This is a genomic window from Weissella sp. MSCH1, assembly GCF_045799135.1.
Classification (GTDB): domain Bacteria; phylum Bacillota; class Bacilli; order Lactobacillales; family Lactobacillaceae; genus Weissella.
Genome location: NZ_JBJMBA010000043.1, coordinates 115,344 through 173,014, shown reverse-complemented (window position 1 = coordinate 173,014; position 57,671 = coordinate 115,344). Strand labels below are relative to the sequence as shown.

General features: G+C 47.4%; 38 protein-coding genes (2 of these 38 cut by a window edge). All 38 read left to right on the top strand.

Going from position 1 to position 57,671, the window contains the following annotated elements:
• Positions 1-1,363, top strand: the 3' portion of a protein-coding gene (gene ftsA / locus ACJ28U_RS08860; protein ID WP_099087537.1) for a cell division protein FtsA. 8 nt of this gene lie to the left of the window's left edge; the window shows 1,363 of its 1,371 coding nt (coding positions 9-1,371); its start codon lies beyond the left edge, outside the window; it ends in the stop codon at positions 1,361-1,363.
• A 38-nt stretch (positions 1,364-1,401) separates the two neighbouring features.
• The gene (gene ftsZ, locus ACJ28U_RS08855; RefSeq protein WP_099087536.1) at positions 1,402-2,673 is read left to right on the top strand and encodes a cell division protein FtsZ; all 1,272 of its coding nucleotides are present in this window, start codon (positions 1,402-1,404) and stop codon (positions 2,671-2,673) included.
• 11 nt (positions 2,674-2,684) lie between these two features.
• Positions 2,685-3,134: a cell division protein SepF gene (locus tag ACJ28U_RS08850; RefSeq protein ID WP_043708204.1), complete on the top strand. Its 450-nt coding sequence runs from the start codon at positions 2,685-2,687 to the stop codon at positions 3,132-3,134.
• 11 nt (positions 3,135-3,145) lie between these two features.
• Complete coding sequence (locus tag ACJ28U_RS08845) at positions 3,146-3,406, top strand: YggT family protein (protein ID WP_407619009.1); 261 nt, start codon at positions 3,146-3,148, stop codon at positions 3,404-3,406.
• Between the two features lie 13 nt (positions 3,407-3,419).
• The gene (locus ACJ28U_RS08840) at positions 3,420-4,205 is read left to right on the top strand and encodes an RNA-binding protein (protein WP_099087534.1); all 786 of its coding nucleotides are present in this window, start codon (positions 3,420-3,422) and stop codon (positions 4,203-4,205) included.
• Between the two features lie 14 nt (positions 4,206-4,219).
• Positions 4,220-4,855 (top strand): DivIVA domain-containing protein, encoded by a 636-nt coding sequence (locus ACJ28U_RS08835; RefSeq protein WP_085638995.1) that lies wholly within the window; start codon positions 4,220-4,222, stop codon positions 4,853-4,855.
• A gap of 295 nt (positions 4,856-5,150) precedes the next feature.
• On the top strand, positions 5,151-7,940 hold the full coding sequence (gene ileS, locus ACJ28U_RS08830; RefSeq protein ID WP_407619008.1) for an isoleucine--tRNA ligase: 2,790 nt from the start codon (positions 5,151-5,153) through the stop codon (positions 7,938-7,940).
• Positions 7,941-8,352: 412 nt separating this feature from the next.
• Positions 8,353-9,015 carry a histidine phosphatase family protein gene (locus ACJ28U_RS08825; RefSeq protein ID WP_407619007.1) on the top strand — a complete coding sequence of 221 codons (663 nt, stop codon included), beginning with the start codon at positions 8,353-8,355 and terminating at the stop codon, positions 9,013-9,015.
• A gap of 20 nt (positions 9,016-9,035) precedes the next feature.
• The gene (locus ACJ28U_RS08820) at positions 9,036-9,701 is read left to right on the top strand and encodes a tetratricopeptide repeat protein (protein WP_010372721.1); all 666 of its coding nucleotides are present in this window, start codon (positions 9,036-9,038) and stop codon (positions 9,699-9,701) included.
• Positions 9,685-12,234 carry an ATP-dependent RecD-like DNA helicase gene (locus tag ACJ28U_RS08815; protein WP_407619006.1) on the top strand — a complete coding sequence of 850 codons (2,550 nt, stop codon included), beginning with the start codon at positions 9,685-9,687 and terminating at the stop codon, positions 12,232-12,234. The genes ACJ28U_RS08820 and ACJ28U_RS08815 overlap by 17 nt, the downstream gene beginning before the upstream one ends.
• Before the next feature lie 73 nt (positions 12,235-12,307).
• Positions 12,308-13,030 carry a YebC/PmpR family DNA-binding transcriptional regulator gene (locus tag ACJ28U_RS08810; protein WP_010372727.1) on the top strand — a complete coding sequence of 241 codons (723 nt, stop codon included), beginning with the start codon at positions 12,308-12,310 and terminating at the stop codon, positions 13,028-13,030.
• A 278-nt stretch (positions 13,031-13,308) separates the two neighbouring features.
• Entirely contained in the window at positions 13,309-14,760 is a 1,452-nt protein-coding gene (locus ACJ28U_RS08805) for an NCS2 family permease (protein ID WP_407619005.1), read from the top strand.
• Between the two features lie 134 nt (positions 14,761-14,894).
• Positions 14,895-15,824 (top strand): competence type IV pilus ATPase ComGA, encoded by a 930-nt coding sequence (gene comGA, locus ACJ28U_RS08800; protein ID WP_407619004.1) that lies wholly within the window; start codon positions 14,895-14,897, stop codon positions 15,822-15,824.
• A complete protein-coding gene (locus ACJ28U_RS08795) occupies positions 15,787-16,785 on the top strand; it encodes a type II secretion system F family protein (RefSeq protein WP_407619003.1) in 999 nt (332 codons plus the stop codon). Before comGA ends, ACJ28U_RS08795 begins: the two co-directional genes overlap by 38 nt.
• A complete protein-coding gene (locus ACJ28U_RS08790; protein ID WP_407619002.1) occupies positions 16,779-17,090 on the top strand; it encodes a prepilin-type N-terminal cleavage/methylation domain-containing protein in 312 nt (103 codons plus the stop codon). Before ACJ28U_RS08795 ends, ACJ28U_RS08790 begins: the two co-directional genes overlap by 7 nt.
• Entirely contained in the window at positions 17,080-17,475 is a 396-nt protein-coding gene (locus ACJ28U_RS08785; protein ID WP_407619001.1) for a hypothetical protein, read from the top strand. The genes ACJ28U_RS08790 and ACJ28U_RS08785 overlap by 11 nt, the downstream gene beginning before the upstream one ends.
• A complete protein-coding gene (locus tag ACJ28U_RS08780) occupies positions 17,459-17,659 on the top strand; it encodes a hypothetical protein (protein WP_407619000.1) in 201 nt (66 codons plus the stop codon). Before ACJ28U_RS08785 ends, ACJ28U_RS08780 begins: the two co-directional genes overlap by 17 nt.
• Positions 17,660-17,724: 65 nt before the next feature.
• Positions 17,725-18,057 carry a hypothetical protein gene (locus tag ACJ28U_RS08775; protein ID WP_407618999.1) on the top strand — a complete coding sequence of 111 codons (333 nt, stop codon included), beginning with the start codon at positions 17,725-17,727 and terminating at the stop codon, positions 18,055-18,057.
• Positions 18,054-18,338: a hypothetical protein gene (locus tag ACJ28U_RS08770; RefSeq protein ID WP_407618998.1), complete on the top strand. Its 285-nt coding sequence runs from the start codon at positions 18,054-18,056 to the stop codon at positions 18,336-18,338. Before ACJ28U_RS08775 ends, ACJ28U_RS08770 begins: the two co-directional genes overlap by 4 nt.
• A 76-nt stretch (positions 18,339-18,414) precedes the next feature.
• Positions 18,415-19,422 carry a class I SAM-dependent methyltransferase gene (locus tag ACJ28U_RS08765; RefSeq protein WP_407618997.1) on the top strand — a complete coding sequence of 336 codons (1,008 nt, stop codon included), beginning with the start codon at positions 18,415-18,417 and terminating at the stop codon, positions 19,420-19,422.
• 114 nt (positions 19,423-19,536) lie between these two features.
• Positions 19,537-20,727, top strand: coding sequence for an acetate/propionate family kinase (locus ACJ28U_RS08760; protein WP_010372759.1), 1,191 nt, complete (start codon positions 19,537-19,539; stop codon positions 20,725-20,727).
• 195 nt (positions 20,728-20,922) lie between these two features.
• Positions 20,923-23,343, top strand: a complete 2,421-nt coding sequence (priA, locus tag ACJ28U_RS08755) for a primosomal protein N' (protein WP_407618996.1) — start codon at positions 20,923-20,925, stop codon at positions 23,341-23,343.
• A gap of 55 nt (positions 23,344-23,398) precedes the next feature.
• The gene (gene fmt / locus ACJ28U_RS08750; RefSeq protein ID WP_407618995.1) at positions 23,399-24,361 is read left to right on the top strand and encodes a methionyl-tRNA formyltransferase; all 963 of its coding nucleotides are present in this window, start codon (positions 23,399-23,401) and stop codon (positions 24,359-24,361) included.
• On the top strand, positions 24,345-25,718 hold the full coding sequence (gene rsmB / locus ACJ28U_RS08745; RefSeq protein ID WP_407618994.1) for a 16S rRNA (cytosine(967)-C(5))-methyltransferase RsmB: 1,374 nt from the start codon (positions 24,345-24,347) through the stop codon (positions 25,716-25,718). The genes fmt and rsmB overlap by 17 nt, the downstream gene beginning before the upstream one ends.
• Positions 25,719-25,754: 36 nt before the next feature.
• Positions 25,755-26,495: a Stp1/IreP family PP2C-type Ser/Thr phosphatase gene (locus tag ACJ28U_RS08740; RefSeq protein WP_407618993.1), complete on the top strand. Its 741-nt coding sequence runs from the start codon at positions 25,755-25,757 to the stop codon at positions 26,493-26,495.
• The gene (gene pknB, locus ACJ28U_RS08735) at positions 26,496-28,469 is read left to right on the top strand and encodes a Stk1 family PASTA domain-containing Ser/Thr kinase (RefSeq protein WP_407618992.1); all 1,974 of its coding nucleotides are present in this window, start codon (positions 26,496-26,498) and stop codon (positions 28,467-28,469) included.
• Between the two features lie 12 nt (positions 28,470-28,481).
• Positions 28,482-29,396: a ribosome small subunit-dependent GTPase A gene (gene rsgA, locus ACJ28U_RS08730; RefSeq protein WP_099087517.1), complete on the top strand. Its 915-nt coding sequence runs from the start codon at positions 28,482-28,484 to the stop codon at positions 29,394-29,396.
• 30 nt (positions 29,397-29,426) lie between these two features.
• A complete protein-coding gene (gene rpe / locus ACJ28U_RS08725) occupies positions 29,427-30,086 on the top strand; it encodes a ribulose-phosphate 3-epimerase (RefSeq protein WP_134643769.1) in 660 nt (219 codons plus the stop codon).
• Positions 30,086-30,751 (top strand): thiamine diphosphokinase, encoded by a 666-nt coding sequence (locus tag ACJ28U_RS08720; protein ID WP_099087515.1) that lies wholly within the window; start codon positions 30,086-30,088, stop codon positions 30,749-30,751. The genes rpe and ACJ28U_RS08720 overlap by 1 nt, the downstream gene beginning before the upstream one ends.
• 151 nt (positions 30,752-30,902) lie before the next feature.
• Complete coding sequence (gene rpmB, locus ACJ28U_RS08715) at positions 30,903-31,103, top strand: 50S ribosomal protein L28 (protein WP_003609111.1); 201 nt, start codon at positions 30,903-30,905, stop codon at positions 31,101-31,103.
• 135 nt (positions 31,104-31,238) lie between these two features.
• Positions 31,239-31,601, top strand: a complete 363-nt coding sequence (locus ACJ28U_RS08710; protein ID WP_010372786.1) for an Asp23/Gls24 family envelope stress response protein — start codon at positions 31,239-31,241, stop codon at positions 31,599-31,601.
• A 26-nt stretch (positions 31,602-31,627) separates the two neighbouring features.
• A complete protein-coding gene (locus ACJ28U_RS08705; protein WP_099087514.1) occupies positions 31,628-33,316 on the top strand; it encodes a DAK2 domain-containing protein in 1,689 nt (562 codons plus the stop codon).
• A gap of 299 nt (positions 33,317-33,615) precedes the next feature.
• Positions 33,616-51,645: a mucin-binding protein gene (locus tag ACJ28U_RS08700; protein WP_407618991.1), complete on the top strand. Its 18,030-nt coding sequence runs from the start codon at positions 33,616-33,618 to the stop codon at positions 51,643-51,645.
• Positions 51,646-51,773: 128 nt separating this feature from the next.
• Positions 51,774-53,135, top strand: a complete 1,362-nt coding sequence (locus ACJ28U_RS08695; protein WP_407618990.1) for a glycosyltransferase — start codon at positions 51,774-51,776, stop codon at positions 53,133-53,135.
• Positions 53,125-53,727, top strand: coding sequence for a hypothetical protein (locus ACJ28U_RS08690; protein WP_407618989.1), 603 nt, complete (start codon positions 53,125-53,127; stop codon positions 53,725-53,727). Before ACJ28U_RS08695 ends, ACJ28U_RS08690 begins: the two co-directional genes overlap by 11 nt.
• Before the next feature lie 643 nt (positions 53,728-54,370).
• Complete coding sequence (recG, locus tag ACJ28U_RS08685; protein ID WP_099087508.1) at positions 54,371-56,407, top strand: ATP-dependent DNA helicase RecG; 2,037 nt, start codon at positions 54,371-54,373, stop codon at positions 56,405-56,407.
• Positions 56,408-56,506: 99 nt separating this feature from the next.
• A complete protein-coding gene (plsX, locus tag ACJ28U_RS08680; protein WP_407618988.1) occupies positions 56,507-57,565 on the top strand; it encodes a phosphate acyltransferase PlsX in 1,059 nt (352 codons plus the stop codon).
• Positions 57,566-57,609: 44 nt separating this feature from the next.
• Positions 57,610-57,671: the 5' portion of an acyl carrier protein gene (acpP, locus tag ACJ28U_RS08675; protein ID WP_010372814.1), read on the top strand. Its footprint extends 178 nt past the window's final position; the window shows 62 of its 240 coding nt (coding positions 1-62); the start codon lies at positions 57,610-57,612; its stop codon lies off the right edge, out of view.

The window sequence follows — 57,671 nt, the reverse complement described above, 5'->3', positions numbered from 1 at the left end:
CCATGGTTTGATTGTTGGTCTCGATGTCGGGACGAGCACCATTAAAGTGTTAGCTGCAGATGTTCGAGACCAACAAGCTAATATCGTTGCAGTTGGTCGTTCAGTTGCTCATGGCGTAAAGCGCGGTATCGTTGTTGATATTGATGCGACTGCTAACGACATTCGACAAGCAATTGCACAGGTAAATGAGCAGACTGACGTCCCTGTGACAGAAGTTGTGGCTAGTTTGCCAGCAAATAACATTCAAATTCAACATGTCAGTGGCATGGTAACGGTTAAAGATAGTCAGCATATCTCATATGCTGACGTCGCTGCTGCTGTGAAACAGGCAATTAAAATTCAATTACCGGCTGATCGAGAAGTTGTTGAGTTGTTGCCAACAGAGTTTATCGTTGATGACTTTGATGGCATTCAAGATCCTAATGATATGGTCGGGATGCGTTTGGAAATGAAGGGGGTCGCCTACACAGCGCCCCGAAATATCCTGGCGAATTTGCGGATGGCGGTTGCCAAGGCTGGTTTGCAACTACGTGATTTTGTGTTAGCGCCACTTGCTTATAGCAAAACGGTGCTCGCAGAGGGCCAACAAGAATTTGGCACGATTCTAATGGACATGGGGGCTGGACAAACAACAGCAACGGTTGTCCACGATAATCAGCTAAAGTTTTTGACTACTTTCCCAGCGGGAAGCGAGAATATTTCTCGCGATATTAGCGCTGTATTGGAGATTGGCTTGCACGATGCAGACATGTTGAAGTTGGACGCTGGGTTGGCATTGTCAGAAATGGCAAACGCAGATAACAAACTGGTTATTCAAAAGGTTGGGGCTGAGACGCCTGAACAAGTATCTGAATTAATGGTTGCACAAATTATCGAGGCACGCTTGATGCAAATTCTGGATAAGCTTGGTGAAAAACTGAACTTAGTCGGTGCGTTTGATTTGCCTGGTGGTGTTGTTGTAACCGGTGGAGGTGCCGCATTACGAGGTGCGCCAGAGGCTGTTAAGGCAGCTTATCAGGTTCAGGTAAAGTCATTTGTACCAAGCGATATTGGTTTGCGCCATCCCGGCTATGCGGGGGCATGGGCAATTGTGCACTATGCGGCGCAACAAACACCAGTACAGTTGATTGTGAAGGAAGCTTTGTATGATTTGCCATTGACGGTGTTAGGTCAACCGACCCTTGGGCGTCAGGTTATGTCAACGCCGGTACAACCTGAGCCACGGCAAGCGATGCAAGCAGTTCAACCTCAAACGGCAGAACCAGTTGATGCATCAGAATACGAGCAAACGTCAGTAGAAAACGATGAAAGTCCAAAGAAGCAAAATCCAATTCGGAATTTCTTCAAGGAATTTTTCGACTAATTTATAAAAGAAATACAGAGTAGAAAAAGGAGCTCGTTATGGATTTCCAAATGGATATGAACCAAGAGTACGGCGCAACGATTAAGGTCATCGGTGTCGGTGGCGGTGGTGGAAACGCCGTTAACCAAATGGTGAGCGACGGTGTTGAAGGTGTTGAATTCATCGTTGCAAACACTGATGCCCAAGCACTTGAGCGTTCAGCAGCTGAAAACAAAATTCAAATCGGAACAAAGGCAACTCGTGGACTTGGTGCTGGTGCCCGTCCAGAAGTTGGTGAAGCAGCCGCAAAGGAAAGCGAACAAGAACTTGCCGAAGCGCTTGCTGGTGCAGACATGGTCTTTGTTACGGCAGGTATGGGTGGTGGTACCGGTACAGGTGCTGCACCAGTTATTGCTAAGATTGCGAAGGACTCAGGTGCTTTGACGATTGGTGTTGTAACACGTCCATTCTCATTTGAAGGTCCAAAGCGTGGCAAGTCAGCCGCTGAAGGATTAGCTAAGTTGAAGGAAAACGTTGATACGTTAATCGTGATTGCTAACAATAACTTGCTTCAAATCGTCGATAAGAAGGCGCCAATTATGGAAGCCTTTAAGATGGTCGATGATGTGTTGTTGCAAGGTGTGTCTGGTATTTCAGATTTGATTACCAAGCCTGGTATCATCAACTTGGACTTTGCTGATGTGAAGACAGCCATGGCTGGTCAAGGAACGGCTTTGATGGGTATCGGTTCAGCTTCTGGTGAAAATCGTGCCGCTGAAGCGACGCGAAAGGCCATTGCTTCACCTTTGTTGGAAGCTAAGATCGAAGGTGCAACGAATGTCTTGCTTTCTGTTAAGGGTGGCGCTGACATGTCATTGTTCGAAGCACAAGAAGCTTCAGAAACAATTGCCCAAGCTGCCGGAACGGATGTTGACATCATCTTTGGAACGACGATTGACATGGAGATGGAGGGTGACTTGGTTGTGACAGTTATTGCAACTGGTATCGATCGCCCAGCAACGCCACGTCCTGAAATTAACCTTGGTACGGTGAATACTGCGAGCCCTTTTGAAGCAGTGACTGAACAACCAGTGCAACAACCGGTCCAGCCACAACAAACGGCACCAGTACAACCACAACAACCAGTTAACACAGATCCGTTTGCGGATTGGAATGTTAAGCCAGAACAGCCTGTACAACAACAGCCAGCGCAACAACAAGCTGCACCTGCTGAACCAGTACAACCTCAAGCAGCCCCAGAACAAACGGCAGCAGAAGAGGAAATCGAGCGTCCTGCTTACTTTAACTGGATGAAGCGCGGCGATAAGTAAGGAGACTGACAATGGCATTTAAGTTCAAGGAATTCTTCGGGGTGGATAACTACTACGAAGAAGAGGTACCTGAAGAGCAATATGCTGAGGATACGGCACAAGGGTCTGCTGCACCAACAGCGACTTCAAATGCAACCCGTCCGACTGCTGCCCGGCGTCCTAATGTTTTGAAGATGGATGGCTCACGAAGCGAAACGTCAAAAATCGCATTGTACGAGCCACGCACATATGCAGATGCCCAAACGATTGCCACGCAATTGTTGGCAGGTGAAGCAGTGATTGTTAACCTTGGATCGATTGACGAGAATACTGGTAAGCGTGTGTTGGACTACCTTGGTGGAACGGCATTTGCGGTTGATGGTATTATCGAACGTGTTGGTGAACGCATTTTCCTTGCGACACCACATAATTTTGAGATTTCTGGTACCATCTCACAAAACTTAGGACAACAGTTCAATTAATAGGTGATAATATGCTTGCAATCTTTTTACTTTTGAGTTTGATTCTACGAGCCTTGGAATTTGTGATTCTTATCTGGGTTTTGATGTCTTGGTTGCCAGGTGCACAACAATCTGCGCTGGGTCAATTTTTGGGCATGATTGCCGGAGTTATTTTAGATCCACTACGTCGTTTTATTCCACGCACGGGATTTATTGATTTCACACCTTTGGCCGGATTATTGCTTTTGCAAGCAGCTCAAGTTGGATTGCAAGCAATTGCACGAATGATATAAAAGAAGAAACGATATGGCAGATAATGTAGCACAGCATTTCCGCCCGAGTGAAGCCGCGTTTCTTGATGTAGCGCAAGGCTTAATTCGTCAGGCTCTGGATGAGTATCGTCCAGTCCTGACGAATTTTTTAAACCCGAGGCAGAGATATATTATTGAGACGCTAGTTAATCAGCACGACGACTTAAAATGGCAGCACGAAGGTGGTTATGCTGATGCTGAAAGCGCTCGAACAGTTATCGCGCCTGCGTATTATGATATTCAGCAAAGTGATTTTGAACTTGCCGTAATTGCAATTAATTATCCGCAAAAATTTGCTGAATTACATCACAGTACTATTTTGGGCACGCTAATGAATAATGGCATTACACGTGACAGTATCGGTGATATTATTAGTGGTGAAGAGGGAGCGTGGCACTTTTTAACGACGGTGCCAATGGCGACCTACATTCAAACCACTATGGATCATATTGGCAAGACAAAGGTGCGTTTTGAGACGGCCTCTCTGACAGATATTAGTGCCCCAATTGAGGAATGGACTGAAATTGATACAACGGTTTCGTCCTTACGACTAGATACACTGGTAGCTAATGGGTATAATGTCTCTAGGACGCATGCAAAAGAGTTGGTTGAACGTGGTCAAGTTCGTGTAAACTGGACTGACGTGGACCGTCCAGACTTTGTCCTAGCGGTAAATGATTTGGTTTCCGTCCGCCACTTTGGTCGACTGAAATTAGTCGCCGAGAACGGCATGACAAAAAAAGATAAATGGCGAGTGTCACTCGCTGTGATGAAGAAATAGATTGGAGAAAGCACATGGCATTGACCCCACAAGAGATTCACGCGAAGGAATTCACAACAAAAAGTAACAAATGGTACGATAAGGCCGAAGTTTCAGAATTTTTGGACCGTATCGTAACTGATTACGATGGTATGATGCAAGAGAATCAAACGTTGAAGACGCAATTGGCTGAAGCAGATGCCAACGCTAAGCAAGTTGAAGAGATGAAGCAATCTGTTAACTCATCAATTTTGATTGCGCAAGAAGCCGCTGATCGTTTGAAGAAGCAAACAGAGGCTGAAGCTGAAGCAACGTTGCAACAAGCTCAAGCTGAAGCACAAAAGATTGTTATGGAAGCTAACGCGAAGGCCAATGCTTTGTTGACTGAGTCACAAGCTAAGAACGAAAAGTTGGTTGCTGAAAAGGATGCTTTGGACAAGGATATGGGTGCCTTTAAGGCCAAGATTGAAGGTCTATTGCAGGCACAAATGGATTTGGTTAAGACTGATGATTGGGCTGCGTTCCAAAAGCCAGCCGCTAACCAAGTGCCATCAGCATCATCTGCACCGGTTGCACCAACATCAGCAGCCGCTGATAGTTCAGAAGTAGAAACGGTTGTTATCTTCCCTGAATCAGCAGAAAGCAACGGAAACTTCTTGAATAAGGACTAATTTTTCGTTATCATGTAAACATGGTTTCTTGACCAAACGGTAAGGTGTATTCCAAACAGCGACCTAGAATTAACCCGGTGAGAGTCTAGGATGGTGACGCACTTTGCTTATCAGCAAGAAAGTTTTTTAATCAAATACACAGAAGAGGCGGCAGTTTGCCGTGAATTCGGGTGGTACCACGTTGACATGACGTCCCGCATTGGCTAGTGATAGCCGGTGCGGGATTTTTTAGTTTCAGGGTAAGCCGCATGTCAACGCGGTAGCACTTGGATTGAACAGAAAGGATTGCGCTTTTATGAAGATGAAGCAAACCTTGAACCTAGGAAAGACGAAGTTCCCAATGCGTGGTAACCTACCACAAACTGAGCTACAACGTGAAAACATCTGGTTCGAGAATAAGGTCTATGAGCAACGTCAAAAGATGAACGAAGGTAAGCCATCATTTATGCTTCACGATGGCCCTCCATATGCGAACGGAAACATTCACATCGGACACGCCATGAACAAGATTTCTAAGGATATCATCGTTCGTTACAAGTCAATGAATGGTTTCTACGCACCATTTGTCCCTGGTTGGGATACGCACGGTTTGCCAATTGAACAACAATTGACGAAGGCTGGTAAGGATCGTAAGGCGGTTGGCCCAGTTATCTGGCGTAAGATGGCCGAAGAATTTGCACGTAAGCAAGTTAAGACGCAAATGGCCGACTTCAAGCGTTTGGGAATTTCAGCTGACTGGGATAACCCATACTTGACGTTGTTGCCTGAATTCGAAGCTGCCCAATTGCGCGTCTTCGGTGAGATGGCCAAGAAGAACTTGATCTACCGTGGTAAGAAGCCTGTCTTCTGGTCATGGTCATCAGAGTCTGCTTTGGCAATGGCTGAAATCGAATACCACGACATTGAGTCAGACACGGCGTTCTTCTCAGAGCGCGTTAAGGACGGTAAGGGCTTGTTGGATAACGACACGTACTTCATCGCCTGGACGACGACACCTTGGACGGTACCAGCTTCACAAGCTTTGGCTTTGAACGCTGATTTCGAATACTCACAAATTCAACCAAAGGGTTCAGACAAGAAGTACATCGTTGCTTCAGCTTTGTTGGGTGCCGTTGCGCCTAAGTTCGGCTGGGACGAGTACGAAGTTGTCGCAACCTTTACTGGTAAGGAACTTGAAATGGTGACAACTGAGCACCCATTCATGGACCGTGAGATTTTGGTTGTTAATGCTGATTATGTGACGGCTGATGCCGGTACTGGTGCGGTTCACACGGCCCCAGGATTTGGTGAAGATGACTTTGCTACCGGTCAACGTTACAACATGCCAGTTATCATGAACGTTGATGACCAAGGTAAGATGACGGCCGAAGCTGGTCCTGACTTTGAAGGCGTCTTCTACCAAGACGCTGACAAGGTATCATTGCAAAAGCTTGAAGAAGCTGATGCGTTGATCTTGCACGAACCAGTTGTGCACAGCTACCCATTTGACTGGCGTACTAAGAAGCCGGTTATCTTCCGTGCGGTGCCACAATGGTTCGCTTCAATCGATAGCTTCCGTCAAGACATTTTGGATGCATTGGACGATGTTAAGTTCCAACCAGAATGGGGTAAGAAGCGTTTGTACAACATGATCCGCGACCGTGGCGACTGGGTTATCTCACGTCAACGTGTTTGGGGTGTGCCATTGCCAATCTTCTACGCTGAAGATGGTACGGCAATTGTTGACCCTGAAATCATCGACCACATCGCTGAATTGGTAGCCGAGCATGGTTCAAACGTTTGGTTCGAACGTGAGGCCAAGGATTTGTTGCCAGAAGGTTACTCAAACGAGCACTCACCAAATGGCGAATTTACCAAGGAAACGGACATCATGGACGTTTGGTTCGATTCAGGAACTTCACACCAAGGTGTCATGGCCACGCGTCCAAACCTAAGCTTCCCAGAAGATTTGGTTTTGGAAGGTTCTGACCAATACCGTGGTTGGTTCAACTCATCATTGATTACAGGTGTTGCTGTAACAGGTAAGGCACCATACAAGTCAGTCTTGTCACAAGGATTTGTCTTGGACGGAAATGGCGAGAAGATGTCTAAGTCATTGGGTAACATCATTTCACCTAACGAAGTGGTGAAGGAAATGGGAGCTGAAATTATCCGTTTGTGGGTAACGTCAGTTGACTCATCAGCCGATGTACGCGTGTCAATGGACTTGTTGTCACAAACATCTGAAACATACCGTAAGATTCGTAACACGATGCGTTTCTTGTTGGCTAACACAGCTGACTTTGATCCAAAGGCTGATACAATTGCCTTCGATGATTTGGTCGCAGCTGACCAATACTTCTACGCCCGCTTTAACAAGTTGGTTGCTGACATCAAGGCTGCCTACGACGTGTACGACTTCCAAGCAGTCAACAAGTTGGTTATCAACTTTATTAACGTTGACTTGTCAGCGTTCTACTTGGACTTTGCTAAGGACATCTTGTATGTTGAAGCACCAAAGGGACACGCTCGTCGTTCATTGCAAACGGTTTTGTACAAGGTCTTGGTAGACTTGGACAAGTTGTTGTTGCCAATTTTGCCACACACGGCTGAAGAAATCTTCGAGTACCTTGAGCACGAAGAAGGTGACTTTGCTTACTTGACTGAGATGCCAGTTGTTGCAGATATTGCCAACGCTGACGAATTGATGGCTAAGTGGTCAGAATTCATGACGTTGCGCGATGCCGTTAACAAGGCTTTGGAAGTTGCCCGTGATGCGAAGTTGATTGGTAAGCCAGCCGAAGCAGCGGTAACGTTGTTCTTGACTGACGACCAAAAGGCTTGGTTGGATTCATTGGAACAAGATGTTCGTGTCTTGTTGCTTGTTTCTCAATTGCACGTAGCATCAGCTGATGAGGCTGATGATGCAACTGACTTTGATGGTTACAAGATTGCGGTTGCTCACGCAGAAGGTGAAGAGTCACCACGTGATCGTATGTACCACACTGATTTGGGTGCCGATCCTGACTTCCCAATGTTGTCAGCACACGAAGCGCAAATTGTTCGCGAAAACTTCCCTGAGGCTTTGACTGAAGGTTTGGAGTAATTCACGATTAAACAAAAATAATATCGATAACAGAAAACGCCGAGAGATTTTGTCTCTCGGCGTTTTTACGTCTATAATGGAGGGTATATAGGTTGGTGGTTTGTGTCCGTCCTGACGGCCGGAGTGTTTGGCCCCTTCTAGTGCACGCTAACACGTCCAGACCATGACCTGCAGGGAGCGGAGTCCACGCCATTGGCGCGTACACCTTTACCTCTCGTGGCTCTAAGTGGCAAGCCACTAAGAACCCACACCTGCGGGTCAAGGCCTGCACGTGTCTAAACGCGTGGCGGGGCCAAACACAGCAGCCAAGCAATACTATAATTGTTCGATTTTCATCAGCCACTCGACGCAGTGCGTCGACACACAACACCAACCAACATACATAACGAATTCAAGACAAGGAGACCAAAGCATGACGAAGCTATACTTCATCCGCCACGGTAAAACAGAATGGAATGCCGAAGGGCGTTTTCAAGGAGCAGGTGGTGATTCACCACTGTTGCCAGAATCATACGACCAAATTAAGATGCTGGGTCGCTACCTACATGATGTAAAATTTGCGCACGCTTTTGCTAGTCCAATCAAGCGGGCGCGTATTACAGCTGAAGAAACGCTGGCTCTTTTAGATGAAAAGCCCGAGCTAACGTTTATGGATGGCTTGAAGGAGTTTTCGTTTGGTGTCTGGGAAGGCAAGACATTTGCGGACGTCCAAGCTGGCTGGTATGACATGTACGATGCTTCGCGCAATCACCCAGAAAAGTTTGACGCTGCGCAGGTGCCAGGGGCGGAATCATTTGAAAGTGTGCAAGCACGTTTCCGCCAGGCAGTCGAAACAGCGGTAACTGAATATGGTGGTGAAGGGGTTAACCTGGTTTTCTTTAGTCACGGCGCGGCTTTAACGACCGGTATGGGTGGCTTAACGGGGATCCCATTGGCCGACTTACGTGCGCGTGGGGGCTTAGGTAACACCAGTACCTCAATTTTAGAGACGGCGGATGGTAAAACATTTACCGAATTATCACGCAACGATACAAGTTATTTGGGTGTCAGCAGTGATGCCTCAAATACAATTTAAGAGAAGAAGGAACTAGATAGATGACGCAACCAGAAAATGCAGCACAAGCGGATATGGCACGCTTGGTCGCCGAAATTAACGCTAACCCAAATAACTGGCAAGCCTATGCAGACTTGGTAGCTGTTTTGGTTGCAACTGAAAACTTGATTGAAGCAGAGGATTTGGCCCTCAAGAGCTTGGGACTCTTCCAGGCGAATGATGAAGCTTTGCAAAACTTGTTGTACGCGACAGGCAATGTGTATTACGTCGCGGGTGATTATCAACGGGCAAATGATTTCTTTGGCAAAATCACTGATTTAGCAATTTTGCATGACGCAACTGTGATGCAGGCACAAGGTTGGTATGCCCAAAATCAATTCCAAAAGGCATTAGTCTATGCTTTGACAGCCGTTGAGCAACAGCCAGAAGATACCGGTGCGCAAGTCTTATTAGGTAACATCTGGCTAGGCTTGCAACATGAATCGAAAGCAGCCGAAGCCTTTGATGCGGCAATCCACGTTGATCCAATGAATTTCGAGGCCAATTTTGGTCGTGGGGTTGTTGCAACCGCCAAAGGTGACCAAGACAATCAATGGTTGGCAACGGCTCAAATGATTGATTTGCAACGCTATCAGGCACAAGCACAACGATTAGATGAAATCGTTCAATTACTATCAGGGAGCCGATTAGATGGAGAATCAGACTAGTTTATTCGACGGCCCAAATCCAACGGATGAGCAACCTACCGTTTCCGGCCAAGTTAAGAATATTCTTTTCGCAGCTCAGGATTCATTTTATAAAGTGATGATTGTCGAAGTTACTGACCTAAATTTTGACTATGATGATACTGAAATTACGGTCACTGGTAGCTTTGGTGATATTCAAATTGGTGCCAGTTATGAATTTAAAGGGCGTTTAACAACCCATGCCCGATATGGCACGCAGTTCGCGGCGCAAAATTATCAGCGGCAAGCAGCCAGCACGACGTCAGGGCTAGTCGCCTATTTGTCAGGTGACCAATTTCCGGGAGTTGGTAAATCAACGGCCACAAAGATTGTTGATGAACTCGGTATCGAAGCGGTGGATTTGATTCTAGAAGATCCAGCGGTGTTGACACAAACTGGGATTTCAACAAAGCTGCAAGAAGTCATTGTGAATCAGTTACAACAATCTGATGGCATGGAACGGGCGATTATCGCGCTAAATGATTACGGCTTTGGGTCGGCGTTGGCAACGGCTATTTATCAGAAGTATCAGCAACAAACACTGCAAATTTTAAAGACAAATCCCTACCAAATGGTGATTGATATTGATGGCGTATCATTTGCCCGGATTGATCGTTTGGCTGCCCAACAAGGTATTGATGCCTTGGACGCCCGTCGTATTCAGGCGGGCGTTATTGCGGCAATTAACCAAGCAACGTTCGAGTCTGGTGATACGTACATGCAAGTTGAAGCGTTATTGCAGGCAACACAACAAATTTTGGAACGGGCACAGAATGCCCGCGTGGATGTGGCTTTAATTAAGCGGGCGCTGTTGACCCTTACTTCAGATGGCGTGGTTATTGCCGATGGACAAAATTTATATGTAAAAGCGTTGTTCGAAGCAGAGCGTGAAATTGCGCAGAAGCTAGTGCGCCTGACGCAACGTAAAGCGGGTGAGTATGCCCGTAAAGATGTCGTGCAGTACTTAACTGAAGTCGAAGAAGAGAATCCGTTTCCATATGATGATGTCCAACGAGAAGCGATGATTGCTGCGTTAACCAGTAATTTGTTTATTTTGACGGGTGGACCAGGAACTGGTAAAACGACCATTATTAATGGTGTTGTGGCAACTTTAAAGAAGTTGCTGCAAGCCGAAGGTATGAAATGGGATGAGATCGAGACCAGTATTCGTCTGGCCGCGCCAACCGGCCGGGCAGCGAAGCGTCTCTCGGAATCAACCGGGATGCCTGCCTCAACGATTCACCGCTTATTGGGGATTAATGGTCGTGAAGACTTGGATGAGATTGATATCGAAGAATTGTCAGGTCGCTTGTTAGTCATTGATGAGATGTCAATGGTGGATACGCAGTTGTTTGATTTACTATTACGCGGTATCCCAGGCGGCATGCAAGTTATTTTGGTTGGGGACAAAGACCAGCTGCCATCTGTTGGACCCGGTCGCGTCTTTTATGACTTGTTAGCTAGTGGCTTGTTGAATTACCGTGAGTTGGAGACGATTCACCGGCAGGGTAAAGGGTCAACAATCATTGCGTTGGCGAGTGCCATTCGTGCCGGTCAATTGCCAGAAGATGTTACGGTGCGCCAACCAGATCGCTCATTCTTTCCAGCACAAACGACGCAAGTACCACGACTAATTGAGCAGATTGCAACGAGTTGGAAAGAAAAAGGCAATTCGGTCGCAGATATGCAGATTTTGGCACCGATGTATAAAACACCAGCGGGCGTGCATAATTTGAATGCAGTTGCCCAAGAAATTTTCAATCCGATGACCCCTAAAAAGCGGGAAATCAACATTAAATTAGGTGACTTAGCGTTTAGTTTCCGCGTCGGTGATAAAGTGATGCAGACGGCAAATGATCCGGAACACAATGTCTTTAACGGTGACATTGGATATATTACTAGTATTATGTTGGCCAAGGATAAGGCGAATGAAGATAATACGGATAACATTACGGTGGCTTTTGACACAGGGGAAGTTGAGTATACGCGCCAGAACTGGAACCAATTGACGTTGGCCTATGCAACGACCATTCACAAGGCACAAGGTGCCGAGTATAAGTTAGTTATTATGCCTTTGGTTAATGCGTTCTCCCGTATGTTACAACGTAATTTGCTGTATACGGGATTAACACGAGCAAGTGAGTCATTGGTGCTGATTGGGGATGTGAGTGCCTATCAGCGTGCGGCTGTGACGGAAGGCGTTAATCGGCAGACGACTTTGCAGGAACGGTTGCAACAAGCCGAAGCGGGACAACTACCTGAAACGCCAGATGACCACGCCTCAATCGCAGCTCTAAATCAACAGCCACTGGCAGTTGATCCAACGGCGGAAGTAGTTGATGAAGAGAATACGATCGATGATTCGCCGGCAGTCAATGAAATTGTTCAGGCAGTTGCCGACACCGAGGATGATATCCTAACAATTGCACAAATTACCGCTGAAACAATTGATCCCAATATTGGCATGGCTGATTTGACGCCGTATGACTTTATGTCAGCCGAGAATATGCTATAATTCTACTAGTCAAGCACAGACAATGTGTGATAAAATTAATCGATAAATTTTCGAATGAAAAGGGGTTTCTGAAATGTCAGGACACAGTAAGTGGCATAACATTCAAGGACGTAAGAACGCCCAAGACGCAAAGCGTGGTAAGATCTTCCAAAAGCTTGCCCGCGATTTGTACACGGCAGCTAAGGCTGGTGGTGTAGATCCAGATTCAAACGCAGGTTTGCGTTTGGTTATCGACAAGGCTAAGGCAGCTAACATGCCAAAGGATAACATCCAACGTGCCTTGGATAAGGCTTCTGGTGCCGGTGGCGCTAACTACCAAGAGTTGACGTACGAAGGTTACGGACCAGCTGGTGTAGCTGTTTTGGTCCAAGCGTTGACTGATAACATTAACCGTACGGCTGCCTCAGTTCGTTCAACGTTCAAGCACTTCGGTGGTGAATTGGGAACGACTGGATCAGTTTCATTCCAATTCGATCGTAAGGGTTACATCGAAATCGAGCGTAACGAAGATAACGATATTGATGAGGATCAATTGTTCGAAGACATGTTGGAGGCTGGTGCTGAAGACATGAAGACTTACGATGACCAATTCGAAATCTACACGGATGCAAAGTCATTCCCTGAAGTACGTGACGCTTTGGAAGCAAAGGGTTACACGTTGGTCAACGATGAAGTCACGATGGTTGCCCAAAACCCAATGGCAGTGCCTGAGGATAAGCAAGCATCATTGGCTAGCTTGGTTGATGAACTTGAAGAAAACGATGACGTACAAGCTGTCTTTACGACTGCTGAATAGTTTTCGTTAAAAAAGAGACGTGGATTTTCCCGTCTCTTTTTTTGTTACCAAACATAACTGTTGACGCTGTGAACAAAAAGCGATAAAGTTATAAACAATTATTAATAGTTGAGTCGTTAACGTGTTTTGCCACAGACTCGGAATTGGGTATCATTGCGATTGCGATGATACCGTTAACGACGCCGGGATATTTGTTTATCTTGGCGTCGTTTGTTTTTCCGTATCATTGTGCGAAACCGTCGATGATGCGGAATTTTTTATAGGAGTGAAATGGGTACATGTTAGAACGATTCTTCAAACTGTCTGACAATCACACAAACGTGCGGACAGAAGTCATTGCCGGAATTACAACTTTTGTGGCAATGGGGTATATCATTTTCTTGAATCCGTCAGTGTTGTCGTTGACGGGGATGCCAAGTCAAGGGGTATTCTTAGCAACAATTTTGACAGCTGTTGTTGGTACTTTAATCACAGGACTGTTTGCAAACTTGCCTTACGCGTTGGCACCGTCAATTGGTATGCAAGCCATGTTTACGTACACGATTGTCTTTGGTTTGGGGTATACATGGAAGCAAGCGTTGGGAATGGTATTCTTGGTTGGCCTAGTTGATGTGATTATCACGTTGACGAAGATTCGTTCAGCCATTGTTAAAGCTATTCCGGATCAACTTAAGCACGCCATCGCCGCAGGTATTGGGCTATTTATCGCCTATATTGGGCTTAAGAATGCCGGTTTCTTAAATTTCTTAGTTGACCCGCAAAACATTTTAACCTTGAATAATAAGCCATTTACGGGTGGCGGGGCTAAGGTAATTGAAAGTATTACGGCAAACGGTAGCACGACGCCAGAAATTGCCACATTTAGCCAGCCCGCCGTCTTGTTGGGACTAATCGGCTTGGTGGTTTTGGTACTGTTGGTGGTCGCCAACGTGCCGGGGGCTTTCTTATTGTCAGTTTTCATCACGACGATTATTGGTATTCCAATGGGCGTCACGAATACGCACATTGATGCAATGGCCTCATTTACCTCAACGTTTAAGGACTTTGGTGGTATCTTTGGTCAAGCGCTTGGCCCAGACGGTCTTTGGTCAATGTTCACGTCACCAAAGCATATTTTGATCGTGGTATTAACAGTGTTCTCAATGGGCTTGTCAGGTTTGTTTGACGCAATTGGCACGTTCATTGGTACTGGTATGACGACAGGTATTTTTTCGGAAGCTGACCAGAAGGAGTTCTACGAAGGTAAGGGCTTTAAGTCAAAGATGGACCGCGGGTTGGTTGCAGATACATTTGCGACAATGTTTGCCGGTATCTTTGGTACCTCAAATACAACGACGTTCATTGAAGCCTCAGCCGGTATCAAGGCGGGTGGCCGTACTGGTTTAACATCAGTCGTGGTTGCGATTGGTTTCTTACTTGCAATTATTGCGGCTCCGCTGGTTAATGTCATTCCAACGGCAGCCACTGCACCAATTCTAATCGTTGTTGGTATCATGATGATGAACGAGTTTAAGGCGATCGAGTGGGATGATATTGAAATTGCGATCCCCGCGTTCTTCACGTCAGCATTCATGGCCTTCTCGTACTCAATTTCGTACGGTATTGCGGCTGGCTTTATTTTCTTCGTTGTCATTAAGAGTGTGAAGCGGAAGTTTACTGAAATTAGTCCAATCTTGTGGATTGTGACGATTTTGTTCTTGCTTAACTTCATCTCGTTGGCAGTTAATTAAAAAACTTTTGAAACGCTCTTGCAACTGGTTTTCGTGGTTGCAAGAGCGTTTTTTTGTGAATTGAAAAATTGTTTTATCGACTTTTGGAAAAATCGTCAAGCCGTGCCTCTTTATTAGTTGTGAGGAGGTAAGATATGACGACAATTCAGGCGGTATTTAGTAACGCTATTTTCGAGGCAGCGCAACACCAAGCGAGCGATATTTACATTATGCCAAAACAAGACGGCTATCAGGTGTCTTGTTATACGGCGGGTGGGATAGTCCCACTGGATGTGTTAACAGCGTCGGTAGGGGCGGCGTTAATTCGCCACATTAAATTTGAGGCACAAATGGATATCAGTGAAATGCGTCGGCCGCAATTGGGACGGTGGACTTATCAAGTTGGTGACCGGCCGCTTCATTTGCGGGTATCCAGTGTTGGTGATTTTCTGAATCGTGAGTCCGTGGTCGTCCGGTTAATCGCCGCGGCCACGGACCGCCAAATTCGATGGGTAGCGACGGCACCAGTGGCTGAACTGACGGCCACGTTATCGCGCAGACAGGGGTTAGTCTTAATTGCCGGGCAAATGGGCGCCGGTAAAACAACGACTTTGCATTACTTGGCGGGACAGGTACTTCAGAATCAGATGATTTTGACAATCGAAGATCCAGTCGAAATTGTGCAGAGCGAGTACTTACAATTACAGGTTAATCGTGAGGCGGAAATGGGTTATGCGACCTTGCTACGATTGGCGCTACGTCACCACCCTGATGTGATGATTATTGGTGAGATTCGGGATGCTGAAACGGCACATATCGTCGTCGAAGCAGCCTTGAGCGGCCATTTAATCTTAAGTACTGTTCATGCCATGTCAATAGCTGGCATTTGGTACCGACTGCGGGCGTTCGGTATACCAGCGGCCATTCTTCGTCAAGTTTTGATTGGCTTGGGATATCAAACAATGGTGCATGACACGCACGGTCCAATGGCTGATTTGCAAGTTGCACAGGGAAACAAGTTAGCGACATTATTCCAGGAGGTGAGGGATGAAGAAGCAACAGTGGCCGTTGAAAACGCAAGCTGATTTTTTTGAATTGCTTGGTCAACTGATTGCGAACGGGTATGCGTTAGAACGAGCTTTGATGACCGTGCAAGGTGTTTTACCCAAACAAAGGCCGGCATTAATGACGATTGTGGCCGGGTTACATCAAGGTCAACCACTGCATCAGTTACTGGCACCATATGTGCGTCGTGAAATTGCGCGCGAATTGGCTTTTGCCAGTGTCCATGGTCGACTATCACAGCTGGTGATGGAAATAGGCCGACGGGAACATCGTCGTTTGAAACAAAGTCAGAAGTTACGACAATTACTACTCTATCCAGTTGTGCTACTGGTGATGCTAGCGGGTTTAATGGTGCTGTTTTGTACGTATCTATTGCCCCAATTACAGCAGATGGGTGCAACTATGCCACAACTGTCGCACTGGGGCGTTGGTTTAAGTGTGGGTGTTTTGACGATTTGCACTATCTGCTGGCTTAGTGAACGAATATGGCGGCGACGTAATTGGCTGGAGCGACTACAGCTGTTACAGCGGATACCGTTTATCGGATCGCTGGTGCAACTTTCTATCGGGTATCAGATGAGCTTGCAATTGGGGTTGCTTTTGACGAGTGGGATTGGTTTGGCGACAATCATCAAGCGGAGTGCAACCGCGGATAGTCCAGAATTAATTCGACTACTAGGCACGCAAGCAGAACGCGGCCTACGAGAAGGACAAGATTTACGGCAAGTGATTCAGTCGATGCCATTATTACCGCCTGAATGTCAGCATCTCTTTGCAAAAGGTAAATCAGAACAGGCAATTGGCGAAGATTTTCAAATTTTGGCACAACGTAAATTTGAACTATTAGAACGCCAAATACAACGTTATTTAATGATTATTCAGCCGGTATGTTTTGCGGTGATTGGTCTAATTGTTATCGGGTTATATGGCATTATGCTGTTACCGATGTATCGAAATATGGGGGAATTAATGACATGGTAAAGTACACAAAGCGTCGTGGGTTTACGTTGATTGAAGTGGTGACAACAATTTTTATTATTGGTCTATTAATCTTATTGGTCTTGCCTAATGTGAATAACGTACGTAAGTTCGCTGAACAGAAGCAGCAAACAGCTCTGGTGCAAACGATTCAAACGCAGGTAGAGCTTTACTTGAGTGAAAATCCAGACAAGGTCGCTAATTTTGGTGATTTACAAGCGAACCAGTACTTGTCCGCAGATCAGGTAAAACAGGCGAAAGCTGCGGGCATTGATATTAAAGATAGTCAGGTGTTCCGTGCAAAATAAGCGGGCCGCTTTCACATTAATTGAAACGGTCGTGGTGTTATGTATTGTCAGTGTGGTTGGGCTATCAGGACAACAGTTGTTGCCTAGCAAGTCAGCAGACGCCTGGGTGGCGTTTGAACAACAGTTTGATTTGGCGTATGAAAAGGCACGTCAACGGCAATTGTATATGGGACAAGCCTTTGCTGTGATTGCGCAAGGTGATGCCGTGTTTGTGGATAATGAACGCGTGCCGCTACCGGCGGGATGGTTAGCACGATATCGTATGGTTGAGTGTCGACGCCACTACGTGAAACCAGCGACAATCATGATATGGCATGCGGACCGGCCCAAACCAGTGCGCTTGGTGTTTCAATTTGGTGGAGGGACGTATGAGCTGCAAACGTAACGGGACAATTCTTGCTGAGGCATTGGTGGCTGCACTGATTTTAACCAGTACAACAACCTTAATTATGATGACGGTAAGTTACTATCAGAAGCAACGACAACAAGAAGAGGCTCGAATCGTGGCCGTTAAACAAGCGTATAAGCAGGAACTTCGAACGTGGTTAAAAGAAAAGCATTCACCTTAGCAGAAACATTAGTAGCCTTAAGCATTATTATCATGTTTGGCTCCCTAATAACGATAGGCACTCGAATGATGCGTCAAACACAAACGCAAGCGGTGCAAACAATGACAACGCAACGTGTTTTACGGGCTTTGATTATTTTAGAATCGCCAGATGCGGCCTATCAATTGGTGACGTGCCATTCAGATGTGGTTCGCCTACGTAGTCAAACGAAACAACAGGAATACCTACTCCTAGTTAAGCGTCAACGCCTGGTTGTGACGACGATGCAAAGCGGGCAAATTGTGTTGTTGAATCAAGTCAAACAAGCAAAGTTTCAACGTCTTAGTGACCGGCGCATTGGGATCACGATTTTCTGTACGACGGGTCAAAAAGTTTATGAGGAGGTGAGTTTGTATTGAAGCATACACGATCAGGGCATATTTTGGGGCACACGTTGGGTGTGAGTGGGGTGTTGCTGGTGGCACTGACTGGCTGGTGTGTGATGCAGTCACACGCCCAACAGTTGCGTCGGGCTGAGTTGTTTTATTGGCAGGGTAAGTGCCAGGCCTTGGCTTATGTGCGCCAGACGCCTGAAGACCGAGGCAAGTCAACGCAACCGTATCCTCGCATTATTGCAAACTCCAAGTTCCACCATTATGTCTTGGTTGACTGGAATCGACAGGTCATTATTCCGAAGTGAATTCAACGGCCTCTTTCCTTGTCACTTACTAAAAAACTAGCTACACTGGAAGGAGCAGAAAAAACGAGGTAAAGACATGTTTGAAACGATTGAGAAGGCGGTTAAGCAACTACAAGCCGCACAAAATAAGCTTGTTGAAACATTGGACATGGCTGCAATTGAAGCACTTGTGATTGTGTTTGAGTTGATGCTCGGACAAGATGATGATGAGTGGACAACGCTTTCAGCGACGGATCAGGCAAATATCCTAGCTGACATCCAAGCAGCTGATTTTGATGGTATGACCCCAGAGTTAAAGCGTCAGGTACTACAACTATTGCTTGTAGCAACAATGCGTGAAGATGGGTTGCAAGCAAACTATCAAGTAACGCCAGATGCCATTGGCATGTGGGTAGGCTTTGTCGTTGAACAATTTGTTGCTGCAGGTGCGCCGGTAAAGGTAACTGATTTGACGGTTGGTTCAGGTAATTTGCTTGCAACGGTGGCGCAAGTTTTGGGACAACAAAAGAATGAAATGACAGCGAGTGGGGTTGAAAACGACGATACCATGTTGACGATTGCCTCAGGCATGGCAGCTTTGCTTGGCTTAGATTGGCAACTAACTTTGGCAGATGCAGTCGCAGATCAGCCAACTGTGAATCAAGATGTTGTCATAGCAGACTTGCCAGTTGGCTATTACCCATCAACTGTGCCAACTGACTTGACGACGCAAGCTGATGAAGGGATGACATACGTGCACCACTTGCTAATTGAGCAAGCTATTAAGGCGTTGCGCCCTGGTGGTTTGGCCGCGTTGATTGTACCGGCTAATTTGTTCGAATCAGAACAAGCGGCTAATATCTTGAAGTATTTGCAAGGCCCAGATGTTTTCTTTCAAGCGCTACTCCAATTCCCAGAAAAGCTCTTTACTAATGAGAAGGCCGCCAAGGCAATCTTGGTTTTGCAACGAGCAGGAGGCGATGCTGTCCAGGCAACGCCAGTTATGTTAGCACGGACTCCTGAATTGACAAATGTGGCAGAAAACAAGAATTTTGTGTCAGAAATTACGGCTTGGATGACGGCTAATTCATTACGTCACGCATAGTGTCACACGTGATACGTGTGTGAAACATTTGACAATTCAGTTAGCAAATTTTGTGCTATACTATTTAAAGATATTGAGCAAATTCCAGTTTTGGAAAAGAGGAGACAAGTATACATGGCTAAGACTATGGCGATTAACGCCGGCTCTTCATCATTGAAGTTTCAATTGATTGAGATGCCAGCTGAGCAGGTAATTGCAAAGGGACAAGTTGAACGAATCGGTTTGAGCGACTCAATTTTTACGTTGAAGTACAACGGTGAGAAGATTGAGTTGATTCAAGACATCGACAACCACGAGGCTGCCATTAACTTGTTGTTGGAACAATTGAAGGAAAACAACGTTATTGCTGATTTGAGCGAAATCACAGGTGTTGGTCACCGTGTGGTTGCGGGTGGAGAATGGTTTAACCACTCAGTCGTTGTTGACGATGATGTTTTGGAAAAGATTGACCGTTTGGCAGCTTATGCGCCTTTGCACAACCCAGCTAATGCTATGGGAATCCGTGTATTCCAAAAGTTGTTGCCTAACGCAACTTCAGTTGCTGTGTTTGACACAGCGTTCCACCAAACAATGCCACGCAAGAACTACTTGTACGGTTTGCCATATGAGTACTACACGAAGTACGGTGCTCGTAAGTATGGTGCCCACGGAACATCACACCGTTACGTGGCTGCCCGCACGGCAGAAATTTTGAACAAGCCTCTTGAAGATTTGAAGATTATCACGCTTCACTTGGGAGCTGGTGCTTCAATTACGGCCATCAAGAATGGTAAGTCATACGACACGTCAATGGGCTTCACGCCATTGGCTGGTGTTATGATGGCGACTCGTTCAGGTGATGTAGACCCATCTTTGGTTTACTACATCCAAGAGCGTGAAGGTTTGACGAACGATGAAATGTTGAACATCTTGAACAAGAAGTCAGGTTTGCTTGGTGTCTCAACGTTGTCAGCTGACATGCGTGACTTGAAGGCTGTTCGTGAGACAAACGAACACGCTGAATTGGCTATCCAAATGTTCGTTGATCGTGTTGTTCGTTACATCGGTCAATACTACATGGAGCTTGAAGGCATTGATGCAATCGTCTTTACTGCTGGTATCGGTGAAAATGCCGATGACTTGCGTTCAGAAATCATCAGCCGTTTGAACTTCATGGGCATTAAGATGAACGAAGAACAAAACAAGCAACGTGATGATGAAATGATTATTTCTACTGATGATTCAGCCGTTAAGGTGTTGAAGGTTGCAACTGACGAAGAAATTATGATTGCACGCGACGTTGAATTGTTGAAGAATAACAAGTAAACAAATGAAACGATACAAAGTTACGTATGAGGAATCGTACGTAACTTTTTTTATTTATCGGTGTTGGCTGAGACAATCACAAAGGAACTTTAAAACGTTACTGGCATAATTAGGGGTATTTGCCTAAGTTTGGTAAAATAAAGTGTACGAATTTATACTTTTTGAACATAGAGTCTAACGAAAGGAAATATTTAAATGTATGCACAAGTGATTGTTGATGTGCCGACGATGCAAACGAATCAACCATATACGTATGCTGTCCCAGAAGCATTGACTGAGGTCTTAGCCGTGGGAATGCGTGTGGTTGTACCGTTTGGTCGTGGTAATCGTTTGATTCAAGGCTTCGTAGTTGGCTTCGTTACGTCTGTTAAAGAAGCAACCGAGTTAAAGGCAATTGAAAGCGTTGTTGAACTTGAACCGGTTTTAAACGAAGAATTACTTGATTTAGGCCAGTGGTTGGCCGAAACCAATTTTGCATTTCGCATCAGTGTCTTGCAAACCATGTTACCAAACGTCATGCGTGCCAAGTACTCAAAGACATTCCAGTTAGTTGATCCTGATGGCCTAGCTGACGAACCGGATGTGCAAGTATTGTTTGCTGATCGTTCAGAGATACCGTTTAACGAAACGGAAATCGCACCAGAATTGTTGCCAAAATTGCAACGCTTACAACGAGCAGGGACTTTACAGGTTGGATACGTGGTTGATAATCGAGCGACCGCCAAAACTGTTTTGGCGATGAAGCCCCTTTTGTTAGCTAGCGAGTATGATGAACTGCGTCAAAATTTGCGGAAGACAGCGGTTAAACAAGCCCGCTTTTTGACTTATTTGATGACAGCGCCTCAGGAATTTGTCCCAATAAAAACGGTATTAGATAGCCAGGGATTGGACTATCCAACGATCAAAAAAGCTGCTGAACAAGGTTGGATTGAACGGGCGGAGATTGAAGAATATCGGTTGCCACGATTGAGCAGTCCGATTGAACCAACATCACCATTAACGTTGAATCCAGAACAGGAAACAGCTTATACCGCAATTGCGGCTAGTTTAGGTGAGGCCCAGACGAAGACGTTTTTGCTCGAAGGTATTACGGGGTCTGGTAAAACAGAAGTGTATTTGCAAGCGATTGCGCGGACCTTGCAACAGGGAAAGACGGCAATTATGCTGGTACCGGAAATAACGTTAACGCCGCAAATGGTGCGTCGTGTTAAAGGCCGGTTTGGGGATGATGTTGCCGTTATGCATTCAGGTTTGTCAGAAGGTGAACGTTATGACGAGTGGCGTCGCGTTGAACGACATGAGGTTAATGTTGTGGTCGGGGCACGGTCAGCTATTTTTGCGCCCTTGGAAAACATTGGTCTGATTGTGATTGATGAGGAGCACGAGGCGACCTACAAGCAGGATGAAAATCCACGTTACCACGCACGTGATGTTGCACAATGGCGGGCAGAGCGTCATGGAGCAACGCTTGTGTTGGGTTCGGCCACACCGTCACTCGAAAGTCGTGCGCGTGCACAACGAGGCGTGTATACGCTATTAACTTTGACGGAGCGCGCACTACATAATCCACTACCTAAAGCGGAAGTGGTTGATATGCGCGAAGCGATGAAGGCGGGTGGTGACGATATTTTCTCACCACAGATGCTTGATCAATTGCGTGATCGACTCGATAAGAACGAGCAAAGTGTCTTGATGCTTAACCGCCGTGGGTACGCTAATTTTATGATGTGTCGCAATTGTGGCTACGTGCCACGTTGCGTGAACTGTGACTTGGCAATGACAGTTCACAAGGATACGGGACGGTTGGAGTGCCACTACTGTGGCTATAGCGAACCAATTCCAACAACTTGTGCAAACTGTGGTTCTGACCGCATCCGTCCTTACGGTACGGGGACGCAAAAAGTTGAAGAAGAGTTACAACGCATGATGCCGGATGCCCGCATTATTCGTATGGATGTTGATACCACTCGTCGTAAGGGGGCAACGGACAAGATGTTGGCAGATTTTGGTGACAAGAAAGCTGATATCTTGCTGGGGACCCAGATGATTGCGAAGGGACTCGATTTTCCAGATGTTACGTTGGTTGGCGTGCTGAATGCCGATACAACCTTGGGGCTACCGGATTATCGCGCTTCTGAACGAACGTTCCAATTGCTAACGCAGGTTGCTGGTCGTGCCGGTCGTGCTGATAAAGAAGGAGAAGTGGTGATTCAGACCTTCAATCCAGATCACTATGCTATTCAATTAGCGAAAACCCAGGACTACGAAGCATTTTACCGGCAAGAAATGAACTTACGGCACACCTGGCAATATGCCCCATATTATTACACGGTTCAGATTAAAATCGCTCATGAACGCCAAGATGAGGCTGCTAAAGTTGCATATCAAACCGCTAACTGGTTGAAGAAGCATCTTGCATCTGATTCTGTGTTGTTGGGACCGTCAACGGGTGCGATTACCCGTTTGAAAAACAAGTACTATTACCGAATGGTCATTAAATTTAAGCACGATGATGGGTTGGAAGAGGCTTTAACAGAGCTAGTTTCAGCCGGCCAACATTTGCAGAAACAAGGAGTTGTGCTGACAATTGATCGTGACCCAGTCAACTTTATCTAAACTAACGGTCGCTAGCGATAGCGACCATACATAGGCACAAAAGAGGAGCAGGAACATGACAACGAAAATTGTATTTATGGGAACACCGAATTTTTCAGTACCAATTTTGAATGCGTTGATTGCCGACGATAACTATGATGTCTTGGCAGTTATGACACAGCCTGACCGGCCAGTTGGTCGCAAGCGTGTATTGACGCCAACACCGGTTAAGGAAGCTGCTGTTGCTGCAGGTATTCGCGTGTTGCAACCCGAAAAGTTATCTGGTTCAGATGAAATGGCCGAGGTTATTGCGATGGCGCCGGATTTGTTGATTACGGCAGCCTATGGGCAATTCTTGCCAACCAAGTTGCTGCAAGCAGCGCAAATCGCAGCCATTAATGTGCACGCATCATTGCTACCAAAGTACCGAGGTGGCGCACCAATTCACTACGCTGTCTTGAATGGTGATGCCGAAACGGGTGTCTCAATTATGTATATGATTAAGGCCATGGACGCTGGTGATGTTATTTCACGGGCGACGTTGCCAATTTTGGAAGATGATAATACTGGAACGTTGTTCGATAAGTTAAGCCTGTTGGGACGTGACTTGTTGTTGCAAACGTTGCCAGACTTAATTGCGGGGACTGTGACGCCTGAACCACAAAATGAAGATGATGTGACGTTCTCACCAAACATTACGCCAGAACAAGAGGTGCTGGACTTTACCCGTTCTGCGCGTGAGATTCATAATCACGTGCGTGGCTTGTATCCATTCCCAATCGCGCACACGACGATTAACGGGGTCCGGACAAAGATTCAACAAACACACTTGGTTGATGAAACAACTGATGCGCCTGCCGGAACGGTTGTTAAAAAGGGCAAGCATGATTTGTGGTTGGCGGCTGGTGATGGTCACGTTATTGCGATTGATGAGTTACAACCGGCGGGTAAGCCTAAGATGGCCGTTACGGCATACTTGAATGGACATGCTAAGTTTGAAGAAGGAGAGATGGTGATTACCGATGAGCAAGGGAACTAGCAATAAGGTTGCTGAGTGGGAACTACATAATGCACGTGCCATGGCAGTCCGCACGTTGGAAAAAATTCGCAATGGCGCGTACTCAAATTTGCAATTAAACAATACGGTCAAGCAAGCGGAATTAGATGAGCGTGATGTGCACTTGATGACCACGATGGTTTATGGGGTAATTCAGCGCCGGATGACGTTGGAATACTGGTTGACGCCATTTGTGAAAAAGCCTGAAAAGTTGGACGCTTGGGTACGCGAATTGCTATACATCTCACTTTTTCAAATGAAGTTCTTGGACAAGGTTCCAACACACGCAATCTTTGATGAGGCGATTAATATTGCTAAGCGTCGTGGGCACGATGGCGTCCGTAAGTTCGTTACAGGTGTCTTACACGCAATCGATCGCGAAGGTGTCCGCTCATTTGATGAAATTACTGATAAGGTTGAACGTTTGTCAATTGAGGCATCATTGACAGAGTGGTTGATTAATCAATTAACAACGGAATTAGGCTGGGAAAAGGCATCACGAATTGCGATGGCGATTAACGATGCCCCAGCCCAATCCGCCCGGGTTAATTTGGCTGTCACAACGGTTGCTGAAGCCACAGACATTTTGGAGGCAGAAGGCTTTACGGTTACGCCATCTAAGGTTACGCCAGATGCCTTGTTGTTGTCGGGCGGTCACGTTGCGAGTTCGCAAGCATTTAAGGACGGCTTGGTTACCTTACAAGATGAATCAGCAATGCTGATGGCGCCAAGTCTGGATATTCATCCTGACATGCAAGTGCTTGATGCCGCTGCGGCCCCTGGTGGTAAGACAACACAAATTGCGACATACTTGAACGCAGCTGAAGGTGGTATTGTTGAGGCATTAGATATTCATGATCATAAGGTTGGATTGATTAACCAAAATGCAGAACGACTTCACGTAGCTGACCGCGTTCATGCGCGTACATTGGATGCTCGCAAGGTGGATGAAGCCTTTACGGATGAACAATTTGATCGTATTTTGGTTGATGCGCCTTGTTCAGGATTTGGTTTGCTACGTCGTAAGCCTGAAATTCGCTATGACAAAACAATGGCCGATAGTTTAAGCTTACAGAAGATTCAATTAGGTATCCTGAAAGCCGCTGCGCCTAAGTTGAAGGCTGGTGGCCGCATGGTTTATGGTACTTGCACGATCCTGCAATCAGAAAATGAAGATGTGGTTGATCAATTCTTGGCTGAACACCCTGACTTTGAGTTGGTACCAACATACACGGCGTATGATCTTGAGGCACAAGATGATCGCGGTATGGTTCACATGTTCCCAGATGATTTCGAGTCAGATGGTTTCTTTATTGCAACTTTGCAAAAGAAGGCTTAAGAATCAGACGGTAACAACTGAAAGGAAGGCAACCCTATGAAAATTGCGTATGCGTCCGATACTGGACGCGTTCGTGCCGACAATCAGGATTACGTGGGTGTTTTCATTAACCAGACGGGGGCGCAATTAGCGATTGTCGCAGACGGTGTTGGTGGTGAAAACGGTGGAGATGTTGCGGCGACTATGGCGGTCTCACATATCGGTAATGAATGGCAACAAACTGATGTTCACGATATTTGGGCGGCCAAAGATTGGATGCTCCAGCAAACGGCACAAGAGAATGAAACAATTTTAAAAAAAGCTAATCGTTATCGGACACTGCGTGGTATGGCAACAACACTGGTTGTGGCCGTTATCTTGGCTGAACAAGTTGTGATTGCGAATTTAGGTGACTCACGTGCCTACTTAATTCGTGACGACGAAATGCGACAACTCACGGTTGATCACAATTTAGCTAGCGAACTATTGCAACGCGGTGCCATTACGGCCGATGAGGCGGTTGCACACCCAGGTCGTCATGTAATTACACGGCAACTGGGTGTGACTGAAGAAGCGAATCCGGATGTATTTGAATTTGCAACTCGGCCGGGCGATTTATTAGTATTAACAACAGATGGTATGCCGAAGCATGTCTCGGATGCCAAAGTATTGGCAACAATTTTAGCATCTGATAATTTGACAGATGCAGTGGCGTCACTTATTGACCAAACGAATGACGCGGGTGGGTCTGATAATGTGACTGTTTTAATTGGCCAACAAGAAAGTGAGGATCGCTAAATGCAGATTAATCAACTAATTGGCGATCGTTACCGCATTATTGAACCACTGGGTGAAGGTGGTATGGCCAATGTGTATCGGGCGCACGATATTATTTTGGACCGTGATGTGTCATTGAAGTTAATGCGCTTAGATATGCGTGATAACGAGTCAGTGCGCAGACGTTTTGAAAATGAAATTGCGGCGACGTCGGCATTAATTCACCCGAATATCATTCAGGTTTATGATTATGGTGAAGATGGTGGGTCGCAATATTTGGTAAGTGAATACGTTTCTGGAATGGATTTAAAGCGGTATATTGCTGAACGACAACCAATTCCGGTGACACGTGTCATTGACATCATGAGCGAAATTTTAGCCGGTGTTGGTGAAGCGCATAAGGCTGGAATTGTCCACCGAGATTTAAAGCCACAAAATATTTTGATTAACCAAAATGGTGAGGCTAAAATTACCGATTTCGGGATTGCACGCGCGCAAACGTCATTCGGTATGACGCAAACGAACACAGCAATCGGTTCGGTTCACTACATGGCTCCGGAGCAAGTTAAGGGCGAGGTAGCAACTGTCCGCAGTGATATTTATTCATTGGGAGTTATGCTGTTTGAGATGCTGACCGGGCATGTGCCGTTTGATGGTGAAACGGCGGTTGCGGTTGCGGTTAAGCATACGCAAGATCCGATGCCGTCAATCCGGGATATCGATCCGCGCATGCCACAAGCGCTTGAAAATGTTATTTTGAAAGCGACAGCAAAAAATCCGATGAGTCGGTATGCCTCGGCGCATGAGATGGCAGCCGACTTGGCAACCGCGTTATCACCCAATCGCGTCAATGAAGCGCGGTGGGAAGATCCGAATGAAGCTGTTGATGATACAGCGACAAAGGTTATTCCGTTGGCACCGATTCATGAGTTGGCAAGTACGGAAGCAGCTAGCGAGGCGACGCCGACACCAGAGGTCACGACCGAACCAGCGGCGGCAACACCCGATAATCCTAAGTCAAAATGGCGTTGGATTTGGGCAGCCCTGGGTGTTGTCGCAGCCTTAATTATCGGGTTAGGCGTGTACGGCGCAACGCGACCAGCTTTGGTACGGGTGCCAGATGTTAGTGGGATGACGCAAGCCAATGCCTCGCAGGCTTTGGAACGGCTTAAATTAGAAGTCGGGGATGTGACAACGACTAGCTCGAGCGTAATTGACCGCGGTAAGGTTGTTCGAACAACGCCAGCCCGTGGCAAAAGTATCAAGGCAGGTACCGAAGTAGACTTGATTGTTTCCAAGGGGCCTGCGAAAGTCCGTTTTGGCGATTACGTCAATGAGAAGTACACGACAGTGGCTGATAAGTTAAAGGCAAAGGGCTTTACGGTTGAGCAGACTGAAACGGCTAATAGTTCAATCCCAGCGGGATATATTATTTCGCAGAATCTAGATGCTGAAGACCGGGTTATTCCAGGTGAGACAACAGTTCGCTTTAAGGTGTCAACTGGACCAAAACGCTATGCTGTACCTGATTTTAGTGGCAAGGACCGTTCAGAAGTGGCCTCTTGGGCTGCCGAAAACGGTATTTCTGTGACGTACAATTCAGTTTATTCAGATAGTATTGCAGTGGATGAAGTGGTGTCACAATCGATTACGCCGGGATCGAAGATTACGACGAACGATATGCTGATGGTAACCCTTTCAAAGGGCGAAAATCCTGAAGCAAAGGCTGCTAGCGAAGCAGCGCGTGAATCAAGTGTTTCAGCTTCAATTGCTGAGTCACAATCGATTGCCGATTCTGAAGCCGCCTCACTATCTGAAAAGGAAGCCTCTAAAGCCGCCTCAGAGGCCGCAAAGGAAGCTGCCAAGGATGCCACTAATACGCCAACCTCATCAGTTGACGGTGACGATAGTGTGCCAAGTAGCTCTACGAGTACGTCAACAAGCAGCTCAAGTAGCAAATCATCAGCGACAAGTAGCAAGAATAGCTCAAATTAAATAGGAGAAAATATGGCAGATTATCATGGACAAATTCAATTAGCCTTGGCTGGCTTTTATGATGTCCTGACTGACGAGGGTGAACTATTTCGAACTCGTGCACGTGGTAATTTCCGCAAGCGCGATATGAAACCCCTTGTTGGTGATTGGGTAACGTTCAGTGCCGAGACCAAGGATGAAGGTTATATCTTAGATATCGACGAACGTGAAAACAGTTTAGTACGGCCACCAGTTGCAAACGTCGATCAAGCAATTGTAGTGACGGCGGTCAAAATGCCCGATTGGTCAAGTAATTTGCTTGATCGTCAATTGGTTGCGTTGGAAGAGAAAGACATTGAACCGGTTATTTATTTCACAAAAACTGATTTGTTAAGTGCCACAGAAATGGCTGATATGGTTAAAGTTGCAGACGGGTACCGCGCGGCTGGTTACCAAGTAATTTTGCCGGCGGTTGCGTTTGATGAACAAAGCTTGCTGGCAGTGAAGGACTTGTTAGCTGATAAATTATCGGTTGTGATGGGACAGACCGGGGCTGGAAAAAGCACTTTGTTGAATCATTTGGCCCCAGAATTAGATTTAGCGACTGGTGAGGTGTCACAAGCTTTGAGTCGTGGTCGCCACACGACGCGCCAGGTTGGGCTTGTGCAACTATTTGGTGGCTTTGTGGCAGATACGCCAGGATTTTCAGCTTTTGAAGTCTTTGATATGGAAGCCCGTGATTTAACGCATTACTTCCGTGAATTTAATGCCTTAGCCCCTAACTGCCGCTTCCGTGGGTGCGTGCACTTAAACGAGCCAGGTTGCGCTGTGAAGGATGCTTTGGAAGCCGGTACAATCATGCAATCTCGTTATGATAACTACAAGCTATTTTACGATTTGATTGAAGGCCGACGCCCGGTTTATAATAAGCATGACAAGAAACACTAATTTTTGAGATTAGACAAAAGAGGTTTAGACATGACGATTAAGGTAGCACCGTCAATTTTGTCTGCAGATTACATCAACTTGCAAAAGGATATTGAGTTGATTGAAGCTGCAGGTGCGGAATTTGTTCACATCGACGTAATGGATGGTATGTTTGTGCCATCTATCTCATACGGGCCAGCTTGGGTAAAGGCCTTGCGCCCAGTGACCGACATGGTTTTGGATGTCCACTTGATGGTGGAACAACCAGAACGTTACATTGACGTATTTGCAGAGGCTGGTTCAGACATTATTGGTGTCCACTATGAGGCCACGCCACACATTCACCGTGCTTTACAACAAATTAAGAACCACGGTATTAAGGCTGAGGTTGTTATCAACCCTGGTACTTCAGTTGCGGCAATTGAGCCAGTTTTGCACATGGTTGATCAAGTTTTGGTCATGACGGTTAACCCTGGTTTCGGTGGTCAAAAGTTCTTGCCAGAGACGTTGGAGAAGATTGCCCGTTTGGCTGAAATTAAGCGTGAAAAGGGCTACGACTTCGATATTGAAATCGATGGTGGCGCTAATGACGAAACGACGAAGCTAGCTTATGAAGCTGGTGCAACGGTGGCAGTGGCGGGTTCATACGTCTTTGACAAGGTTGACCCAGCGGCTAAGATTGCCCGTTTGAAGGAAGTAACGTCAGACTAATGAAACGGATGCGTGTGTTAGTCGGGGGCCCACTATCTGAGTGGCCGGATGCGTTGCACGCAGGTCAGTTAGACGGCCCATGGGCAGCGGCTGACCGAGGCGCATTACGATTATTAGCCATGAATCAAGTGCCACTGTTAACGGTGGGTGACTTTGATTCGATGACAGCGACTGAACGTGAAACGACCTTGGCGAAGTTGCCACGGGTCGTGAGTGCACAACCTGAAAAGGATGAGACGGACACGGAGCTGTTACTATCACTGATTGAACAAGACTATCAGCCGGACCGAATTGAAATATACGGGGCCACTGGTGGTCGGATTGATCAGTTACTGTCAAACATTTGGATTTTTACGCAACCGCGGTTTCAAACGTTAGCTACCAAAATTGTGCTCATTGATCGGACAAATGAAATGTCGTTTTATCTGCCGGGCAAGCATACAATTACGCATACGCCGGGGATGACCTATCTGGGGTTTATGCCGTTGACGCCAGTCACGGGGCTAACGTTAGCTGATGAAAAATATCGTTTGACTGATTGGTCAGGGAACCCTTTTTCATTTTCATCAAACGAATTTGCGGGAGAAGTGAATCATTTCGAATTTACTTCAGGCATGGTTGCAGTGATCCAAAGTCGTGACTTAAATGGGCAGACAAGCGATTAAGTCGCGGGTTTGCCAAAATATCACCTTGTGATATTCGTGTAAAGTAAAAATACTTTACACAAAACCCTTGCACAACTGGTAAGGGTTTGATATTATTGTTCAAGTAAATAAAAGCACTGAATTAAAGAGCTTAAGATTGGAGGGTAAACATATGGCAGTTGATGCAGTCAACGGAAAGCGTACTCGCTTCGGTAACCAACGTTCACACGCCCTTAACTCAAGCCGTCGTAGCTGGAAGCCAAACTTGCAAAAGGTGACGGTTAAGATTAACGGTTCAGCACCTAAGAAGGTGTACTTGTCAGCTCGTACTTTGAAGGCTGGTTTGAAGAACGGTTCAATTGAGCGTGTTTAATAGATAAAGCTACCGTCTACGGTGGCTTTTTTCTTTTTTACGGGACTTGTTGAAAAGTAAACAAGTTCTTCAAAAAAACTGTTTCTGGCCTATCCTATGGTAAAATAGAAATAGTTTTATACGGAGGTCATACAGATGGCAGTTAAGATTCAAACAACGCAAGGTGCGATTGAGATCGAAAATGATGTCATTGCGACGATTGTTGGGGGTGCAGCTACTGATAACTATGGTGTTGTTGGTATGGCCAGTCAAAACCCACTTCGCGATGGGGTCAACCAAATTTTGAATGGCGATAACTTCGCTAAGGGAGTTGTCGTTCGCCAACAAGAGAATGGTGTGGCAGTTGATGTGCACATTATTGTCGGGTATGGTATGAAGATTTCTGAAATTTCAAAGAGCGTGCAAGCGCGTGTAAAAAACGATTTGAATGTCATGCTTGGTATCGTGGCTAGTGAAGTAAATGTGACGGTACAAGGTGTGCGCATGCTAGGCGACTAAAACCTAGTTATAAGGAGTTGAGAACTGTGGAAGTTGTAACGACGATTACCAACGTCGAGTTTGGTAAGATGATCAACGCGGCAGCCGATGCGCTGAAGAATAACGCGGAAAAGATTAATAAATTAAATGTGTTCCCTGTGCCTGATGGTGATACGGGAACCAACATGACGTTGTCAATGGCCAGTGGTGCCGAGTACGAACGTAACGAAACGGATACCCACTTGGGTGCTTTGGCGCAAGCAACGTCAAAGGGCTTGTTGATGGGTGCCCGTGGTAACTCAGGTGTTATCTTGTCTCAAATCTTCCGCGGTTTTGCGGGAAAGATTGCTGATAAGGAAACTTTGACAGCCCGTGATTTGGCTGACGCCTTGATGGGCGGTGCTGAGACGGCGTATAAGGCCGTTATGAAGCCAACTGAAGGAACGATCCTAACTGTCATCCGTGAAGCCGCTGCGGCCGCTAATCGGACGGCTAAGGAGTCTGACGATGCAGTTGTTGTGATGAAGGCAACACTGGATGCGGCAGAAAAGGCTTTGGCGTCAACACCTGACTTATTGCCCGTTTTGAAAGAAGTGGGTGTTGTTGATTCAGGTGGACAAGGTCTTGTGATTGTTTTGGAAGCCTTCTATACAGTTTTGTCTGGTGAAGAAGTGACGACTGAAATTGATAATGCGGCTTTGGATGCCATGGTAATGGCTTTGCACAATGCTGGTGTACAAGGCGATTTGAACCCTGAAGATATCACTTATGGTTACTGCACGGAAATCATGGTGGATATCGCTAAGGGGACGACATATGATCAAGAATTTGATTATGATACGTTCTACCAACACCTAGCTGAAATGGGTGACTCATTGTTGGTTATCAACGATGACGAAGTTGTTAAGGTGCACGTGCACACTGAAGACCCTGGTGAAGTAATTAACTGGGGAACGCACTTCGGTTCATTGCGCAAGGTTAAGGTTGATAACATGCGTGACCAACAAGCTGAGGCGGCTGCCGCAGCTGAAGCCCAACGTGAAGCTGATGCTGCAGTGGCGGCTGAAAAGCCTGCTGTAGATTTGGCAGTTATCACAACGGCGGCTGGTGCAGGAATTAAGGAATTGTTTGCTTCTTCAGGAGCGACGGTTGTGATTGATTCTGAGCAAGCGCCTTCAACGCAAGACTTGGTTAATGCGGTTAAGGATAGTGGTGCGAAGGAAGCGTTGATTTTGCCAAACGATAGCAATATCTTTATGGCAGCAGATCAAGCAGTTGAAATCGCAGACGTGCCAGTTAAGGTTGTTCGTACGCGTACGATTCAACAAGGTTTGACGGCTTTGGTTTTGGGCTACAACCCAGAAGGAACACTTGACGACAACGCTGAAGCGATGACAGCAGCTTTGGGTGATGTTAAGTCTGGTGCCGTGACGACGTCAGTTCGTGACACGACGCTGAATGGCTTAGAGATTCATGCTGGTGATGCGATTGGCTTGTTCGATGGTGAAATCGTCGTGGCAGTACCAGATGCTGATATCCACCAAGCTGCGGTTGACTTATTGGGCAAGATGATTGACGATGACTCAGAGCTTGTGACGGTTTATTACGGTCAAGAAGCGAGCGAAGATGACGCCAACAAGCTTGAAGAAGCTGGTTTAGCACTTGATGAGGATTTGGAATTTGAAATCCACGATGGTGGCCAACCACTATACCCAATCTTGATGTCAGTTGAATAATTTAATGTAAATATGAAAAACGCCAACACGTTCGATAGTTCGAATGTGTTGGCGTTTTTTTGCGCAAAAATCACACCTATTCCAAAATAAGGGCTTATTCGGGCATAAAAATGAGTAAATGGTTAAAATTTAAGCAAAAGCACAAAAAGTTCGTCGGAAAATGTTGGGGGATTAATCGTAACGTTGCCGTGGATTGGGTGCATTTTATCGATACAATGCAGAGGATGGCCAAAGTATGCATTTTGGTTGTACGTAACGGGGAAACACAGAGAAGTAGACTGGAAGTGAGGACAAAGTCTATGGCGATAGAAAATACAACGTATAAAAAGAAGAAGAATAAGCAATGGTTGCGGTATGGCACAACCTCTTTGATTGTGGCGATGGGCTTAGGCGCTGGTACAACGGGCCAGGCTATGGCCGCCGAAGAGCCAACGACAACGGATATTGATCCAACATCAACGAAAACAGGCGAAGATGACAGTCAAGACACTGATTCAGATAATCGAGATGTTGACGGTGATGGACTAGATGATGAAACGGGCCAACCAGTGCCAACTAATCCAAGTGACCCAACGATGGTTAACGATAGTGGTACGACGTCAAACCCAACTGAGGGTGAAGAGGCGACTGCCGTGGCAGAAACGCCGGCTGACCCGGTTGTTGTACCTGTCGAGGAGACAGCAGCAGTTGAATCGTCAACTGACAATGTGGTTGAGATGCCAACAGAGACAGTTTCAACGACAGTGACGCCGACGACGGTGGTTGCAGAGGAGCCAGTTGCAGAAGAGCCAGTTGCAGAAGCTGAATCGCTTGCCGACACTGAAACTACGATTAACTCATCGACAGTTTCAGATGTGCCGGAACCAACAACGTCAACGCCTAGTACAGCGACGACATCAGTAATTAATGACGAGAATCAACCAGCCGAAGACGCAGAAACAACACTCGATTCTGTGTCAGATTCGGATGCGGCGCAACCTGATGAGGTACTACCAACTGAAACAGTTTCAGACCAAGATGAAAATACTGCGGCGCCGACTGAAGCGACAACGGGTGATGTGACTGATGAAGCAACAGGGGAGCAAGATGAAACAACCAGCGTCGACGTTACGACTGAAGCGACGGATACAACGCGTGAAACAGCCCCAGTAGCATCGACCGATAGCGATGCTTCTTCGACCGATGCAGGGCAGGTAGTTAGTGAAGCGTCTTCAGAGGCTACGTCAATTGCCACAGCGTCATCTGAGACGGCCAGTGATCCAAATGCGACCGTATTAGGGGAAACGAACGCCCCAACGGCAACTGTTTTAAGTGATGAACCACTCACAACAACTACAGCGCCAGCGGGTGTGACCGTGTCAATTGACACGCCGATTACTGTGCCTAATAAGGAAAGCTTTACAGGCGCGGATTATGGCCTAAGTAGTACGGTCACAGTCACGTATGCCGACAAGTATTTGTGGATTAATTTACCAGCCGTTTATAATTTGAACAGCATTGATATGGATGCGCTGAAAGCCTATGCTGTGCGTAACAGAATGGTGATTTCATTCCTGCAAGCTGGTGAACAAACGAAAGACACCACGACGGGCTTAACTGAGGCGCAGCAAGCAACATTTGACATGTTTAACAAGGATGCGTTCAATTTGATGCCTGCAACCGAAGTCACAAACGATGATGGCACAATTATTGTCTATTGGCCAGATACAACGGAGGCAAGTACAACGTTCGATTCGGTTGATCATGATGATATTCGTATTTGGGCCGAAATGAATGGTTTGGATTGGGTAGTTGCCTCTGCTGCATGGCGTCGTACTGATATGGGACAAACACCTCCAACTGGTGACCAAGTCTTAGATACCAGTAACACGGATTTGCCGGCGATTATTCGAAATGACGCTAACTTGTTACGGACGTACTATCCGGTGCAATATTTCTTGAGTGCTAGTGACAAGAAGCAGTATGTCATTTTCTTGACGCGTGAAAACCGGACATCCGATCCATGGGGTGCGACAACTAAGCCGGGTGAAACGTTGATGATTGCGGAAATCAACTCGGCTGGGATTCAAAACCGAACATATTTAAATAATGGGCAAACAATCACTCTGAACGGAACGACAGTCACCAATCGATTTTCATCGGGGTATGGTGATTATTACGTTGGTAATTATTACACGAGTACAGGTACTACGCTGCAGTCTTGGACAATGCAAGGAATCACGAGTAAGGCAACATTGGCTGATGCGAATTACTACTATGCCATTGATAACGGGGATGGAACGTACACTAAGACGGACATTCGTATTCCAGTCAATGAGAGTGCAGGCGCTTCTGGGGATGCCAAAACTAATACGTTGACTGGTGGTGCGGGTGGTTCATTCCCTGATGAATATATTATTACATCCGATGTTTTGGCCGGATATCAGTTGGTACCGTCATTGACCTATGCATCAGGTCAGCTGTCATCTTCAACAAGCGGTACAGGCACCACTACAAAGCAGACGGTTCGTGGAAAGTTTATGACCAACAATTATGATCAGATGGTTAAAACGGCTTCTAATATGTATCGCACTGTGCTTGATCCAAACAACCCGTTTAACTTGGCGTTGATTCGAGCTTATGGTTTTGATTTAAGCAAGGTGCCAGTTGGAGCGGTCGTCGATAAGTACATCAATAGTAGCGGTGGTTATACGGTCACGATTGCTTGGCCAGTGGTTGATGCCAATGGCAACGAAATTGGGCAAACGTCAATTATTTGGGATACTGGCTCAAATACGATTCGATTTGATACAGGGACCAGTGGTGGCGCAGCAACCAATCCGGTTAAACACTATACGATTCCGACGTCACCACTGACGTTTTATCTCCAAACGAATACGACGACTGGCGCAACGACGATTGTGGCCGCAACATCAGCACCAACTACGGCTGGCTATACGTTTGCTAAGATTACGGGAGATATTTATAAGACAACGACTGGAACGCTAACATTTTCTGCTAAGGATGCGTTTGGTAACGCTAACACGTTGGTTTCAACACCAGATTGGTTGGATGAAGACCGCAACGGTTCGATTGACGGCGGTAGTTTCACTGGCTTTAAGAATGGTGGATATGGTGACAAACAAAATAGTTTTACCATCGTTGGTAAGTATGGTGTTTCAGGCGTTAACTTTTATTATGTGGCCGCGCCACAAATGGCGACGGTTGGCCTAAAAACGGCTGAAAAGCAATCGGACGGGACGTACAAGTTGGTTGATACCTTGCGGACGAATACGGATGGTGTGTCAAACTATGCCAATAAGACGTCTGGTCAAAAAGATTCGGCGTTGCAAGGTGTGACGGGTGCTGTAATTGGTGTTGCTCGATCAGCAAGTACAACTAACGACTGGTCGAAAATTAATACAAAGGTGCCGGGATATACTTATATTGGTTATACCTATAATGGTGGGTCGCTACAATCTGTACAAAAAACAGATGGTACGTATGCCATGCCTTTTGAAAATGCGAACACGAAGTACAATGCGACGGCAAGTACGAGTGTTTCGAATGGGGCGATTACTGATTCATCAGCCGATGCGATTGTTTTGTACTACGCTATTGGTAGCCAACAGGCGCAAATCAAGTTTGTCATGGCCGACGGGACGACAGCACCAGCCAATATCAATTTTACTGGTACGACAGGCGGGGCGTTGTCACAAGACGTTGCAAGCAGCATTCCAGCTGGATACCATATTGACACCAGCAAGACGACAACGACTGGAACACCGGCAATGACACTATCTGGCACGACGGTTTCCGGTACGTATGACACAACGAATAATAATTTGAGTGCCACTGATAGCAGTTTGCAAACGATGACGATTACATTGGTTGCTGATACGCAAACTGTGACTGTTCGTTATATCGATGTTAATGATTCAGAGAAAGCCGAAGGATGGACCGCTGCTGATGGGACTGAATTAACAGATTGGGGCCAAACGGTAGCCGGGGATACAGGTAAGAGTTATACCAACGCCCTTCGAGCGGCTGCAGCAAGTGGTTATGTCATTGTGGCCCAAGATGCCGGAGCTACAGCTGGAACCTTTGACAATGATACTAATACTGACCAAACTTACTACGTTTATTTAAAGCACGACACAATTAGTGTGGAAGGTGGTAAGGACGGTAATGCAACGTGGACAGTAAGGTCGACGGTTCGTTATCGCTATGAAGACGGCACAACAGCTGCCGCAGCTAATGTTAGGACGACAACTTTTACGGCTACCATTACTTATGATGCGGTCACAGGTGAGGAACTGAATGACTCATGGGATGCAGATAGCTATACATTCGACGATGTGGAATCACCAGTCATTCAAGGTTACATCGCCGATAAATTGGAAGCTGGAGCAGCGACGGTTACTTATACATCTGCTGGAGTTGCAGCAATTGTTATGTATAAGGCATTAGGCGCTTGGACGCCAAGCTTCCCGGATACGACACCAGATAATCCACCAGCAGATATTACGTATCCCAATGATCCTAACGATCCAACGCAACCTGATCGTACCAATCCATCGGTGCCGGTTGTACCGTATGTGCCAGGTTATACACCAGAAGGACCAAACGGACCGTTGACACCAGTTAATCCCAATGACCCAAGCAGTGGTTATTTGCCACCAGATGTGCCAACAGATCCAACAGCTGATACAACCATTGTTTATCATGCGAATGAACAAACGATCACGGTTAACTATATTTATGTTGCTGACGACGGTACCCGTACGACGGTTAAGACAGAATCGTTCACTGGTAAATCGAACGCGGACTATACCCACGAATTGTGGGATTATGAGAATAATCCGGACCAATCTTATGTGCTGGTATCTAAGGATGCGGGCGCTGAGAGCGGTAAGTTTGATGATGATGATGATTCTGATCAAGTCTACAACGTTATTTTGGCAATCGGAACGGAATCGGTACCGGGCGGTAAGGACGATGATCCAAACCAAAGCGACTATACGAAGACGGTGACACGCACGATTCATTACGTCGACCAGGCTGGCAACCAGATGGTCGATGCAAACGGGGATCCCGTGCCAGATCGCATTATGCGGCATACGTTCACCGCAACAGTGACCTATAAAGTTGACTCAAATGTGCCAGTTTCGGTTGAATGGCCAAATGATGCGGCTACGTTTGAGGAAGTTAAGAGTCCGGTCATTACTGGGTATGTTGCTGATGTAACGCAAGTTGATGCGGATCAAATTGACCACAATGACACGGACACGACGTATACGGTGACATACAAGCCGATGGGAAGTTGGACGCCAAGCTTCCCGCCGAATACCGAAAATGTACCAAGTGACCCGATTCAATATCCAAATGATCCAAACAATCCGACGGATAATGAAACGCCACACGATCCTGCTGAACCGGATGATCCGGTGATTCCATATGTACCGGGTTATACGCCGGAAGGACCAGATGGTACGCCATTGAAGCCGGTTGATCCAGAAAATCCATCAGCTGGCTATATTCCACCAGCACCGACAGATCCAACTGGAGATACAACGATTAATTACACACGCAATACGCAACAAGTGATTGTTCGCTATATCGATAACACAACGAAGCAGGAAGTCACGGAACTACGTCAAACTTTCTCAGGCGAGACCGATCAAACGTACACCAATACGCTTGCTGACTATGCCTCACTTGGTTACACATTTGTTAGCGCTGAAGCGGGAGCAACTGCCGGAACTTATGACCGTGATGACACGGCTACCCAAATTTATTTGGTTCACCTGGACCACGGGACCGTGGTTGTGGATGGCGGTCGTGAAGATGATCCAAATTATGACAGTTACACGTCAACGGTTACGTCGACAGTTCACTACGTTTATGAAGCTGATAATGCAACAGCTAAGCCGGATAGCGTTCAGAAAAAGACGTTTACGGCTTCAGTAACCTATGATGCCGTCACTGGGACAGTGGTTTCAATTGAGTGGCCAGCTGAGTCACAAAACTTTGATGATGTGCAGACGCCAGTGATTGATGGTTACTTTGCTAGTGAGGGTTCAGTTGCGGGTGGTGCGGTTGATTACAACGACGCAAACCGTGAAGAAACAGTAACCTATACGAAGCTAGGTTCTTGGATTCCACACGTCCCTGATTTGCCAGAAGATGAGCAATTGAAGACGCGTGTCTATCCGAATGACCCAAATGACGCATCCAAGGTTTGGACGCGTGATGACCCAAGCTATGTTGAAGTGCCGGTGCCGTATATCCCAGGGTATACACCAACGACTGACGGTAGTAGCATCCCATTGGAGCAAATTGATCCAAACGATGTGACAAAGGGCTACTACCCACCAGCTGTGCCGGATAACGCAGCGGCCGATACGCCGATTTATTATGTGGCTCATCCCCAAACACTGGTGGTGGTTTACGTCGATATTTCAACAGGCACTGAAGTCGAAGTCACTGAACTTCAACAAACGTTAACTGGTACGACGAACGCGGCTTACACGAATACTTTGTCAGATTATGCTGCGCGCGGTTACGTCTTAGTTAATCAAGATGCAACAGCAACTGAAGGAACGTACGATAACGCGGATAATGTGACCCAATTTGCGAAGGTCTACTTGGATCATGGCACCGTTGTAGTTACGCCAGATACCCCTGGTGACCCAGGGATGCCAATGTATCCAGATGTACCTGGAACGCCAACTTGGCCACAAGGGACGGATATTGATGGCGTTAAGCAAACTGTTAATGGCGTTATTAGTTATCAGTATGCTAATGGGGATGAAGTCTTCCCAGATGTTACACGTACAGTGACGTTTGAACGGTCAATTACACTAGATGCGGTAACGGGTGAGCAAATTTCAACGACGGACTGGGTTGTGACGGCTGGTGATGATGACTGGCCAGAGACGCCGAGTCCAGTGAAGGCAGGTTACTACGCTGATATCTCAGATATTTTGGCGGTAACGATTACACCAGGTGATTTCGATCGTAGTTACATGGTGACGTACTACCCAATGGGACAGTACGTACCGGTATTCCCAGAGGGGACTGAAAACGTGCCAAGTGATCCGATTACGTATCCAAATGACCCAGATAACCCTGGCAATCCTTTGGAACCAGGTCAAGGCACGCCGGATACGCCAGGTGACACGGATAATCCAACCTTGCCATACGTACCAGGCTTTACGCCACAAGGACCAGATGGTACACCGTTGGATCCGGTCGATCCAAATAACCCAAGTGCGGGTTACTGGCCACCGGAAACGCCAACCGATAATCCGGGTGGGGACACGACGATTACCTACACGGCTAATGAGCAAAAGGCGACTGTGACATTTATCGACGATACGACGGGTGACACACTGAAGGTTGTCGATTTGACAGGTAAGTCTGACGAAACGGATGCCTATCGTACAGCAACTGACATTGCGACGTACGAACGTGCCGGATATGTCCTTGTGAGTGATGATTATCCAACGGATGGTGTGGTTTATGACCGTGTTGATGATGAGGACCAACCATTCACAGTGCACTTGAAGCAAGTTACGATTACGGTTGAACCGGATGATCCAAAGAACCCGGGAACGGATATCTTTACGCCAGGTGACCCGGTTGATCCGAGTGATCCAAGCAGCCCAACATATCCGGAAAGCCCATACACGCCGGGTGACCCAGTTTATCCAGACCAACCAGATGGCCCAACGGTACCTGACACACCAGGTGACCCAGGCACGCCGGTTGATCCTGATAATCCAAGTGGTCCGACATGGCCAGCAACACCAACGTACCCAAGTGGTGTCACTAAGGATGATTTGAACCAGACAGTCACGCGTACGATTACGTACACATATGCAAGCGACGGGTCAGAGGCTTCTAAGACAGTTACTGAAACGTTGACGTACAGCCGTACGGCGACAGTTAATGCGGTGACTGGTGCAGTGACGTATGGCGATTGGCAGACAACTGATTCAACCCTTGATAAGGTTGATTCGCCGTTGATTTCTGGATATGTGGCGAGTCAATTAACTGTCGATGAAGAGGCGGATGTTGACGCGATGGCCGATGATACAACGGTTGCAATCACGTATACCAAACTTGGACAATGGGTGCCATCATTCCCACCATCAGCCGATGATGAGAATGTACCAAGTGATCCAATTGATTATCCAAACAACCCAAGTGACCCAACTAAACCGTTGGAGCCGGGTGAGAATAATCCAAACGATCCAGGTACACCGGCTAACCCAACCTTGCCATATGTGCCTGGTTATACACCAGAAGGCCCAGACGGCACGCCGTTGACGCCGGTTGATCCAGATAATCCAAGTGCGGGTTACTGGCCACCAGAGACACCGACGGACAAGCCGGGGGATGACACGGTTATTCACTATGTGGCCAATGATCAAGCAGCTCGGATTACGTATATTGACGATGACACGGGCCTTGAATTGGCAGTTGATACGATTGCTGGTGAATCGAGTGACACCTCGACGTACACAACGGCTGACCGCATCAAGTCTTACGAAGCGCAAGGATACACATTGGTTTCAAATGACTTCCCAGAGGATGAGTTCCAATTCGATCGTGATGACGCAACGGAACAAAAGTTCGAGGTACATTTGAAGCGCACGGTTTTGGTGATTACACCAGATGACCCACGCACGCCAAGTGACCCAATCTTTACGCCGGGTGAGCCGGTGGACCCGAGTGATCCATCAAGCCCAACGTATCCAGCCGAACCAGGTACACCAGGTGAGCCGATTGATCCGGCAAACCCAAGTGGCCCAACTTGGCCGGAGACACCAACATACCCAGCAGGATTGACGGCTGAAGATTTGAACCAAACGGTCAACTTGACGGTCAACTATGTTTACGAAGATGGTACGACGGTTGCTCACGACCCACATACGGATGCGGTGCACTTTACGCGCACGGCAACGTTGGACACAGTGACGGGTGAGGTGACGTACTCAGATTGGGTAGCGGTTAACGATGATGATTTGCTGGATACCTACAAGTCACCAGTTGTTGAGGGTTACTATGCTGATAAGGCATACAGTACCGCGGTGACGGTTGCAGCCGAGGATGGTGATGTGACTGAGACCGTGACGTACAAGAAGTTGGGGCAATGGGTACCATCGTTCCCAGCCACGACGCCAAGTGCACCGACGGATCCAATTGATTATCCAAATAATCCAAGTGATCCAACGGTGCCAACGGATCCGGCTGAGAATCCAAGCGAACCAGGTACGCCAGAGAACCCAACGTTACCTTACGTGCCAGGTTACACGCCAGAAGGGCCAGATGGTGAGCCGTTAACACCGGCTGATCCAAGCAACCCATCGTCAGGCTACTTGCCACCAAACCCAACTAATCCGGGAGATGATACGGTGATTACTTATGTACCAGCTGATCAAGTTGGTTCGGTAACGTATGTTGATCAGACAACTGGTGAAACGCTAGTGGTTGATTCATTGGCGGGTAAGTCAGATGAGCCGGGCACGTATGTAACTGCCGACCGCATTAAGCAATATGAGGCGATGGGATATGTACTGGTATCGGACGACTATCCAACTGACTTTACGTTCGACAGTGATACGGCTAAGTCACAAGATTTCACGGTAACGTTAAAGCAAGCAACGGTGGTTGTGACGCCTGATGATCCAAAGAATCCTAGTGACCCAATCTTTACGCAGGGCGATCCGGTGGACCCAAGTGATCCATCAAGCCCAACGTATCCTGCCGAACCTGGTACGCCAGGTGATCCGATTGATCCAAACAACCCAAGTGGTCCCACGTGGCCAGCGACGCCAACGTATCCAGCTGGGGTAACAACGACAGATTTGAACAAGACGGTCACACGGACAGTGACGTATGTTTACGAAGATGGTTCTGAAGCTGCGACAACAGTGACGGACAATGTCGTCTTCGAACGGACTGCTACGGTTAACGCCGTGACGGGTGAGGTCACATATGGCGAGTGGACGGCAGTCGGCGATGATGTCGATTGGCAACAAGTTGATTCACCAATGATTGTCGGCTACATGGCAGACAAGGCGTCGGTTGAATTTGTAGATGTTACCGGTGCAACTGAGTCAACATCGGTTGTTGTGACGTACACAGCGGTTGGTCAATGGGTACCACATTTCCCACCGGGAACTGAAGATGTCCCAAGCGACCCAATCAACTATCCAAACAACCCAGATGATCCAACGAATCCAGCGGATCCTGGTCCGGATAATCCGGCCGATCCTGGGACGACGGATAACCCAACCTTGCCATACGTGCCTGGCTTTACGCCACAAGGTCCTGATGGTGAGCCGTTGGAGCCGGTTAACCCAAGCAACCCAAGTGCTGGTTACTGGCCACCGGTTATCCCGGATGATCCTAAGCAGAGCCAAGATATTACCTATACGGCTAATGAACAAACCGCGCGAATAGTCTTTATTGATGATACGGCCGGCACGACATTGGCAACTGATGATATCGATGGTGTCTCAGATGAGAAGGCGACGTATACGACGGCGGATCGTTTGGCTACTTACTACGCGCAAGGTTACACGTTGGTCAGCGATGAATATCCAGCCGACTTTGCGTTTGACCGTGTCGATGGCAACGTTGAAACGTTCGAGGTTCACTTGAAGCACGCTGCGATTACGGTGACGCCAGATGATCCAAAGAACCCATCGACGCCAATTTACACACCGGGCGACCCAGTTGATCCAAGTGACCCAGATAGTCCAACGTATCCAGCGGAACCAGGTACGCCTGGTGAACCAATTGATCCGGATAATCCAAGTGGTCCAACTTGGCCGGCGGTACCAACGTACCCAGCCGGTGTGACGACGACCGACTTGAATGAGACGGTCAATCGTACGATTACGTATGTCGATGAGGCAGGTAATACGGTCTTTGATGATGCAACGGACAAAGTTAGCTTCACACGCACGGCGACAGTCGATGCGGTAACGGGTGAAGTTACGTACGGTGAGTGGGTTGCAACTGGTAATGACACAACGTTCGACGCGGTGACCTCACCAGTTAAGACTGGTTACTATGCTGATAAGGAAGTGGTTGCTGAAACGACTGGCTTGACGGCAACGACGGCGGATGAAACCGTGCAAGTGGTCTACAAGCCAATGGGACAATGGGTACCATCATTCCCGGCCGGTACGGAAAACGTGCCATCTGATCCAACGACGTATCCAAATGACCCAGCTCATGCTGATACACCCCTTGAACCAGGTGACACGAATTCGAATGTACCAGGCACACCGGATAATCCAACGATGCCATATGTGCCTGGCTTTACGCCACAAGGCCCAGATGGTACGCCACTTGAGCCAGTAACGCCAGGTTCGCCAGAAGGTGGTTATTGGCCACCTGCAACACCAACCGATAACCCGGGTGGTGATACGGTTGTGACTTATGTTGCGGATGAACAAAAGGCAACGATTACGTACCACGATGTGACGACTAATACGGATTTGTCGGTTGATTCGATTGCTGGCCATTCTGATGAAACAAGTTCTTACACCACGGCCCAACGCATTGCGATGTATGAGCAACAAGGTTACCGTTTGGTGGCCGATGGTTATCCGGGAACGGACTTCACGTTCGACCGCGATACGGCAACTGATCAAGCGTACATTGTGCAACTTGAGCGCATTACGCAAACGATTACGCCAGATGATCCAAAGACGCCAAGTTCACCAATCTTTACGCCGGGTGAGCCGGTGGACCCAAGTGATCCATCAAGCCCAACGTATCCTGACCAACCTGGTACGCCGGGTGAACCAATTGATCCATATAATCCAAGTGGCCCAACTTGGCCAGCCACGCCGACTTATCCAGCCGGTTTGGAGCATGATGATTTGAATCAAACGGTGACGCGTGAAGTGACTTATGTTTACGATCGTGATGGTTCAGAAGCTGCGAAAACAGCAACGGAAACGTTGACGTTTACGCGTACGGCGATGCTTGATACGGTTAGTGGCGAGATTACGTATGGTGAGTGGATTGCGGCTGATAGTGATACCACTTTTGATGAGGTGACATCACCAACGATTGCTGGATACACGGCAAACCGCGCGTCAGTTGCGGAAGCGACCGGCGTTGTGGCAATGGATGAAGATACGTCGATTGAAGTGCGTTACGTTGCGAACGAGCAACATGCAACAATTACGTATATTGATGACAATACGCAACAAACGATTGTCATGGATGACATTACCGGCCAATCTGATGGCACGACGACATACACGACGACTGATCGGATTGCAGCTTTGCAAGCGCAAGGTTACAGTCTCGTGAATGATGGTTGGCCAGCTGACTTCGTGTTCGACACGGATGATGATACGACGCAAGCCTTCGAAGTTCATTTGAAGCACGCGACGATTACGGTTGATCCAGATGATCCGAAGACGCCAAGTTCACCGGTTTACACGCCAGGTGACCCAGTTGATCCGGATGATCCAGATGGTCCAACATATCCTGCTGAACCAGGTACGCCAGGCGAGCCAATCGATCCAAATAATCCAAGTGGCCCAACTTGGCCAGCGACACCAACGTATCCTGATGGTTTGAAGACGACTGATTTGAATGAGACGGTTGATCGGACGATTACGTATGTTTACGAGGATGGAAGTGAAGCTGCAAAGACGGTGACGGATAACGTCCAGTTCACACGTACTGCCGAGTATGACGTGGTGACGGGAACTGTGACCTATGGTGATTGGATTGCGACGAATGGTGATACCACCTTTGATGCGGTTGAATCGCCGGTGATTACTGGCTATTATGCAGATTTGACCCAAGTTGATGAAACGACAGGTTTGACAGCTGATAGTGGGGATGAAAACGTTAAGGTCACGTATAAGCAAATGGGACAATGGGTACCATCGTTCCCAGCGAATACACCAAGTGTACCAACGGATTCGATCACGTATCCAAACGATCCGGATGATCCAACGCAACCGCTTGAACCGGGTGCGCCAGATTATCCAGTCATCCCATACGTGCCAGGCTTTACGCCAGCAGGACCGGATGGCCCATTGCAACCAGTTGATCCGACTGATCCAAGCAAGGGCTATGTGCCACCGGCAACGCCGACGGACAACCCTGGTGAAGACACGACGATTAATTATGTTGCCAATGAGCAAACGGCCACGATTACGTTTATCGATGACACGACGAAGACGAATTTGGCAGTCGATACAATCACGGGTGTTTCTGATGCAACGTCAACGTATACCACGGCTGAGCGTATTCAAGCATACTTGGCGCAAGGTTACACGCTTGTTTCTGATGGTTATCCAACTGACTTCACGTTTGACCGTGATGACAGCAAGACGCAAGCGTATGAAGTGCACTTGAAGCACGCGACGATTACGATTACGCCAAGTGATCCGAAGACGCCGAGTCAGCCGATTTACAACCCAGGCGATCCGGTCGATCCAAGTGACCCAGATAGCCCAACGTACCCAGAGGAACCAGGTAATCCAGGTGACCCAATTGATCCGGATAACCCAAGTGGTCCAACTTGGCCAGCGACGCCAACGTACCCAGCTGGTTTGACTGAAACTGATTTGAATGAATCAGTCACGCAAACCATCACGTATGTATACGCCGACGGCCAAGAGGCAAGTGATCCGAAGACCGACACGGTTACGTTTAGCCGTACGGCGACGCTTGATCCGGTCACGGGTGCGGTAACGTATGGTGAGTGGATTGCAGCAAATAGTGATACCACGTTTGATGCGGTTGCTTCGCCAGTGATTACTGGCTATGTTGCGGATAAGCAAACGGTCGCTGAAGTGACTGGCATTCAGGCAACTGATGCTGACACTGACCCAGTTGTGACTTACACGGCGATGGGACAATGGGTACCATCATATCCAGCTGGTACGCCTGATGTACCAACGGAGCCGATGACGTATCCAAATGACCCAGATGACCCAACGCAACCAGCTGATCCAACGGCACCAAATTATCCGGTCATTCCGGATGTGCCAGGCTTTACGCCACAAGGACCAGATGGCCCATTGCAACCAGTTGATCCAAGTGACCCAAGTAAGGGTTACGTACCACCAGCAACGCCGACTGATCCGACCCAAGATACGACGATTACGTATGTTGCGAATGATCAGCAAGCGACGATTACGTATATTGATAAGACAACTGGCAAGCAATTGGCGATGGATACCATCACGGGACACTCTGATGAGACGTCAACGTACACAACGGCTGACAAGATTGCGGCCTACGAGGCGGCTGGTTATGTCTTAGTTTCAGATGGTTATCCAGGTGCTAACTTTGCCTTCGATCGTGAAGATAATTACGACCAAGCGTACGAAGTGATTTTGGAACACGCAGTGATTACAGTTGATCCAAATGACCCAAAGACGCCAAGTTCACCAATCTTCACGCCGGGTGGTCCAGTTGATCCGGATGATCCAACGAGCCCAACTTATCCGGTTAACCCTGGTGATACACCGACGCCAACGTACCCAGTGGGTGTGGAAACAGCTGATTTGAATGAGTCTGTGACCCAAACCATCACGTACACATATGCGGACGGTACAACAGCGGCGGATGAGGTGACAGACACGGTAACGTTCAGTCGTACTGCGACCGTCGATGCGGTAACTGGAACGGTGACGTACGGTGATTGGATTGCAAGCAAAGGTGATACAACCTTTGACGCGGTGACGTCACCAGTGATAAGTGGGTATGTAGCAGATAAGCAAACGATTGCTGAAGTGACCGGGATTGTCGCTAAGGATGCGGACACGACCATTAATGTTGTGTACAACAAGATGGGACAATGGGTACCGTCGTTCCCAGCGGGCACGACCGATGTACCAAGTGATCCGATGACGTATCCAAACGATCCAGATGATCCAACGGAGCCTCTGACACCTGGACCGGAAAATGAAAATGAGCCAGGTGACCCAGCAAACCCAACCTTGCCGTACGTGCCAGGCTTTACGCCACAAGGCCCAGATGGTCCATTGCAACCAGTTGATCCAGCAAACCCAAGTTCAGGTTACTGGCCACCAACTTTGCCAAGTGACCCAACGACTGATACGACAATCACATACACTGCGGATGAACAAGCGGCCACGATTACGTATATTGATATGGTGACAAATGAGATATTAGGTGTTGATCACATTAAGGGTGGATCGGATGAATCGCATGCCTACACAACGGCCAACCGATTGGCGGCTTACCTGGTGAGTGGTTATGAGTTGGTATCAGATGGCTACCCAACGAACTTTACGTTTGACCGTGATACGACAGTCACGCAAGCCTATACGGTAACCTTGACGCACGGTTCACAAACGATTAATCCAGACGATCCAAAGACGCCAGGCACGCCAATTAATCCGGATAACCCTGATGGAACAAAGTATCCGGACGGTTTGAAGTCAACTGATTTGAATGAGTCAGTGACGCGTACGATTACGTATGTGGACCAAGCTGGCAAGACAATGGCGACTGCGGTTAAGGAAACCATTCACTTTACGCGTACGGCGACCCTTGATACGGTGACCGGAGCATATACGTATAGTGCATGGGTGCCAACGACCGTCACATCAATGGATGCCGTTGATTCGCCAGTAATTGCTGGTTATGTGGCTGATCGCCAAACGGTCGCTGCTTTGAGTGATTTGACGGCAACGTCAGCGGATATGTCAGAAAAGGTTGTGTACTCACCAATTGGTCAGTACGTACCATCATTCCCAAGTGGTGTAACGGACGTGCCAAGCACGCCAATTGATTATCCAAATAACCCTGATGATCCAACGACGACGGATACACCGGGCGAGGATAATCCAGCCACACCGGGAACACCTGATAATCCAACGATGCCGTATGTACCAGGCTTTACGCCGCAAGGTCCGGACGGTCCGTTGCAACCAGTGGATCCAGACAACCCAAGTGCCGGTTACTGGCCACCAGCGCCAAGTGAGACACCAACTGAAGATACGACGATTACGTACACGGCCAATAAGCAAACGGCGACGATTACGTATATCGATGATGAAACTGGTCGCGTTTTGGCTGTTGATACGATTACGGGTGGTTCAGCGGAAACGAGCTCGTACTCACCTTACAACCGCATTATGGTTTACAAGTTGGCTGGTATGATGTTGGTAAGCAATGGGTACCCAAGTCACTTTACGTTTGATCGTGATGAATCGATTGATCAAGCTTTTGAAGTTCATTTTGAAGGTGCGACAATCACGGTTACGCCAGATGATCCAAAGGTACCAGGTGAGCCAATTTACCAACCAGGTGATTTGATTGATCCAAACAATCCAGATTCACCAACGTTCCCAGATCCACTTGGTGAGCCAGGTACACCGGTTGATCCGGATGATCCGGATTCTCCAACTTGGCCACAACCGCCGGTTTGGCCGGATGGGGTAACGGCGGCAGATTTGCGTGAAGAAGTCAACCAAACCATCACTTATATCTATGAGAAGGATGGTTCAACGGCGGCTAAGACGGTCACTGATCAGGTTGTCTTTATCCGTACTGTGACAATTAACGTTATTGCTGCCCAACAGAGCGCCCAACCGCAAGCACGTTTGGCTCGTGCTGCAACGTCAAGTGCGATTGTTTACTCTGATTGGCAGGCAGTGAACAACGATAATAAGTTCGATGCCAAGACCTCGCCAGTTATTCCAGGCTACATCGCTGACCGATTGGTGGTTGAAGAAGTAGCTGGTATGGATGAAACCAGTGCAGATGACATCCAGCAAGTTGTTTATCGTCAACTTGGTTCTTGGGTACCGAGTGTGCCACAGGTACCGGGGGTTAAGACACCGGCTGATGTGACGTATCCAAATGATCCGGATGACCCAACGAAGACGGCTGATCCAAATTCACCAGGTTATCCAGTCATTCCATATGTACCAGGCTTTACGCCACAAGGCCCAGATGGGACGCCACTACAGCCGGTTGACCCAAAGGATCCAAGCCAGGGTTACTGGCCACCAGCTGTGCCAACTGATCCGACGACTGATACAACGATTGTTTATCGTGTTGACCAGCAGCGTGCAACGGTTAACTTCATCGATCAAAACACGAAGCAGGTGCTTCACGTTGAACAATTGACCGGTGATAGTTACAGTAAGTCAACTTATACGACCGCTGATCAAATTGCGGGTTATCTTGCGCAAGGTTATGTCCTTGTACGGGATGGTTATCCAGTAGGCGGTATGACGTTTGATGCCGATTCAGCCCATAACCAAACCTTTGTGGTAACGCTAGCTCATGGTACAGTAACGGCTGATCCAAATCACCCAGGTGTACCAGGAACGCCAATTGATCCGAACAACCCAACTGGACCAAAGTGGCCGGCGGGTACGGATAAGGCTAGCTTGACTGACGAAGTTGAGCGAATCGTACGTTACTTGAATGATGCTGGGCAGACTGTTGCAGAAGCACAAACGCAAATTGTTACGTTTACACGAACGGCAACGGTTGACCTGGTGACCGGCCAAGTCACATATGGTCCTTGGCAATCGAGTCAGTCAGCAGAGATGGCGGCCATTACGTCACCGCATCTAGCGGGTTACATTGTTGATCGCCCAACGGTTGCATCAGCAACGGTTCAAGCTGGTCAAGGTGACTGGGTCGAGACGGTTCGTTATCACGCGGTTGGCGCATATGTACCACAGGTGCCGGGAGGCGTACCGGTTGACTATGTCACGAATCCAAATGATCCAAGTGGTATTCTCACACCAGGTGAACCCGGTAGTCCGGTTTTGCCACACGTGCCAGGCTATGTACCAGTTGGTCCGGATGGCAAGCCATTACAACCGGTAGATCCAAATGATCCGCGTCAGGGTTATTGGCCGCCTGCGGTTGCAGACCCAACCCAAGATACGCCGATTACGTATGTTCAGATTGTGACTGACGAGGTAACGCCAGATGTTGCGACACCAGCGCCAGTTGATTCAGCGGTTGTTGTTGATCATCAAGTGCCGGTTAGTGACGGTGTCGTGCCAGATAGCGTTGCAGTTTTGCCGCCTGCTGAAGTGACCGCAGACAGTCAACAGACAACGAGTGGCGGATCATTAGCTTACACGGCATCATCGGCCACAACGACTGGACAGACGGATGTGGCAAATGAAACGCCAACCAAGCATTCAGGTGTTTTGCCTTATACAGGTCAGGATGACCAAGAAGGAGCCAAAGCAACTGGATTGGCCATGCTGTTTGGTTTGTTCCTCGGTTTGTTCAAGCGTCGTAAGCGCAAGGATGAATCAGATGAGACGACGAAGCATCATGAAGATCGCTAGTTAAGATAAGCAGACACCTCGTCAACGGTTTAAGTTGGCGAGGTGTTTTTGATTAGGAATATTTCAAAAAAAGCCCACGTTTTGTTGTTATACTGAAAGAAAGCGTTTGAACAAACGGGGAGGTTCTAATGCAACACTTATTTTTAATGGAGTTTTTTGGTCGAGGACAGAGCGGTCGATCGTATGCGGTGACTGAACGCGTGCGTTTATTTAAAGCATTGCAGAAAAATGTGCGATTAGTCACGTTTGACTACAATCCACAATACAATGACATTTGGCAGGCGGTTGCCCCGGATTTAGAGGCAAACCATTTAAATATGATGGCGTATTATCAGGGGGATGTCATTAATGGTGGTGTGCGGGTTGAAAGACTACATGATCATCAACAGGTGACATTGGTTGACCGTATGTTTAATCAAAGTGATCGCTTGGTTGGTGAAATTTACTATGGCCTGGATAATAAGACGGTTTCGCGACGGGTAGCCATTCTGTATAACGCTGATGGTTCCGAGCGAATCCGACTGTTATATCAACAAAATAAAGTGGCCCAAGTTCATTTTTGGCAAGCCGGCCAGTTGCAAGTGATGAGTTTCACAGCTTTGGTTCGTCAGTTTTTGCAGGAAATCACGGCCCAGGAACCGAGCGTTATTTATGCCGATGTGTTGGAAGAAGAAATGACGCAAGCCTATCTTGGGGTAAGCAACGCAGTGGCAAAGGTCGCCTATATTCATGCTGATCATCACGTTGGTCAACATCAAATTTTAGTTGGGTTCCGCAATTTGCTACGTTCGCGTCAATTTGATTGGATTGTTACCGGGACCCACAATCAGGCTGTTGATGTCCAGACGGAATGGCGGTGTCGGACAGCAGATATTGCCCCTGCGTCGATTACCATGCCCCAGTCAGTGACGGCGTTGGCAGACCGCCGGGCAATGTCAGTGGTGGTGGTGACTAGATTTGATCGCATTAAACGGGTTGAGGATATGATTGCAGCGGTAGTGCAGGCCCATCAACAAAATCGCGATATCAATTTGCAACTGTATGGCACAGTGACAGACCAAGCATATTACACGCAACTGCAAAAACAAGTCACGGAAGCCCATGCATCTAATTACATTACATTTAATGGGCCAACAACGGATGCGGTTGCGACCTTCCAGACTGGCCAATTGACGGTATTCACGTCTCGTACCGAAGGTTTTGGTCGGACGTTGCTTGAAGCGTTAGCCGCTGGCACACCAGTTGTGTCATATGATATTGATTACGGTCCGCGCGCTGTGATTGGTAAGGGGGGCAAGTTGGTATCAGATGGTCGGGTTGATTTGTTGGCGAATGCGTTAGTAATGGGACTGGCTGATCGCCACTGGCGCGAGCAAGCTAGTGAAGCAGCGCGACAACAGGCAATGCAGTATGATGCGCCACATATTACGGCCAAGTGGGCAGACTTAATTGCAGAATTGGAGCAGTGCGATGAAAATAATGCTGATTAATGAAAAAACGGACCATGTGATTGAGACGTTTAACCAGTTGAAGCGGCGCTACCATCACGTGCAGATTGTGAACGTCACAGAGGATGAACAGTATGCGGCACGGCAAGCCGGCGAATACGTACTGTACCGGCTTGCTGGGGTGCGTAAACGTCCGGCCACCACGTTGAATGATTTGCCGTTTGCAACGGACTATGCCATGGCTTATACGCCACAGGGTGAGTTACGAGTAACAGACATGGGACAAGAAATTGCCACATTGCAATTAATTGATTGGCAAAAGCAAACGGTCCGTGCCGTTAAATACATGGCCGCCGGCGCTAACTGGCAATTTGACTTGGTGGGTGAACGAGCAGAGGTAATTAAGCGCTGGATTCGTGATGAACGTTTGCGCACCATTATGATTCGTCTGACACAAAGTAACGGCAAGTTGGTGAAGAAGCTTTATAACTATGATGGCGACAGTCAACAACCGGTCAGTTTGAGTTTTCTTTATGACGGTAAACTCTATGCGAACGAAACAGATTACCTAACCAAAGCCTGCCAAGATATTTTTGATACACAAGACATCGAAATTTTACGATATCTAGGCTAATAGAAACACCGACTTATTTTGGTCGGTGTTTTTTAGTGCGGGTCGTGCTATCGCACGAGCAACAGGCACGGGTTGTATCCTACGCCGTTGTTCAAAAACTTGGCAACCGAATGGCGCGGACGCCATTCAGCAGGGCAAATAATTCCCCCTAATCCTTTAAGTCCTGTGTGGGCTTTTCTGAATAGCGCCGGCCATGCGGTATGTTGCCAATTTTTGAACGCTCCGGAGACAACCCATACCTGTTGCAGCAACCAAGTGGTTCTCTGTAATCTTTGAATGTCAATGTTCTGTGGTGTGATGGCGTAAGGGCAACAAAGACTATCAAGCAAACCGAGAATAGCTTGGCTGCTGGCATGGTGGGTGGGGTGTGACGTAGCGATTGATCGGGGTGAACTCACAAGTTCGGCCGACCGCCGGTTAGATAAGACGTTACGGACCTTGACTCTTCGCACAATTATTTGGGCACTAGCCGGTGCTCGCGCCGGCGGAGTTTACCCCGACCAATCTTTGGCGTAGTCACACCCCACCCACCATGTCTCGACGCAACGCGTCGACCGCCACCAAAACCAAAGTACACGTTATTTTTGTTCAGTAAAACCTAATTTTGCGTTATAATGATACCTCAGAAAGGGAGGTGTTTAACTTGGCTAGTTTATTAGATTTAGTCGATGATCTCGATGGTGTTGGCCCAAAGCGGGTTCAAGCGCTCAATAAACTTGGTATCTACACAATCGATGACTTACTTGGCTATTATCCAATGCGCTATAACGACTTAGCGATGAAAACGCCTGCTGAAACGCAAGATGGTGAGAAGGTAACGTTTAAAGGTGTTATCACGTCACCACCCGTGGTTAATCGCTTCGGGTATAAGAAAACACGGACTAGTTTCCGGCTGACAGTGGAACATGACACGATTATGGTGTCATTTTTTAATCAACCGTGGGTAGGGAAAAACTTAGAGCTTGGTCAGGAAGTGGCCGTCCATGGTACCTACGACAAGACGCGTCAAGGCCTGTCTGGTATTAAGTTAATGTCGCGGAATGGCGATGATGAAATGGAAGCAGTTTATCCATCTTCAAAAGAAATCAAAGCAAAGACTATTAAAGATTTAATTATTCAAGCACTGGGCAAGTATGGCGAATTGTTGCGGACAGATATCGTGCCGGCGTATTTACGAACACGATATAAGTTGATGAACCATCACGATACAGTCTTTGGTATGCACGCGCCAACGGATGGCCAAATTGCGACCGAAGCACGGCGCAGCGCGTCGTTTGAGGAATTTTTCGTTTTTCAAATGCGTCTGCAGGTGATTAAGTCAATGGATCGTGATAACCGTGGCCGGTCAATTAATTTCAACAATGATGAATTAAAGGCGTTTATTGCCACATTGCCGTTTGAACTCACGGATGCGCAAAAACGAGTCGTGAATGAAATCGTGCGTGACATGCGACGCCCGATTCATATGAATCGTCTTTTACAAGGAGACGTGGGATCCGGAAAAACAGTTGTGGCTGCGTTGGCGATGTATGCTGCAATTACTGCTGGGATGCAGGCAACTTTAATGGCGCCAACTGAAATTTTGGCCCAGCAACACGCTAAAACGATTGGTAACTTTTTTGATCCAGATAAAGTGCGAGTTGAGTTGTTAACGGGTTCAACAAAAACGGCGGCTCGACGCCAAATTTTGGAAGATGTCGCAAACGGTGAAGTGGATATTTTGATTGGAACGCACGCGTTGATTCAACCTGATATTGCTTTCCGTAATCTAGGGTTAGCGGTTATTGATGAGCAGCATCGCTTTGGTGTGCAACAGCGGGCGACACTCCGCGAAATCGGCATGAATCCGGATATCTTAGCGATGACAGCGACACCAATTCCACGAACGTTAGCCATCACAGCGTATGGTGAAATGGATGTGTCGATTATTGATCAATTACCAGCTGGTCGTAAACAAATTAAGACGTATTGGTTGCGTAGTAATGAGATGGAAAAAACAATCGCCTTTATTAGGTCCCAACTCCAGGAAGGCGCTCAGGCATACGTTGTGACACCGTTGATTGAAGAGTCCGAAACACTTGATGTTCAAAATGCCGAAGCTGTGTATGCGGAGCTATCGGAGTATTTTGCTCCTACTTATCGGGTCGGCTTATTACATGGACGGCTATCGAATCAAGAAAAAGAAGACGTTATGGCGGCTTTTAAGGCAAATGAGTTCCAAGTGTTAGTTTCTACCACGGTAATTGAAGTCGGCGTGGACGTGCCAAACTCGACGGTCATGCTCATTTTGGATGCGGATCGTTTTGGATTATCACAACTACACCAATTACGTGGTCGTGTTGGTCGAGGTAGTCGCCAATCCTATACCTTCTTAATTAGTGATCCAAAAACGCAATACGGTATTGATCGCATGGAAGCAATGGTTGCCACAACGGACGGATTTGTCTTAGCACAAAAGGATTTGGAGTTGCGTGGTGCCGGGGATATCTTAGGTAATCGTCAATCTGGTGTGCCAGAGTTCCGCGTCGGGGACCCGATTGCAGACTTGGCGATGATGACAGTGGCACAAGAAGAAGCCATTGAAATTGTGGCAAAACCAGATTGGGACAAAGACCCCGAGCTAGCACCACTGGCGGATATGCTGTCAGAAACCATGGCTCGTTATCGTAATTTTGATTAAAAAATTGGCGCCTTTTACTTTTACCCAGTCCTAAAAGTATGTTAGATTTGTTCTAGCATTTATTTAAGTTATTTTTTGAATCCGAGAGGAAATGTAATTATGTTTAAGATTGCCATTGACGCAATGGGAGGGGATAACGCCCCAGAAGCAATCGTTGCTGGTGTTGAGCTAGCGCGTGACCAAATGCCTGACACGGAGTTTTTGTTGTTTGGTCAATTGGACAAGGTGAAGCCTTTCGTTAAGAATGAGGACCGCTTGACTTTGGTACAAGCAGATGAAGTTATTGCGATGGCCGATGAGCCAGTGAAGTCAATTCGCCGCAAGAAGCAAAGTTCATTAGTTTTGGCCGCACAAGCGGTTAAGAATGGTGATGCGGATGCCATTTTCTCAGCCGGTAACACAGGGGCCTTGTTGGCCGCCGGTATCTTCATTGTTGGCCGTATCAAGGGAATTGATCGTCCGGCTTTGATGACGGCGTTGCCAGCGTTTGATGGTCCGCACGATGCTTTCGTGATGATGGATATGGGTGCCAATGCGGAAAACCGTCCTGCACACTTGTACCAATATGGTATTTTGGGTTCATTCTACGCACACGAGATTTTGGGTTACGATGCCCCACGTGTTGGCTTGTTGAACAACGGAACTGAAGAAGACAAGGGTGACCAAGTCCACAAGGAAGCGCACCAATTGTTGCGTTACGGTTCAGACCACAATTTGTTGAACTTCGTGGGTAACGTTGAAGCACGCGAAGTTTTGCAAGGCCCTGCTGACGTTGTGATTGCCGATGGTTTCTCAGGTAATGCCACGTTGAAGTCAATTGAAGGAACGGCCTTGTCGTTGTTGAAGTTGCTTAAGGATACCATTATGAGTGGTAGTCTTAAGACGAAGATGGCTGGTGCGATGTTGAAGCCTGCGTTGAAGGGCGTTCAAGCAAAATTGGACTACTCACAGCACGGTGGCGCCGTTGTTATCGGGGTTAACGCACCGGTTGTTAAGACACACGGTTCAGCTGGACCAGATGCAGTTGCGAACACGATGAAGCAAATTCACACGATGCTAGAAGCTGATTTGGTGGCCAAGGTGCAAGCGTTTGTTGCCGATCACAAGGAAGATTTGGCAGCGCGACCAGAGAATGATGTGGACGGCGCCGCTGAATAGCGTTAAACTAGGTAGAGTTAAATATTCGAATAGGAAACGGAATCATGGAACGACAAGAAATCTTAAACAAGGTCATTGAACTAGTTGCGGACCACTTTGAGTTGGA

Excerpts from the sequence above, each read along its gene's own strand:
- ACJ28U_RS08700 (WP_407618991.1), top strand. The coding sequence starts at position 33,616 with ATGGCGATAGAAAATACAACGTATAAAAAGAAGAAGAATAAGCAATGG.
- ACJ28U_RS08720 (WP_099087515.1), top strand. The coding sequence starts at position 30,086 with ATGAAACGGATGCGTGTGTTAGTCGGGGGCCCACTATCTGAGTGGCCG.
- rsgA (WP_099087517.1), top strand. The coding sequence starts at position 28,482 with ATGGCAGATTATCATGGACAAATTCAATTAGCCTTGGCTGGCTTTTAT.
- ACJ28U_RS08850 (WP_043708204.1), top strand. The coding sequence starts at position 2,685 with ATGGCATTTAAGTTCAAGGAATTCTTCGGGGTGGATAACTACTACGAA.
- ACJ28U_RS08760 (WP_010372759.1), top strand. The coding sequence starts at position 19,537 with ATGGCTAAGACTATGGCGATTAACGCCGGCTCTTCATCATTGAAGTTT.
- ACJ28U_RS08825 (WP_407619007.1), top strand. The coding sequence starts at position 8,353 with ATGACGAAGCTATACTTCATCCGCCACGGTAAAACAGAATGGAATGCC.
- ACJ28U_RS08710 (WP_010372786.1), top strand. The coding sequence starts at position 31,239 with ATGGCAGTTAAGATTCAAACAACGCAAGGTGCGATTGAGATCGAAAAT.
- rsmB (WP_407618994.1), top strand. The coding sequence starts at position 24,345 with ATGAGCAAGGGAACTAGCAATAAGGTTGCTGAGTGGGAACTACATAAT.
- ACJ28U_RS08790 (WP_407619002.1), top strand. The coding sequence starts at position 16,779 with ATGGTAAAGTACACAAAGCGTCGTGGGTTTACGTTGATTGAAGTGGTG.
- plsX (WP_407618988.1), top strand. The coding sequence starts at position 56,507 with ATGTTTAAGATTGCCATTGACGCAATGGGAGGGGATAACGCCCCAGAA.
- ACJ28U_RS08695 (WP_407618990.1), top strand. The coding sequence starts at position 51,774 with ATGCAACACTTATTTTTAATGGAGTTTTTTGGTCGAGGACAGAGCGGT.
- ACJ28U_RS08780 (WP_407619000.1), top strand. The coding sequence starts at position 17,459 with ATGAGCTGCAAACGTAACGGGACAATTCTTGCTGAGGCATTGGTGGCT.
- comGA (WP_407619004.1), top strand. The coding sequence starts at position 14,895 with ATGACGACAATTCAGGCGGTATTTAGTAACGCTATTTTCGAGGCAGCG.
- rpmB (WP_003609111.1), top strand. The coding sequence starts at position 30,903 with ATGGCAGTTGATGCAGTCAACGGAAAGCGTACTCGCTTCGGTAACCAA.
- ftsZ (WP_099087536.1), top strand. The coding sequence starts at position 1,402 with ATGGATTTCCAAATGGATATGAACCAAGAGTACGGCGCAACGATTAAG.
- ACJ28U_RS08765 (WP_407618997.1), top strand. The coding sequence starts at position 18,415 with ATGTTTGAAACGATTGAGAAGGCGGTTAAGCAACTACAAGCCGCACAA.
- ACJ28U_RS08810 (WP_010372727.1), top strand. The coding sequence starts at position 12,308 with ATGTCAGGACACAGTAAGTGGCATAACATTCAAGGACGTAAGAACGCC.
- ACJ28U_RS08775 (WP_407618999.1), top strand. The coding sequence starts at position 17,725 with ATGATGCGTCAAACACAAACGCAAGCGGTGCAAACAATGACAACGCAA.
- ACJ28U_RS08845 (WP_407619009.1), top strand. The coding sequence starts at position 3,146 with ATGCTTGCAATCTTTTTACTTTTGAGTTTGATTCTACGAGCCTTGGAA.
- ACJ28U_RS08835 (WP_085638995.1), top strand. The coding sequence starts at position 4,220 with ATGGCATTGACCCCACAAGAGATTCACGCGAAGGAATTCACAACAAAA.
- ACJ28U_RS08840 (WP_099087534.1), top strand. The coding sequence starts at position 3,420 with ATGGCAGATAATGTAGCACAGCATTTCCGCCCGAGTGAAGCCGCGTTT.
- ACJ28U_RS08795 (WP_407619003.1), top strand. The coding sequence starts at position 15,787 with ATGAAGAAGCAACAGTGGCCGTTGAAAACGCAAGCTGATTTTTTTGAA.
- ileS (WP_407619008.1), top strand. The coding sequence starts at position 5,151 with ATGAAGATGAAGCAAACCTTGAACCTAGGAAAGACGAAGTTCCCAATG.
- fmt (WP_407618995.1), top strand. The coding sequence starts at position 23,399 with ATGACAACGAAAATTGTATTTATGGGAACACCGAATTTTTCAGTACCA.
- ACJ28U_RS08815 (WP_407619006.1), top strand. The coding sequence starts at position 9,685 with ATGGAGAATCAGACTAGTTTATTCGACGGCCCAAATCCAACGGATGAG.
- pknB (WP_407618992.1), top strand. The coding sequence starts at position 26,496 with ATGCAGATTAATCAACTAATTGGCGATCGTTACCGCATTATTGAACCA.
- ACJ28U_RS08690 (WP_407618989.1), top strand. The coding sequence starts at position 53,125 with ATGCTGATTAATGAAAAAACGGACCATGTGATTGAGACGTTTAACCAG.
- ACJ28U_RS08740 (WP_407618993.1), top strand. The coding sequence starts at position 25,755 with ATGAAAATTGCGTATGCGTCCGATACTGGACGCGTTCGTGCCGACAAT.
- priA (WP_407618996.1), top strand. The coding sequence starts at position 20,923 with ATGTATGCACAAGTGATTGTTGATGTGCCGACGATGCAAACGAATCAA.
- rpe (WP_134643769.1), top strand. The coding sequence starts at position 29,427 with ATGACGATTAAGGTAGCACCGTCAATTTTGTCTGCAGATTACATCAAC.
- ACJ28U_RS08820 (WP_010372721.1), top strand. The coding sequence starts at position 9,036 with ATGACGCAACCAGAAAATGCAGCACAAGCGGATATGGCACGCTTGGTC.
- ACJ28U_RS08805 (WP_407619005.1), top strand. The coding sequence starts at position 13,309 with ATGTTAGAACGATTCTTCAAACTGTCTGACAATCACACAAACGTGCGG.